Genomic DNA, 49829 nt, shown 5'->3' on the forward strand with positions numbered 1-49829 from the left:
CTTCGGTTTGGGCCCCTGCGGGTAATGAGAGGGGGAAGGACAGCAGGGCGCATCCGCCGAGGAAACAGGACAAAAGGGTTTGAGGGGTAAGTTTTGGCATAATCTGTGTCTTTCTCACCTGCAAATTATCAACGACAGTATATCTACGGTACATATAACGTTTGGCCGACCTCAAAGCCTTATGTCTTCGAGGTCCGGTATTTTGAAAGAATATTCGGGGTCAGTCTTTCTGATAGGTCAGATAGAAACTGATGGGGACGGCGGTGCTGATGGACGGCAGGCCGGCAAGCTCCTGTAACTTGAGAAGTCCGGAAAGTAAACCGAAATTTTCCGCATCCAGAAAAATCAGTTCATGGGGCAGCACCATGACCCGGTCTTTCGCAAGGCGCACGACACGAAGTTCGCTCTCAATGGCCCGCTCTGTCCCATGCAGCGACAGGGTAAAGGTGGTGTCAATCACAAGGCTTTCCCCCGGGGCAAGTTTTTCAAACTCCGCCAGATCAATGGTGCCCCGCAGCGTGGCCAGCGGGAAGCGATCGGTCTGCCACAAATATTTTCTGATGCGGTCGTTACGGATGTCGATCCAGGTTTCCACGGAAGACAGATCAATGGTCAGCGTGATGGTGCCGTTTGTGCTGATCCGACTATCTATATTGGTAAAGTGATTGACCTCCCCGATGGTGTTTTTCTTGATGGAACCAAAGGACAGATGGGAATTTTCCGCCTCAAGCACCCAGTCGGCTCGGGCAAGGGAGGCGGTCAGGACAACAAAGAGAAGGCAGAAAATGAAAAAAAGAGGAAACTTTTGCATGTCGGGGCCCTGTTGCAGTTGATGATGCCGTCTTTTTGGGGACAACTTATCGTTCGGTTTTCTCGAATTCAAGACATCGCTGAAAAATTACGGCCTGAACTATATCAAAATATACTATGCGATATATCAAAATATATTAAAGGATATTAAAAGAACTGCGCGGACGGGATTTCCGGGTAGAAATTTATCACCACCCCCTCCCTGCAATCAAGGATACAGGCATACAATACCCTTCTTCCGCTCTTTCCATATTGTTTCCGTAAGGAAAACTGTTGCGATCGTTCGGAGGAAGCGGGGGTAAACGGGGAGACAGGACACGGCCGGGATTTGCCTTGGGGTTTGTATTGATCGTGCTGTCGGCTGTTTTCGTGGGTCAACCTCTTCACAATTCACTCTAATAATATGAATGGGGTTAATATGAATGGGGTTGACATACCCGGGCACTTCCTTAATATTAGCCTTGATATTAGTTAGGCTAACTAATTTTATTTGATCGTGGCCCAATATAAGATATAAGGGGTATGAGATAAGGGGTCCCGATCCCTAAAACCAGATCAGAAAAAAGGATGACGTTTTCCAACCAAAGGAGTGTGGGGTATATGATGTCTCTCGGTCAGGCCCTCGATCATGTGCAAAGATATTTGGCCCGGCGCTGGCAGGCGGAACGCAGCCTGCGCCCCCTGACTTTCAGTGAATATGATTACCTGAAATCTGTGGAAAGATTGGAGCAGATCTATCATCATGAGCATCAAGGAGAGAAACGGGACTTTCATGGGCAAGGGGCACATCTGTCCCAACTGGCCGAAACTCTGCAGGTGCAACGGGCCTCTGCCAGTACGATGGTTAAAAAGCTGGAAGAACGAGGGTTGATTGAAAGAGTACGATGCCAATATGACTCCCGGGCCTGGCATATTTTACTGACCCGCGACGGACGGGACCTTCTGGAAAAGGAAAGTCGGGTTTATGATTTGGTGGCGCATGAAATCCAGGATTTGCTCACGCCGGAGGAGGGGGTGAAACTGACGGCTCTTCTGACGAAAGTCTGCCGAAACCTGTGATCTGGCCCCGCTGGCTCGTCCAAGATCAGCAAGTTGGTGAAATCGTGAACTCTGGTGTGGTTTTTCAATGCGAAGTTCCCAGGCTGTATGACATCAACCCAGGCTATATGACATCAACAAGGACAGGACCGTCAAATTCATCACACCAGATCCAATAAGCATAAGGGACCGGGCGGGCCGTAATAAGGGCGTGGCTTCGCGTAAATTGTGGTGAGAGTCGCGCTAAAGTTTTTCAACCACATACAAACACTGACGAAAGGAAAGAGATCAAAGGGAACATGTTATGACTTTTAAAGTTAGTTAGCCTTACTAACCTAAATAATTCACGAGATGGCCGTTTACAACGCGAGAGTTAAGGCGGCGAGAGTTAAGGCAGTGAGATTAAGGACAGTGAGATTTAAGAATTTAAGATAGGGGAACCCATGACCAACAGAAACTGGAAAGCATTTTGGCAGGAATATTATGAAGCTTGTGACGAGGTCTGGACCAAACCGGATGATTTTTTGATGCAGGAAGTGCGGACTCTCAAACCGGGTCGGGCGCTGGATCTTGGCGCGGGTCAGGGCGCGGATAGCATTGCCCTGGCGCAACAGGGATGGCAGGTCACAGCGGTGGATTTTAGTGCGGCGGCGATCCGGGATCTCGCGCGCGCTGCGGCACAAGCGGGGGTCAGGATCACCACCCATATCGGGGATATTCTGGATTTTTCTTCGCCCAAAAAATTCGATCTGATTTATCTGTGTTTTATTCATTTACCCAAAGCCGACCGCACCCGCCTTCTGGCCCAGATCGGGGATCTTCTGGTGCCGGGTGGGGTGGTGCTGTATATCGGCCTGACCGGGGTTGATTTTGAGGATCAGGCCGCACAAGAGGATCTTTTTGCGCCGGCTGAGGAGATAGCCGGGCTGCTCCAAGGGCTGGAGATTGAAAAAACCGAAACCCGCCGCCGGAAGATGGACATTCCGGGGCACAGTTTCGAAGCAGACGGTGTGGTGGTGCGGGCCCGCCGGCGGCCATGAACTCTCCGACGTGTGGCTAACATTCTGGGGACGGATATTAGATTAGTTAGGCAAACTAACTTAATATCCGTCTTAATATCCGTTGATCAGGATTCAGGGATTCAATCAATGCCTTCGGCCAGGGAGTCATTGTTGCCCGTGCAGCTGTTGTTGCATGTAGTTGTCACCCGCCGCTGCTGTCGCGCGGGGGCCAGGAGAGATCAACAAGGAGAGATCAACAAGGAGGGAGTAAAAAAAGAAGGGTCGAAAAGGAGCGGCAAAGAAAAAAGGGTAAAGAGGGAAAAAAGGGCGAAAAGGGGGTTGAGACCCTTTCCGCCCGAAAGTTGCGCAGTAGACAGCACGAAAAATCAGCTATAGAACTTTTCGCCCTTGGCGACTTTTTCTTTCAGAAGCTTGGGCGGGGTATAATGAGCCCCGTAGCGGGCCGCCAGTGCCTCACAATCTTCGAGGAATTTCTTGGGCCCGATGGTGTCCACCATACTTAAGGGGCCGCCGGTCCAGGGCGCAAAGCCCCAGCCGAAAATGGCCCCGATATCCGCATCTTCCGGGGCCAGCAGCACCCCTTCCTCAAGGCAGCGGATCACTTCGATGGCCTGGCGGTACATCAGCCGCTTGGTCACCTCTTCCGGCGCGGGTTGTTGATCTTTCAGCGGGAACAGTTCAGCAAGCCCCGGCCAGAGATATTTTTTGCCGCCCTCGGGATATTCATAAAAGCCGTGGCCGTTCTTTTTGCCTTTGCGGCCCAGCTCCTTATAGAGTTTTTCCACCACCGCGTCCGCCGGCTGGGCCACATAAGCCTCGCCAAGGGCTTTTTTGGTGGCTTCGGTCACATGATAGCTGAGCTCCAGGCTGACCTCGTCGCCCACCGCCAGCGGCCCCACAGCCATGCCGGCATAAACCCCGCAGTTTTCAATAAGCGCCGGGGCAATGCCTTCGGCCACCATATTGCCGGCTTCCTGCACATAGGTGGCAAAACAGCGGCTGGTGTAAAAGCCGCGGCTGTCATTGACCACGATCGGGGTTTTCTTGATCTGGGCCACATAGTCCAGGGCCTTGGCGAGCGCCGCATCCCCGGTTTTTTTGCCCATAATGATCTCCACCAGCGGCATTTTGTCCACCGGCGAGAAGAAATGAATGCCGATGAACTGATCTTCGCGCTGGCTGGCCTTGGCCAGTTCGGTGATCGGCAGGGTGGAGGTGTTGGAGCCGTAAATACAGCTTTCCGGCACCACCGCTTCCGTCTTGGCGGTTACATCTGCCTTCACGTCCATATCTTCAAGGACCGCTTCAATAATCAGGTCACAGCCTTCAAGATCCGCATAATCGGTGGTCGGTTTGATCCGGGCGAGAATTTCATCGGCCTTTTCCGGGCTCATTTTCTTGCGTTTAACCGCCTTGTCCAGCAGCCCCCGGGAATAGTCCTTGCCTTTTTCGGCGGCTTCCTGGGTCACGTCCAACAAGATGACCTCGATCCCGGCCCGGGCAGAGACATAGGCGATCCCCGCCCCCATCATGCCCGCGCCCAGCATACCGAGCTTTCTGGTCGGCATTTTCGGTTGGTCCTTGGGCCGGCGAATGCCTTTTTCCGCGGCCTGTTTGTTGACAAACAGCGTGCGGATCATGTTGGGGGCCACGTCGCCCCTAAGCAGATCGACAAAATATTTGCTCTCGACTGCAAGCGCCTTGTCCATGGGAAGCTGGTGGCCTTCATAAACACAACTCAGGATGTTGATGGCGGCCGGATAGTTCCCCTTGGTTTCCTTTTTGGTCATGGCGGTGGCGCCAATAAAGGTCTGCACGATATTGGGGTCATAAACGCCCTGGCCGCCAGGGATCTTGAATTTCTTGCTGTCCCAGGGCTGTTCCGCCTTGCCGCCGTCGAGAATCCATTTTTTCGCTGCCGGGATAATTTCGGCTTCCGGCACCACCTGCTGGATGACCCCGAAGGCCAATGCCTGCTGTGGTTTCATATTCTTGCCCTGTAGCAGATATTGCAGGGCCATCTGAACCCCCATCAGCCGCGGCAACCGCTGTGTGCCCCCGCCGCCCGGCAGCAGGCCGACCATCACCTCCGGCAGGCCCAGATTGAGTTTCGGGTTGTCCGCTACTACCCGGTGATGACAGGCCAGCACAATTTCCAATCCGCCGCCCATGGCGAGACCATTCACGGCCGCCGCCACCGGCTTGCCGCAGGTTTCCAGGTCCCGCAGCATTTTGTTGAGCCGAAACGCCTTAGCAAACATTTCCTCCGGGCTCATGCTGTCGCGGTTCTGGGTGAGAGAGAGCAGCATGCCGAGATCGGCACCGGCCACAAAGGAGCCTTCCTTGGCCGAAGTGATGACAGCCCCCTTGATGGCGTCATCTTCGGAAATCTTGCGGATCAGCGCCTCCATGTCGTCCATGAAGGCTTCGGTGATCACATTCATGGATTTACCCGGCACGTCAATGCTGAGGAGGGCGATACCGTCCTGATCCAGATCGAATTTGATGGTATTTGTCATGTCCTGTCCTCCTTAAAGCCGTTCAATGATGGTCGCCGTGGCCATGCCGCCGGCGACACAGAGGGTGGCCAGTGCGGTGGCCTTGCCGGTGCGTTCCAGCTCGTCCAGCGCGGTGCCCAGGATCATCGCCCCGGTGGCGCCCAGCGGATGCCCCATGGCAATGGCGCCGCCATTGACGTTGACCTGTTCCGGGGTCAGTTCCATTTCCTGGCAGAAGCGCAATACCACAGAGGCGAAGGCTTCATTGACCTCCCAGACGTCAATATTTTCCTTGACCATGCCGGCGCGCTTGAGCGCCTTGCGGGCCGCCGCCCCCGGCCCGGACAGCATGATCGTGGGGTCGATGCCCACATCGGCAAAGGAGATCAGCCGGGCCCGGGGTTTCAGGCCCAGTTTTTCGCCCATTTCGCGGCTGCCGATCAGCATGCCGGCGGCGCCGTCCACAATGCCGGAACTGTTGCCGGCGTGGTGAACGTGGTTCATGCGTTCCAGCAGCGGGTATTTTTGCAGCGCCACACTGTCAAATCCTATCTCGCCCATATCCACAAAGGACGGTTTGAGACCAGCGAGATCCTCGGCCGTGGTCTCGGGGCGCATATATTCGTCTCGGTCCAGCAGGGTGATGCCCAGCTGATCCTTGATGGGGATGACGGAATTGGCAAAATGGCCCTGATCCCAGGCCGCCTTGGCCCGTTTCTGGCTGAGCAGGGCATAGGCATCGCAATCCTCGCGGCTGAAGCCGTATTTGGTGGCGATCAGGTCGGCGCTGATGCCCTGAAGCACAAATCCCACTTTGTTGCTGACCTGCGGATCAAACAGCCAGGCCCCGCCGTCAAATCCCATCTGCACCCGCGACATGCTTTCCACGCCACCGGCCAGCATAAGATCGGCCTGGCCGGCCATAACCCGTGCGGCGGCATAGTTGACCGCCACCAGCGCCGAGGCGCAGAAGCGGTTCACATGCATGCCCGGTACGGAATCGCCGTAATCAGCCATATAGGCGGCAAAGCGGCCGACATTGCCGCCCTGTTCGCCGACCGCGGTCACGCAGCCGGCGATCACGTCGTCCACCAGCGCCGGGTCGAACCCGTTGCGTTCCTTCAGGGCCCGCAAAACCTGGGAGAGCAGATTGACAGGCGTCACTTCGTGCAGGCTGCCGTCTTTTTTGCCCCGTCCGCGGGGACTTCTCACATGGTCGTAAATATAGGCTTCTGCCATTGTCTTTATCCTCCGTGTTGGGCCTTAAAAGGCCTCTGCGTCAAGAGCCATGACCGGGTCGGCGCCCGCTTCCACCTTCACTCTGAGGGCGGCGGTCTCCGGCAGGATGTTGGTGAAATAGAAGTCGGCTGTGATCAGCTTGTTTTTCAGGAAGGTTTCGTCCCCTTCCCCTTTGCTGATCATTTCCTTGGCTTTTCTGGCCATATCGGCCCAGAAATAGCCAAGGGTCACCAGCGCCATCAGATTGAGGTAATAATGCGCTGCGGCACCGGCATTGTCAGGGTTGCTCATACCGTTCTGCATCAGCCACATGGTGGCGGCCTGAAGCCGTCCCAAAGCTTTTTCCAGTGACTCCATATAAGATTTCAGTTCGGCATTGCCCTTGTTTTCCTCGATCAGTTTCTGGATCATGGCGAAATAGGCTTTTACCGGCTCCCCTCCCTTGGCCGGCAGCTTGCGGCCGATCAGGTCCATGGCCTGTACCCCGTTGGTGCCTTCATAGATGGGGGCGATGCGGCTGTCGCGCAGGAACTGTTCCATGCCCCATTCCCGGATATAGCCGTGGCCGCCGAAACACTGTAATGCCCGGCTGGCGGACTCCACGCCCTGATCGGTCAGATAGGATTTGATCACCGGGGTGAGCAGGGCCACCAGGTCGTCGGCCCGTTCGCGAACCTTTTCGTCGGGATGATGATGGGACAGGTCGATCTGCACCCCGGTCCACAACGCCAGCGCCCGGGCCCCTTCAATGAAGGCGCGGTTGGTCATCAACATGCGCCGCACGTCCGGATGCACAATGATAGGATCGGCTTTGGAATCCGGGTTCTTGGGGCCGGTGAGCGCGCGGCCCTGAAGGCGGTCGCGGGCATAGGCGGCGGCGTTCTGCTGGGCCACCTCGGCGATGGCAAGTCCCTGCAGCCCCACGCCGAGACGGGCTTCGTTCATCATCGTGAACATGGCGCGCATGCCCTTGTTTTCTTCACCGATCAGATAACCGGTGGCGCCGTCATAGTTCAGCACGCAGGTGGCGTTGGAATGAATGCCCATTTTTTTCTCGATGGAGCCACAGGACACGCCGTTGCGTTCGCCCAAGGAGCCATCTTCATTGACCCGGAATTTCGGCACGATAAACAGGCTGATACCCTTGGTGCCTTCCGGTGCCCCGGTAATCCGGGCCAGGACCAGATGGACAATGTTTTCCGTCAGATCATGTTCGCCGGCAGAAATAAAAATTTTGGTGCCGGTGATCTTGTACGTGCCGTCGGGCTGAGGCTCGGCCTTGGTACGCAACAGCCCCAGATCGGTGCCGCAATGGGGTTCGGTCAGATTCATGGTGGCGGACCATTCCCCGCTATAGAGTTTCGGCAGATACAGCGCCTTTTGTTCCTCTGTGCCCCAGGCATGAATGGTTTCGGTGGCGCCTTTGGTCAGGCCCGGATACATGGCCAGTCCCCAGTTGGCGGCAATCATCATTTCACTTATGGCCAGGCCCAGGGTCTGCGGCAGGCCCTGGCCACCATATTCTGGATCGCCGGTCAGTCCCTGCCAGCCGCCCTCCACATATTGCCGGTAGGCGTCCTTGAATCCCTTGGGGGTGGTTACCACGCCATTTTCCCAATGGCAGCCTTCTTCGTCGCCGGACTGGTTCAGCGGCTGGAAGACATTTTCCGTCAGTTTGGCCGCCTCGTCCAGAATGGCGTCGACCATATCCGGACTGGCTTCCTGAAAGGTCGGCAGATTATTGTATTGCTGCAGGTTAAGAAAATCATGCAGCAGGAATTTCATATCCTTAAGAGGGGCATTATAGCTGGGCATGGTGTTTGTCTCCTATAGGCTTCACATTCTGTTCTTCCATCCAGGCTTCGATCATCTGGACAATCTCATTCAGTTGGTGCAGCGTGTCATCAATGTCTTTTTTCTGCTGTTCCAAAGTGGCGATTTTCTTGCGGCAGGCTTCCAGCGTGATCTGACTTTGTTTGAACTTGCCGCCCTCCTGGTAATACAGGTCCAGAACCTCGCGAATTTCCGCCAGGGAAAACCCGACCCGCTTGCCGCGCAGGATCCACACCAGGCGGGCCCGGTCGGCATTGGAATAGATCCGGGTCTGTCCGTCGCGTTTCGGAAAAAGCAGCTTGTGGTCCTCATAAAATCTCAGGGTGCGCGGCGTGATGCCGAACTCTTCTGATAATTCCGAAATGCTGTAGGTTTTTTTTTCGCTCATAATGCGTCTTTTATATCCCGTATATGTGCCGTCTTCTGTCCCCCACGGTGGTCTCCGACGCTCAGCATCAGGACTTGGGAGCCATGTCCGGCGTCTGGCGACTCTGAGCCTGAAAACCATAGTTTACGTTAACGTAAAGGTCAAGTCAAAATTAAACGTTCGTTTTATTCAGGAAAAACTTTTCCGATAACTGCAGAAAACGCGACACGCCTGGATAATTTACTGTAAATTTGCAGGAATTTTGTTTAGGATTTATGGAACCAATAACAATTAACCGGCGCAGGGTCGGCGCAGAAGCACCTGTCTTGCAGCCCGGTTCAGTGTCCAAACGGTCAAACCAGAACAGTATATCACATGCAGATCTACCTGCCCATTGCCGAATTATCCATTAATATCTTTGTGTTGCTGGCTATGGGGGGAGGTGTCGGTTTTCTCTCCGGCCTGTTTGGCGTCGGCGGCGGCTTTCTGATGACGCCGCTGCTGATTTTTGCCGGGGTGCCGCCGGCGGTGGCGGTGGCGTCGGAAGCCAATCAGATCACGGCCGCGTCTGTGTCCGGGGCGCTGGCGCATGCCCGGCGCGGCGGGGTGGACTATAAAATGGGCCTGGTGCTGATTATTGGCGGGGCCATTGGCTCCTTTATCGGGGCCTGGATCTTTACCTTGCTGAAATCGCTGGGACAGGTGGACCTGATGATTTCCATCGCCTATGTGATCTTTCTGGGCGGCATTGGCGGGCTGATGTTTGTGGAAAGCATTTCGGCGATGATCCGCAAGCGCAACGGGGCGACGGTGAAACCGGGGCGGCGGCCGCGGACCTGGGTCGATGCCCTGCCGTTCAAGATGCGGTTTCGCAAATCCAGAATGTATGTCAGTGTGCTGCTGCCGCTGGCTATTGGGGCGCTGGTGGGTGTTCTGGCGGCCATTATGGGGGTTGGTGGGGGGTTTATCATGGTCCCGGCCATGATTTATCTACTCAATATGCCGGTGGGCGTGGTGATTGGGACGTCGTTGTTTCAGATTACCTTTGTGACTGCCAGCGTGACGTTTCTGCATGCCGTCAATACCCAGACCGTGGATGCCATACTGGCGCTTATCCTGTTGACCGGAGCGGTGATCGGCGCGCCGCTTGGGGTGCGGGTTGGCGCCAAACTGGGTGGGGAGCAGCTGCGTATCCTGCTGGCGGTGCTGGTGCTGGTGGTGGGGGCCAAGATGGGCGTGGATCTGGTGGTAGAACCTGATGAGGTTTATACGGTGTTTCCTGCCAATCCGGCGTATGAGACGGGAGAGGCGCATTGAGACGGTTTGAACGGAATCAGTCCGGCATAATGTCGGGGATTTGGGCGCTGGGCCTGGTGTTGGGTCTTGTGCTGGGCCTGTTTCTCGGAAATGGGACGGCGCGGGCCGAGCGCCTGGTCACGGACCTGTCGGAACATGTCATTGAGATCACGTCCCGGTTTGCCGGTGCCGATCTGCTGATCTTTGGCGCCATCGATCCCCAGATTCCCCAGGAGGACGGCGGCCACGGCGTGGTCATGGCCGGCATGGATTATGACGTGATTATCAGTGTGAGCAGCGCCACAAGCGATATGACGATCCGCCGCAAGGAACGAATCAGCGGTATCTGGGTCAATAAAGGCCGGGAACTGCTGAGAGGGGTGCCGGGATATTATTCTCTGGGATCAACCCGGCCGTTGGAGGAAATTCTGCCGGAACATGTTCTGGAGCGGGAACAAATCGGCATAGAACGGTTGCCGATAAGATTTGCCTCCGGCCTTTCCGGTGCTGAGGCCCGCGCCTATCGCGAAGGATTTTTCCGCAACATGATGCAGCGCGGCCTGTATATGCAGGAAAGCGGTAATGTGCGTCTCCAGGAAGGTATTCTGTTCCGGGCGGAAATGCATTTTCCGGCCAATATGCCGGTGGGGGAGTATCTGACCCGGGTTTATCTGGTGCGCGACGGGGAAATCCTGTTGCGGGAGGACACCACCCTGCAGGTGGACAAGGTGGGCCTGGAGCGGGCGATTTACAATTTCGCCCATGAAAATCCGGCGGCCTATGGGTTGGCGGCGGTGATGATGGCGCTTTTTGCCGGCTGGCTGGGGGGCTTTCTGTCCCAGAAAGTGTCCTGATCAGGAACTTCCCGCATATGTTCACAATTTTCTGATCCGATTCCCGCTTGCGTATTTTGCAAAGGGCGTTACAACTGGCTCCATGGAAACCACGGATATCTCATATTTTGCTGCGCTTCTGGGTGGTATTTTCAGTTTTTTGTCGCCCTGTGTGTTGCCGCTGGTGCCGGCCTATGTCTGTTTTGTCACGGGAAATTCGCTGAATGACCTTCGCGAAGGGGACAAAGTGCCGCTGCTCAGTGTGTTCTGGGGGGCGTTGGCGTTTGTTTTGGGATTTTCCACGGTTTTTGTGGCACTGGGCGCCGGCGCATCGAGCCTGCAACCCCTGCTGCTGAACTATATGCCAGTCTTTTCCAAAGTGGCGGGGGCGCTGATCATGATCCTAGGGATACATTTCACAGGATTGGTGCGGATTCCCCTTCTTTATCGGGAAGCCCGGTTTCAGACCCGTGACAATCCCGCCGGCATCCTTGGCGCCTATGTGGTGGGGCTCGCCTTTGCGTTTGGCTGGACGCCCTGTATCGGGCCCATTCTAGGCACCATTCTGACCCTGGCGGCTAGCCAGCAGACTTTTGGCGCCGGGGTCAGTCTGCTGGGCGTCTATTCGCTGGGGCTGGGCGTGCCGTTTGTTGTGGCGGCGTTGTCCATCAACCGCTTCCTGAGTTTTTCCGGCCGTTTCCGCCGGCATCTGAGGACCGTGGAAATTTTGATTGGCTTACTGTTGATCATGACCGGCCTGGCCATTTTTACCGGCCTGTTGCAGACCTTCGGCAATGTGCTTCTGGACTGGTTCCCGGGGCTGGCCAAAATCGGCTGAGATATGTCTTGGGTACGGTAAGGGGCATATGTCCGCAGTATGCTGCCGGTAGCCTTCGGGGCATATGCCGCTCGGATCATGCATAAAAAAAGCCTCGGTATCACCGAAGCTATACCGAGGCAGTCAGGCAGATGAAGGGTCACCGGTATGACCCCTCAAGGGATCTCTGAATTATTAACATATCAAAAAGTATAGAATCCAGCATAAGGGGCATGCAAGAAGAATCTCTTGCCGGTCTTATGCCGGGCATAGGGGTATTTGTTCCAGAAGGGCATATATCTCGTGCCAGAAATACATGCCGTCCTGGTCCTGATGCTCCTGGGCGCGGTGATAAAGATGTTTTGCCTGAAGCCGGGCGTCTGGACCACTGCGCCGCAGAAAGTCTCCGGCGGCCACCGACAGCAACGGCGCCGGATCAAGACCCAGATGTTTCATTTCCAGAACAAGATCTGTAAGGGATGTTTTCGTGCTTTTGTTACAATGAGTTACGGAAGGGCTGTTTTTAATCTGCATCTCAATGGCGGTCACGGCGTTTCTCCTTTTGAGCACGGAAAAAGCAAATATTATGCCATTCGAATATAAAAAGAATATCAATGCGTTATGCCGGGCCTGTAAAAATCCTGCCCGGAGATTTTTGCCGTTGCAGAAAATTATGCCGGGTGAATCAGGCTTCGGGCCAGGCCAGAAAAGCAGTCAGGGGTTGAGAATCTTTCGAGGGAAACAATTGATTTCAGTTGTGAAATTTTTGTGACAGTCGCGGCTGTGCGTGCCAGTCCCACGGAATTTTCCGCCGACTCGGACAGAATCAACCGCCCCACAGGGCGCTGGTGATGGTTCAGAACACTGAGTGCCGTCAGAATGTGACTGAGGCTGCCGAGATAGGTTCCGGCCACCAGAAGGATTTCCGCGTCCAGTGCCAGGATCCAGTCCAGCACGGTATGGCGGTCATCCAGGGGCACCATCAGGCCACCCACGCCTTCAATGATCAGGATATCTTCGGCCTGTTGTTGCCGGGCGCGGCAAAAGTCCACAAGTGTGTCGAAGTCAATGCGGCGGCTTTCTTCCTCGGCCGCCATATCGGGCGACAGCGGGGCCGCAAAGCGCCAGGGGGAGATGGCGTCGATGGTGTCCGGTGTTAGCGGCTGTTCCAGCGCCCGGAGGATCTGTCCGGTGTCGCTGTTGTCAGGCTGTTCCGGCGAAAAACCGCTGATGACCGGTTTGAGGGCCTGCACGTCCCGGCCCAGTTCCCGGAACGCCCGGATCAGCCCGCAGGTTACATAGGTCTTGCCCAGCTCCGTACCGGTGGCGGTAACGAAAAGGGTTTTTTTTGCCGGTGCCGGCGTCATGCCCGTGTCTCCAGATCCAGGCCCAGGCCGCGGATGGCTTCGGCCAGCCGCAGCACATCCTCGTCCCGGTGCGCAGCGCTGAAGGTGAGCCTGAGGCGCGCCGTCCCGTCCGGTACGGTGGGCGGACGAATGCCGGTCACCAGAAATCCCTGGTCTTCCAGCCGGGCGGCATAATTCATGGTTTTTTCCGTGTCTCCCACAATCAGCGGCACAATGGGGCTTTGCGGCGCGGGAAGCCCGAGCGCGGCGGTAAACAGCCGGGCTTTTTGCATTGGCCGGGCGCAATAATCGGGATCCGTTTCAATAATCTCCAGCGCCTTGAGCGCGGCGGCGATGCTGGCCGGTGGGGAGGCGGTGGTGTAGATCAGACTGCGGGCCCGGGTTTTGATGAAATCAATAACCGTGCGGCTGGCGCACAGATAGCCGCCGAAGCTGCCGATCGCCTTGGACAATGTGCCCATCTGCAACGGGATGTGTGGGCGCGGACTGAAACAGGTGGCGCTGCCGCGTCGGATGCCGTCTTCATCGGGGCCGACCACGCCAATGCCGTGGGCATCATCGGTCATCAGCCAGCAGTCATGATCACGGGCCAGGGCGGCAAGACCCGGCAGTGGGGCAAGATCGCCATCCATGCTGAACACCCCGTCGGTTAGAATCATGGCCCGAGGATAGGCCCCGCGCAAACTGTGCAGCAGTTCCTCCAGATGGTCGAGATCATTATGGCGAAACAGGATCAGTTCGGCCCGGCTCAGGCGGCTGCCGGCCAGAAGGGAGTTATGGATGAGTGCATCGGCGAAAATCACGTCGCCTTCGCCGACCAGACAGGGAATAATGCCGATATTGGCCATATATCCGGAACTGAACACACAGGCGGCCTCTGTCCCCTTGAAACGGGCGAGGCAGGTTTCCAGTTCTTCGATCAGCGGATGATTGCCGGTGATCAGGCGGGAGGCGCCGGACCCGGCGCCATAGCCGTCGATGGCGTCCTTGGCGGCTTGGCGGATGGCTGGATGCTGGGTGAAGTTGAGATAATCGTTGCAGCAGAAGGAAATCAGCTCGCGCCCATTGCGTTGTGCCAGACCCCGGCTGGACCGGTGCGTGGTTTTGAGGCGCCGGCGCAGGCCGCGGGCCTCCAGTTTTTTCAGTTTTTCGGCCGCAAATTTATCAAGGGAATCCATGGTGCCCGGGTCCAGTCTATTTACTTTACCATATGTGGCGCGTATCGTGACTATAGTCAATGTTACCGGCGAGTAAAGTTTTTATGTTATAAACTTGACATTTCTGCGCTGTTCGGGGAATGTGCAGCCTTGTTGAACTCAAGAAAAAGCGGGTGATATATGTCAGTATCAGGTGTGCAGGAAATCGGGGATCAGACCGTCTCTCTGGAGGACGCTTATGCGGACGGGTTTCGTCACAACTGGACCCGGCGGGAAATTCTGGAACTTTTCAATATGCCGCTGATGGATCTTTTGTATCAGGCGCAGACGGTGCACCGGGAACATTTTGATCCCAATCGGGTGCAACTCAGCCAGTTGTGCAGCATCAAGACCGGCGGCTGTCCGGAAGACTGCAAATACTGCCCGCAATCGGCGCGCTATCAGACGGAAGTGGATGCCAGCAAGCTTATGGCCGTAGAGGATGTGATTGCGCAGGCCAGAAAAGCGAAAGAGGCCGGCGCCACCCGCTATTGCATGGGCGCGGCCTGGCGCAGCCCCAAGGGGCGGGATATGGATACGGTCTGTGCGATGATCCAGGGGGTCAAGGATCTGGGCATGGAAACCTGTGTGACGCTCGGCATGCTGGATCAGGAGCAGGTGCAAAAACTCAAACAGGCGGGGCTGGATTATTACAACCACAATGTGGACAGTTCACCGGAATATTACAAGGAAATCATCACCACCCGCAGCTATGAAGACCGGCTGGAAACCCTGGCCCGGGTGCGTGAGGCTGGCATTAATGTATGCAGCGGCGGCATCGTCGGCATGGGCGAAAGCCTGGAAGACCGGGCGGGCATGTTGCAGACTCTCGCCAATCTGCCGGAACATCCGGGCAGCGTGCCCATTAACATGCTGGTGCAGGTGGAAGGCACGCCGATGTTTGGCAAGGACGCGCTGGACCCGTTTGATTTTATCCGCACCATTGCGGTGGCGCGGATTCTGATGCCGGCGTCTTATGTACGTCTCAGCGCCGGTCGGGAAAACATGAGTGACGAAATGCAGGCCCTGTGTTTCTTTGCCGGCGCCAACAGCATCTTCTATGGGGAAAAGCTGCTGACCACCCCCAATCCGGTCCAGAACGAGGATATGGCGCTGTTTAAACGGCTGGGGCTGGCCCCGGAAGGAAATAATGCACAAAAACAGGACTCCTGAACTACATTCGGGCGGACCCGAACGGCTGTCCGGCGGGGAGATCCCGGACTGGTACAGTGAAGGCGTACCGCATGTCTGGCTGCCCTATACCCAGATGCAGACAACCCCCGATCCGTTGCCGGTGGTGGGCGCTGACGGGGTGAGACTGGAACTTGCCGATGGGCGGCGGCTGATTGACGGCATTGCCAGCTGGTGGACCGCCTGCCATGGTTACAACCACCCGCGACTGAAGGAAAAAATGAAAGCCCAGATTGACCGGTTGAGCCATGTGATGCTGGGCGGTCTGGTGCATGAGGAAGCCGCCCGGCTCGCCAAACGGCTGGCGGATCTGTTGCCCGGCGATCTGAACCATGTGTTTTTTTCCGAATCCGGTTCCGTCTCTGTGGAAATTGCGCTGAAAATGGCGGTGCAATTCTGGCTCAATCAGGGGGTGACGGGGCGCACCCGTTTTGTGGGATTCAAGGCGGGTTATCACGGCGATACCTCGGCCACCATGGCGGTGGGCGACAGCGACGGCGGCATGCATAAGGCTTTTGGGGATTATCTGCAACAACAGCATATCGTCAAGCTCCCCGAAAACCCGACCGAACTTGAGGCGTTTTCGGTCTTTCTGAAAGACCATCGAGACGGTATCGCCGGGGTGATCATGGAACCCCTGATTCAGGGGGCGGGCGGGATGAAATTTCACGGCCCGGAAATCCTCAGGGGCATTCATGAGGCCTGCCGGGAGGCCGATGTGCTGCTGATCCTGGATGAAATTTTTACCGGATTCGGGCGCACGGGTACCATGTTTGCCTGCGAACAGGCGGGGGTGGTCCCGGATATCATCTGTCTCGGCAAGGCCCTCACCGCCGGGATGGTGGCGATGGCGGCCACTGTAGCGGGCGAGCGGGTATATGGGGCGTTCCTGTCGGAGGAGGCGGACAAGGCGTTTATGCACGGCCCCACCTATATGGCCAATCCACTGGCCTGTGCGGCGGCCAATGCCTCGCTGGATATTTTCGAGGAAGAGGATGTGTTGGGCCAGGTGAAAAAAATCGAAGGCCATCTGACCCAGAGTCTTGCCCAGTTTCTCGACCGGCCTGATGTGGTGGATGTGCGGGTCAAGGGCGCGGTCGGCGTGATTCAGATGAAAAAAATCACCGATCCCGTGGCGATGCGTCAGGAATTTGTCAAGGAAGGGGTCTGGATCCGGCCGCTGGGCGATGTGATCTATCTTACCCCTGCCTTTACCATGCAGCCCCGCGACATTGCCAGCCTGACCGAAGCGATAGACACCGTACTGCAGAGAATGCAGGGGTAGAAGGGGGCGAGCGGCAAGCTGCTGCACCCCCTATCCCCTTATGCTGTCATTTTCAGAAATCAACCTGATAACGCAGGGTGAAAGAACGGCCCCGTCCGGCGAAATAATAATCGTTATTGGTGGTCCCGGTCTGAGCGTAATAGGTGATATAGAATTCATTCAGCAGATTCCGGGCTGACAGCATAACCTTGTTGGTTTCATTTATATGCCAGGTCAGAATGGCGTCGATAAGGGTATAGCCGGTAAAATCCATATCGGGACTTCCGCCATCAAATTTCCGGTCAAAAAAGTGGGAGGTCTGCAGCCGGCCATTGAGGGCGCCTTGAGATCCCTCATAAAGCGGTCCTTCGATAAAGGCGTTAAGGCGGTCGGGGCTGATATTGCGTCCGCTCAGATCTGTATCCGTGAGCGCATCCCCGTCACTGTCGAAACGCCCCCGCAACGCCGCGAAATTCAGGCCCAGAACATATTCCCCGGGCAATCGGAAATTGGCGGAAGCTTCAACCCCCTGGATCTCGGTTTTTTCCCGGCGCACAAAACCTACCCCGTCAATCACCTGGATGCGGGATCCCAGATCTGATCCCGACCAGAAATAACTGGCCGACAGATTGAAGGCCTCACCGGCATAGGTCACCCCTAACTCCCAGTTGTCCGCGACGATTGGCTGCAGGTCGATCAAAGTCTCAACCGACTGGTTTGGCAGGCTGACAGAGCGCAGAACCAGCCCTGCATCCGGCATGGAGAATCCTTGGGAAAAGGAGGCAAACAGACTTAATCCTTCGGACGGGGTCACGACAATTCCCGCATTTGTCAGGGCCTTGTCGAAACTGGGCGCGCCGCCTGTGACCATATGCGCGCCGTAAAAGGCCAGGGTCGTAAAATCCTGGACGTCCAGAGTCACATTTTCATAACGCAGGCCTCCTGAGAAGCGCAGCTTATCGTCCAGCAGCCGCTGTTCCAGTTGTACAAACGGGGCAATCTCTTCGAACGTCATTTCCGGCACCCAAATGCGGTCTGTCAGGGCCAGATCCTGATAGGTCTTGTCGCGCAGATAATCGCCACCGAGGGCAAGTTGCAGACCGGGAATGAAGATGTCGTCCCGCACATAGGTGACTTTCAGGCCATGTTTGGTGGAATGCAGGGCAGACTGGTCGAATAGAGTGCCGAGTGGGGCAATGGCGGCGTCCTGAAATGTGGGGGTGATGATTCCGCCGTAAAGTGCATCAAAATTGTAATAATATCCCTGAACTGTCAATAGGCCAGACCCCAGGTCCTCATGGGTATAGGTGAGCGCCACATTGCGTGCTTCATTATGTGGCGCTTCGCCAGGCTCTTCGCCCCGGATCGAGGTGACGGGGATGCCGTTGTCCCGGTCACCCGTCACCCGGACATAATTTCCATGTCCGTTCAGATCGAACAGGTTGGCCATCACTTCCACGCGCTGGCCCGGCGCGACATCCACCCCCAGTTTGGAAAACAGGCTGAAGCTCCGGGAATCCTGGGTATCGCCTTGCAGAGTGACGCCCAAGGGCTGGCCCGTACCATCATAATAAAGCCCCCTCTCCTGATATACAGCGCCGAACACCATGTCAAAAGCGCCCCATTTTTTGGCCACCCGACCCGTCGTCTTATAGCCGAAACTGTCATCCTGAAAATCGTCAGTTTCTGCCTGTACGGTAACCCGTCCCGACCACGAGCCGTCCTCGGCGGGATGCATGGTCACATAATTGATCACGCCGCCAGTGGCCCCCACCCCCTGAATGGCATTGGCGCCATAGACCACTTCGATCCGTTCGATAAAATCCGGATCAATGGTCATGGCGCTGCGCTTGCCGTCACGCAACGGTGTGGATTGGGGAATGCCATCAACCAGATAAAGCGGGGTCCGTCCGCGCAGGGATTCGCCGAGACTGCTCATCTTTTGTGGCCCGCCGGTATAGCTGGGAATCACGAAGCCGAGTCCCTCCTGCATGCTGGGCGAGAGGATCAGTTGCTCTTCCACCGTGGTCCGGTCCAGGATCCGGACCGTGTTGGGAATGGCGGTGATGGGCCGTGGCGTTCGCAGGGCCGTGACGACGATCTCCTCCAGCTTTGTTCCGCGGCCTTCCGCAGCATCAGCCGCCCCCTTCGCTGCCGCTGACACCGCGCCTTCTGGCGTCATTAGGGCCATGGCCAACCCTAGGGCCGTGTAAAAGACTGTTCCCGGAAGCCATCCGGCCCCCGTTTTAACTTTCGCCCCATAGACCAATCCCGCCGGAGGGGTCTTTGTACCCGGACCGGATTGCAATGCTATGACGGCGGAGAATATTTTTGCCTTTTCTGCGGGATACATACACTTTCCTCCTTTTTCCACGCATAACTGTATGACTCAAGATGACGTAAGGCCTCCCGGGGGAGGCGTCATATACATGTTAATAATAATCAGTAGCGTTTTATAGGAGGTAGGGTTTATATTTGCAAGTAATTCTTAAAATTAATAATGTAGTGCTTGGATAGAAGAGAGTTACCTAGAGGGAATTGTGCATAGGTTGGCTCCATTCACTTTAATGGTGAGGCCCCTATAAATCACCGGTTTAATCTATGGAAAGTTCTGGCTGTTATTGATGGAGGAGACTTAGGTTCAATCGACATTCATGCTTCACAAGATGTGTTTTATGTGATTCATAGGGTTTCACCTTTAATGTTGGAGCCCTTTTGATGTCGAAGCGCTATGAACTGACGACCACACAATGGAACCGGATCGCGCCGCTCTTGCCTGGCAAGGCGGGTGATCCCGGCCGTACCGCGGTCGATAACCGGCAATTTGTCAACGGGGTGCTGTGGGTGCTGCGCTCGGGGGCCCACTGGCACGATCTGCCGCCCCGCTACGGCAAGTGGAAAACTGTCCACAAGCGCTTCACGCGCTGGGCGAAGCGCGGGGTCTGGGACCGGATTTTCAATGACCTGGTGGAGGATCCCGACAATGATTATGTGATGCTGGATGCCACACTGGTCCGCGCCCATCAGCAGGCAGCGACCGGAAAAGGGGGGACCAAAATCAGGCTCTGGGGCGTTCCCGAGGAGGACTGACCACCAAAGTTCATATGGCGAGCGATGCCCTTGGGCGCCCCCTCCGGTTCATCCTGACACCGGGACAGCGGGGCGACATCACACAGGCTCCCGCCTTGCTTGACGGGTTGAGCGCCAGCCATGTACTGGCCGATAAAGCCTATGACAGCAATGCCCTGCGCCAGATCATCAGGGATATGGGGGCAGAGGCGGTGATCCCGTCAAACCGGACCAGAAAAATCGAGATCCCCTACGATAAAACCATCTATAAGGCGCGAAACGCCATCGAGCGAGCCTTCAACAAACTCAAACATTTCCGCCGCTTCGCAACCCGATATGATCGAAAAGCCTGCAACTTCCTCGCCTTCACCCTCCTCGCCGCATCAATCATATGGATGCGATGAATGTCGATTCGGCCTAGGCTCAGGACTCATTAAATCCACCATATAACGATGGCGGCGATTTTGATGGCGGCTATAAATGTGTGGGAACAGCGGTCATATCGCGTTGCGATACGGCGCCAGTCCTTGAGTTTGCCGAACATATTCTCGACCTTGTGTCGCAGACGGTACAGGGCTTTGTCATAGGCGATCTGCTGGCGTCTGTTGCGCTTTGGTGGGATGCAGGGGCTGATCCCGCGCTTGATGAGGTCCTCCCTGAACCAGTTGGCGTCATAGCCCTTGTCGGCCAGCAAGTCCCGTGACGGCGGCAGGTGCGGCGCGAGCATGGCCGCGCCCTTGAAATCGCTGGCATTGCCCGACGTCAGGCACAGGAGGCGCGGCCTGCCTTCACCGTCACAAACCGCATGAAGCTTCGAGTTCAGTTCGCCTTTCGGGCGGCCAATGTCGCGGGAAATATCCCCTTTTTTGCCAGACTGGCGGCCGTCCGGTGTGCTTTCAGGTGTGTGGCATCTATCTGGAGCTGGTCCGGGACATCCCGAGACGCCAACTCCGTGAATATCCTGTCGAACACTCCCCTCTCGCTCCAGCGCTTGAAGCGATTATACAAAGTCTTGTGAGGGCCATACTCTCTCGGCGCATCACGCCACTGAAGCCCCCGCTTCAGCACATGGATAATCCCGCTGATGACCCACCGGTCATCACCCCGTGGCACACCATGCGCCAGCGGGAAAAAGGGTTGGATGCGCGCCAGTTGGTCGTCGGTAAGATAATACAAATCAGTCATGGTGGAAGCTCCTGCCACAACGTTAAATCATAATTCCCAAAAATACACCATACCTAAATTAATAGGTCCTGAGCCTAGGATGCAGTGCGACGGAATCTTATTGCAAACCCAGGCGGAGGAGTATCTGGTGTAATCTGGTTCATGTGCCGGGCTCTCGTTCACATGAAGGCGCTCGTTTTTCATAAACTGAGTTTTATAGAAAAATGGGATCAAAAAAGTGGCGTTCAGGCCATGAGGTGGTTGCATAATAAATAATAGTAATTATTATTATATATAATATGAACCCTGTCTGAATAAAGAATGCCGATGATGATGCGCCTCATTCTGTTTTGTCTTGCCTGCCTGGTTTTTCCGGCGACATCCTTTGCCGATGATGCGCAAACCGTCAATCGTCTGATTCAGCTGGTGGATTATGTGGGCGTCGATTATCGTCAGGCCGTTGAGGAGGGACAGGTTGTCAGTGCGGAAGAATATGCAGAGATGGTGGAGTTCGCCGCCACCATTGAACGATTTGTCGCCCGCCTTGAGCCATCGCCGGATGCCCTGTCCCTAAAGCAGCAGGCCGTCCGGTTGCGGGATCTGATCGAAAAAAAGGCACCCGCCGAGCAGATCGCCCTGTTAACCGGCGCGATGCGGGCGGCGATCATCGGCTCCTATGATCTTGCCGTGACGCCCGGCCGGGTCCCGGATCTGGCGCGCGGGGCAGCGTTGTATCAGGAAAACTGTGCTTCTTGCCATGGCCGCCGGGGGGATGGCGCCGGGCCGCTGGCCGTGGGTCTGGACCCGGCCCCCACGGATTTCCGGGATCCCTCCCGTTATGCGGAACGTTCGCTGTATGGTCTGTTCAATACCATCACCTATGGAATCGAAGGCACGGCCATGGGGGACTTTTCGTCTTTATCCCAAGCGGACCGGTGGAGCCTGGCGGCTTATGTGGGGCAATTGGCAACGGCTGGTGACGCGGCGGCCCGCGGCCAGGAGCTCTGGCAGCAGCTGAAGCGCAGTGGCGTGCCGGTCACGGTCCATAATTTCACCACCCTGACGCCCAACGAAGCGGCGGCGGCCTGGGATGGCGGGGCTGATCTTGTGGCGTATTTGCGGCGCACGCCGGAGGTGTTGTTCGCAACGCAGGATTCACCACTGGTCTTTGCACAGGAACGGCTTCGCGAAAGCTGGGAGGCTTATCGGGACGGGCAGGCGAAGCGGGCTTATGATCTGGCGCTTACCGCCTATCTGGAAGGGTTTGAGCTGGCCGAGGCACAACTGTCCGCGCTGGATTCAACTTTGATGAAACAGGTCGAGGCGGCAATGGCGCACTATCGCAGCAGCCTGAGGAAACAGGCGCCTGCGGCGGAGATTGAGGACCATTATGAAACCCTTTGGCGTTTGCTGCAAACGGCCCGGGAGCGGCTGGAGGAAACCGACGGCCTCAGTCCGGTGGCGGCTTTCACCGCCGGTTTTGTTATTTTATTGCGTGAGGGCCTGGAGGCGTTGCTGGTGGTGATTGCCCTATCCGCCTTCCTGTTGAAAACCGGTCGCCGGGACGCCATGCCGTATCTGCATATGGGATGGATTTCTGCGCTGGTTCTGGGGGCGTTGACCTGGTTTGTGTCGGATCATGTGGTGCAGATCAGCGGGGCCACCCGCGAGGTCACCGAAGGGGTCGCGGCCCTGAGCGCTTCAGTGATGTTGTTGTTTGTGGGGTATTGGTTGCATAACAAGACAAGTGCTGCCGGATGGCAACGGTTTATCCGTGATAGTGTGAAGAAGGCGCTGAACGGCCGCACCCTGTGGGGGCTCGCTGGGCTATCCTTTATTTCGGTCTATCGCGAAGTGTTTGAGACGATCCTGTTTTATCAGGCTTTGTGGGCGCAGGCAGGCGCCGGCGGTACACAGAGCAGTGCAAATTCGATCATGGCCGGGTTTGCGGTGGCCCTGGTTCTTCTGCTGGTTGTGGCCTGGCTGGTTATGAAATACAGCGTGCGTTTGCCGTTAAGACAGTTCTTTGGGGCCACGGGGGCGTTGTTGCTGTTGTTGTCCTTTATTTTCGCGGGCAAGGGGATTGCGGCATTGCAGGAGGCCGGAAAGATTCCCGAAACCCTGGCGCAGATCCCCGCGATCGAATGGCTCGGCATTTTCCCCACCTGGGAAGGTCTGGGACTGCAGGCGGCAATCCTGGCGCTTGCCTTGCTGGTCTATGTCAAGAACCTGAATGGCGGCTTCTGGAAAAGCCATACCTGACCGAAAAGACGCAGGTTTTCGGCAATATTTTATTTATTGGTATAGCGCTTTGTTTTTAAATATTTTTTGTTCATTTATTAAAGCCGGGAAAAAGATAACGTGTCCCAGCGGTTGAATTTTTCGAGACGATCCCTTATGATCCGGACCCTTGGAGGAACAAACAAAAGCCGCCTTATATTGGCGGCGTTGCTTTTTGGATGACGTTAGTAAACGAAAATATATTTAAAAATACCCTGTTTGGCAGATTCTTTTTCTTTCCCCTGCTTTTTCTTGTGGCGATTTTTTTCGCGATGCTTCTGGCACAGATATCCGCTGTGGCGTCTGAGGCCGGAGGGCGGAAGCCCGGCCTTCAAATTGCCGATAACGGGCTGAATGCCGGCTATGTGACGCTCGAGTGGTCCGGGGTCGTGGGGGAGACCTATGAATTACAGATGAATGACGGCAAGGGCTGGCAAACCGTTTATGCCGGACCGCAGACCCTGTCCACGTTCAGTGGCCTTGCCGATGGGGTTTATCAGTTCCGCCTGCGCGCAGACCAGGGAGACTGGCGGCCGCCGTTCCGGGTGGAAATCCGCCATCACCCTCTGGACCGGGCCCTGGTTTTTTTCGGAATCGGCCTGGGGGTGTTCCTGATCCTTGTCGGCGTTCTCTGGCACGGTGGCGGGGTTGCCCGTCGTGAGGCAGTGTCATCCTCTGTATCATCCTCTGTATCATCCTCTGGGCAAAGCGGGGGAGCAACTCATCATCAAACACGGGGGAAGGATTTATGACCGAACAGGCGGCGCTTGATCCGTCTCTGGCCTGGATGATCATTCTTGCTTTTGGGGTGCTTTGGGTGGTGCTGGGCTGGTGGCTAGGCCGGAACAACAAAAATCTGGAAGATTATATGCTGGCGGGGCGCAAGGTGGGCCTGGGGCTTGCGGTGGCGACGGCCATGGCAACCTGGGTGACCAGCAACACCACCATGACCGCGCCGCAGCTGGCGTATCAGCTGGGCATCTGGGGTATGGTCGGATATTCCTTTGGGGCGGTGGGACTTTTGCTGTTTGCGCCTCTGGCCCGGCGCATCCGTACCCTGATGCCCCATGGGTATACCAGCGGGGATTTCATCAGGCTGCGGTATGGTTCCGTGACCTGGCGGATTTTTCTGCTGATTTCGCTGTTTTACAGTTTCGGCTGGCTGATCAGCCTGGGCATGGCGGGCGGCATTCTGGTGCAGTCGCTGACCGGCATTCCTTATGCCTATGGCATGAGTGTGATGATCGCCATGTGTACAGCCTATACGGTGTTTGGCGGCCTGCGGGCGGTGATCGGCACGGATTTCATCCAGACCGTGCTGATCGTGATCGGGGTATCGCTGCTGGCGGCGCTGGTGATTGATGAGGTGGGCTTCGAGGCGATTCACACCACGCTCAGGGCTGAGCGGCCGGAACTCCTTAATCTGCTGTTCCCGGCGGCGATCATGTTTCTGTTCAACAACCTGTTTTTCGGGGTTGGGGAAATTTTTCATTCCAATGTCTGGTGGTCGCGGGCGTTTGCTTTTGAGCGGCGGATCGGGTTTCGGGCCTATCTGCTGGCAGGAATTTTCTGGCTGCCGATTCCGGTTGTGGCCGGGCTGCTGGCACTGGCGGCGCCGGCGCTTCAGATTAACGTGCCCATGGCCGACATGGTGGCGCCGTTGGTGGCGTCCAAACTGTTCGGCATCTGGGGGGCCATTCTGGTTTTTGTGGTGGTCTTTGCGGCCTTGGCCTCCAGCCTGGATTCCTTGCTGGCGGCGACCAGTGACCTGATCTTGAAGGATATTTACAAGGGACATCTGCGCCCCTCGGCCACGGATGAACAATTAAAAACCGCAGCCCGGCTTGTGATTGTCGGTTTGGGCGTAATGACCTGGATGTTGTGCCTGCCGCGACTTGGCACGCTGGCTTCCCTGTTGCATTTTACCGGCGCATTTGTGGCCAGCACCATCTGGCCGATTGCCTTCGGCCTGTTGTATCGCCGGGGCAATGGCCACGCGGCCGGCTGGGCAATGGTTTTGGGGACGGGCAGCGGCCTGATAGGCTATTACACCATCGGATTTTATGTGGCGGCGCTGATTTCCGCTGCGACCTCCCTGCTGGTCATGGCTGTTTTGTCGTGGGGGTCTGCGACCCGGTTTAACTGGAACCACCTGAATGAAGAAAATGTTGAAACCTTGAAAGGGAGTCTGTCGTGATATCTGTCATCGGACTTGAACTGCTGATCATGTCGGCGTTACTGATTACGGGGCTGACGCCACTGGTCCTGATTTACCTGTTGGTCAAGGATATCCGGGAGGGCAAGTTATGGTAACGTCAATGGATCTTGGCGCGGTGGAGTTTACGCCCACCAAACCGGACATTTACGGGGATGCGCATCCCAAGGAACTGTTGCGGTCAATCGCTGAGGAACATGACCTGCTGAAAAAACTGGCCAACCGGCATGTGGTTTCCGCCAGCCAGTTTGATCAGGAAACCCTGCTGCAGCTGTTTCGCCTGGCGGCCAAGTTCGAGAGCAATCCGGACCGTTTTTCAACTCCCTTGAGCGGCAAGATCCTGATCAGCGCCTTTTATGAACCGAGCACCCGCACCCGCCTGTCCTTTGAAAGCGCTTGGCATCGTTTGGGCGGGGACATCATGTCCATCACCGACCGGGCGAGTACCGGGATCGCCAAGGGAGAGTCGCTGAAAGATGTGGGCGAAATGTTCAATAATTACGGGGATTGTGTGGTCTTGCGGGATAATAATGAACGTTCCGTTACCGAAATGATGGAAACCCTGCGCATCCCTATCATCAATGCCGGCAATGGCATTGATGAGCATCCGACCCAGGCGATGGCCGATGTCTATACCATTCTGAAATGGAAGCCGGCGTTGATTGACGGGTCGGCCAAGCCGATCCGCATCGGCATCATCGGCGTGCCCAGCCGCATGCGCACGGTGCGCAGTTTGCTGACCATGTTGAGTCGATTTTCGGCCAGTATCGAGGAGGTGGTGATTATCCACGATCGTAAGACCAAGGAACTTTACAGCCCGGGGCAGAAAGAGGCGCTGGAGAAAGACGGCCTCAATCTCAGCGAATCCCATAGCCTTGCCCGCGAACTCCCCGGACTGGATGTGGTGTATATCAATTCCATTGCCTGGGTGGATGACAGTTTCGAGGTCATGGGCGGCACGATGCGGCTGGACAGTTCATCGCCGTTGAAAAAGGACAGTATTATTCTGCATCCCCTTGCCCGGGGCGAGGAGTTGAGCGAAAGCCTCGACCTTACGCCCCATAACTGGTATTTCGCCCAGGCTCGCGGCGCGGTGTTTGTACGCATGGCGTTGCTGACCTGTATGGTCCAGCGGACCGAAAGGGTCATGGACGTCATTTAGGGCGCTCGCCTGCGTCGGGCAGACCTTATCCATAATCCCGCAACTTTTACTTTCTGATATAAAGGTATAATTTTTCTATGTGTGGCATTGCCGGAATTTTTCATCACGATCCTTCACAACGGGTCAATCCCCAGACCCTGGTTCACATGGCCGCGATCCAGCATCATCGGGGTCCGGACGGATTCGGGTATGAAACGTTTGATGATCGGGGAATCGGTTTTTCCCATGCCCGGCTGTCGATCATTGACCTGAACGAAAGACGCGCGCGTCAGCCGTTTGTTTCTGATGATGGGCGGCTGTTGATGGCCCATAACGGCGAATTTTACGATTTCAAACGAATCCGGGCGGACCTGACCAGCCGGGGGGAGCGGTTTCGGTCCAAAAGTGATTCGGAAATCATGTTGCATCTCTATCGCCGCTATGGCCTTGACGAAGCCCTGAAACATCTGCGCGGCGAATTTTCTTTTGCACTTTATGACCGGGAGGAAGACACCCTCTATCTGGTGCGCGACCGGTTCGGCATCAAACCGCTCTATTGGTGTCCGATTGACGACGGCGTTCTGTTTGGTTCGGAGGTCAAGACCATCATGGCGGACCCGCGCGCCCCCCGGGCATTTGACAATGAAGGACTGTTTCACCAGCTTATTCAGGTCATGGTGCCGGGGACGACCGCCTTTAAGGGCATCTATCAGGTCAAGCCGGGCCATGTGCTGAAAATCCGTCGTTGCAAAGACGGGGCGGGCCGGCGTTTCGAAATCGAGGACCGCCCCTATTGGGATCTGGATTTCCCGCATATGACGGCGCACCAGACCCCGATGAGCGAGGAAGAGGCGGTAGAGACGGTGCGGGCCAAACTGCTGGAGGCGGTGCAGTTGCGTCTGGAGGCGGATGTGCCGGTGGGCTGTTATCTGTCCGGCGGCATTGACAGCTGTTCCATTCTCGGGCTGGCTTCCGCAGCGCGGCAGGATTCCGTCAAGGCCTTCACCATCAGTTTTGATGATAAGGATTATGACGAATCCCCCATTGCCCGGGAAATGGCCGAGGCCACCGGCGCGGATCAGGATATTTTGCTGTTGAAGGGAGACGATCTGTATGGCCATCTGGAAAAAACCCTGTGGCATACGGAACGCACCATCTACAATACCCTGGCCGTGGCCAAATTCCTGATGAGCAAACATGTGCATGAGGTGGGATACAAGGTGGTCGTGACCGGTGAAGGATCCGATGAATTGTTTGCCGGCTATCCGTCTTTCCGTAAGGACCTGTATCTGCATGGCCTGCCGGAGCTTGGCCCTGAGGAAAAGAAAGCCTGGCAGAATATGCTAACAGAGTCCAATGCCCTGTTTCGTGGGGCCATGCTGGCGGAAACGGACCATCATGATGCGGCGCTGGACGAACGGGTCGGTTTCACACCGAGTTGCTTGCAGCCCTGGCTGAGCTGTGCCGATGATGTGTGGCGCCTCTTGCATAAAGACCGGGCGGCGTCGCTGAGTGGATATGCGCCGGGCAAGGCCATTGCCGACACGCTGGATGAGGAAATGCTCAAAGACCGTCATCCCCTGGACCGGGCGCAGTATGTGTGGGCGAAAACCATGCTCGAAGGGCAGATTCTGACCTGGGGCGGGGACCGGGTAGACATGGCCAACAGCATGGAAGCGCGCCCGGCCTTCCTGGATCACCATTTGGCCGAAGCCGCGGTGAAAATCCCGCCGTTGTATCGCATCAAGGAACGCAAGGAAAAATATGTGCTGCGCGAGGCGATGAAGGGCCTGCTGCCCAAGGTGCTCTATGAACGGGAAAAATTTGCGTTCATGGCCCCGCCCAGCTACCGGGACGAAGGCAAATGGTCGGCCATGATGAAGCTGGCTCGGGATCACCTGACCGAAGAACGGGTGGCGGAAACCGGATTATTGGATTATGACGGCGTGCAGAACATCATTGCCGGCATGCGGGATGACAGCGTCAGCCAGGCAACAAAAACCCGCTATGACGCCCTGATGAATCACATGTTGGGGGTGCAGATCCTGCATCAACATTTTATCGCCACCGATGTGCCGGCCCTGGCGGCCAGTATGGCGCAGAAGCTGGGATGGAGTGCGAGCCCGAAACCGGTCACGGTGTAGGCTCCCTCAGGCCGCAAGCTCCAGCACCGCATCCAGAAGCAGGTTAGCGCCTTTTTCAATGTCCACCCAATGAGTCATTTCATCTGGCGCGTGGCTGATGCCGCCGACGCTGGGGACAAAAATCAGGCCGGCTTTGGTGATATCTGTCATGAACTGGGTGTCATGGCCGGCGCCGCTGGGCATTTGCAGATATTTATATCCGCGCGCCTCGGCCTTGCTTTTGAGCAGCTCCACCATGTCCGGGTCACAGGATTTGGGGTCCAGCCAGCTCATTTCCTCATATTCAAACATCAGGCCATGCCGCCGGGCAATGGCGGACAGAACCCGCCGGCAGGAATTGGCCAGATTGGTCATGACTTCGGCACAGGTGTCCCGGCCGACGATGGTGAATTCCGCCTCGCCGGGGATGGTGTGGGGAAACCCGGGTTTCAGTTCGATCCGGCCTATGGTCAGGCGGCTGCGGTCGGTGCCGTCCTCCTCAATAATGCGGGGAATTTCATGGGCGAAGTCCGCGGCTCCCATAAAGGCGTCTGAACGCATGTCCATCGGGGCGGTGCCGGCGTGCGAAGCTTTACCCCGAAGGTGAATGACCCATTTGAAGACTCCGGAAATGCAGTCCACAACGCCGATGGGAATTTGGCGGGCTTCCAGCACGGGGCCCTGTTCAATATGCAGCTCCAGAAAGGCCTTAAGCTCATCGGGATGCCGATAGGCGTGCAATACGTCATGGATGTCCATATCCCACCGGGCCATGGCGTCCTTCAGGGTTTCGCCCGAGGGATCATAGGCGGTTTCCAGCCAGTCCGGGGTGATGCCGCCGGAGATGGCCTGGGAACCGAGCATACCGCCGAATCGGCCTTCCTCTTCGCTGGTGGCGACCACTTCAATCGGATGCGAAAGGTCGATGGCGTTTTCGCGAATGACGCGCACGCATTCCAGACCGGCCATAACCCCGAGTGTGCCGTCGAAAATGCCGCCGGCGGGAACGGAATCCAGGTGGGAGCCGATCATCACCGCCGGCTTGTCCCGGTTTGTGTCATTTTCATAGCGCCCGATCACATTGGCGGCCCCGTCCAGCCGTGCTGTCATGCCTTCCTGTTGCATTTTTTCCATCAACCAGTGCCGGGCCTGCATGTCCGCTTCGGAAAACCCTTGCCGGTAGACGCCTTGATCGTTTTCGTTATAGCCGAAGCGGCTGAGATCATAGAGGTCCTGTTCAATCCGTTTGACTGAGATCTGGTACATGGTGCTCCTTTTCTTTTTCAGTATTTAGTGCAGACCGGGATCAGTTTAGAGGCAATCTCATCACGATTCACTCTAGGGAATGAACGGGGGAGGCGTCAAAGAGAATATGATCCAAGCGGAGACAGGGAGCAATATGGCGGTATTGTGGCAGGAAGGTGTTGCGGGCAGAAAATCACATGTTAGGATCGCCCGACCTGCTGATAAAAATTCAACAATAATTCTGAGAGACAAGAAATGAAATTCTGGACGACAATAAAATTATGGAAAAGAATCGTCGCAGCTTTGATATTGGGTATTGCGGCCGGCCTGCTGCTGGGAGAACATGCGGAAAGCATAAAATGGATGGGGGACCTGTTTATCCGTCTGGTGCGGATGCTGATTGTCCCGATGATTTTCATCACTCTGGTTTCCGGCGTTATTGGCATGGGGGACCCCGCCAAGATGGGGTCCATCGGGATCAAAACAATTGTCACTTATATGGTCACCACGCTGCTGGCCATTAGTATCGGGCTTATGCTGGGCACGGTGTTTGAACCCGGCAGCGGGGTTGATCTCAGTGGCGCGGCCCCGAAAACATTGTCGGAATCCATGCCCCTGGGCGAACGTATGATGACCATTGTGCCGGTCAATCCGGTCGAGGTTCTGGCCAGTGGCGATATTTTGCCGATTATCTTTTTTGCCATTTTTCTGGGCATCTGTATTGTGCTGGTAGGAGACAAAGGCAAGCCTCTGGCCAAAATATTTGACTCCGGCACCGAGGCGATCCTGAAAATGACCCATCTGATCATGGAAGTGGCCCCGATTGGGGTGTTTGCGTTGATTGCCTATGTCATCGGCACCAAGGGGATCGACACGCTGACCAATATCCTCACCCTCACACTGGTGGTGTATGGCGGCTGTCTTTTGCATATGGCCGTGGTCTATGGCGGGATTGTCAGGTTTCTGCTGAAACTGCCTTTAAAGCGGTTTTTCCCGGGCATTCTGGATGCTCAGCTGGTGGCCTATTCCACCAGCATGAGTTCCGCGACCCTGCCGGTCAGCATTTCCGTGGCGGAAGACAATCTGGGCATCAAGCCGGCTGTAGCCTCATCGGTGCTGCCGATGGGGGCCACCATCAATATGGATGGCACGGCGCTGTATGTGGGGATTGTCACGCTGTTTGCGGCTCAGGCTTTTGGCATTGATCTGGCGCTGGTGGATTATGTGGTGATTGCGCTGACCACCACGCTGGTGTCCATTGGCACCGCAGCGGTGCCTTCGGCGTCACTGTTTCTGATTGCAGCGGTGATGGGAAGTATCGGCATCACCGATGCGCAGACGGCTATTATCGTTGGTTTTATCCTGCCGTTTGACCGGTTCCTGGATATGATGCGCACTATGGTCAATGTGACCGGAGACCTGACCGTGGCCACCGCCGTGGCCAAATGGGAAGGGGAGCTGGACGAAAAAACTTTCCGGGCCAGTCCTGTGGAATAAGCAGAGCCGTTCAGCAGGCGGATGGGCCGGCTCCCATGCGGGGCCGGCTTCTTCATGTCGATGGTGCCGAAAAAGTGATTGGCCCGGCGCGGGTCGTTTCCGCTAGACTCCCTTCGAATGGTTTTTCCGGATGAGGCCGGGACTATAGAGTGAATTGTGAATGGGTCAACCTATACACAATTCACTCTAAAACAGGGACTGCGGGTTATGGTTCATTGTATCACACGCCCTTGCCGACTGGCCGCACGGCTGGCGCTGCTGCTTTCGGTGTTGAGTCTGGTGCTGATTCTGGCCGGGTGTGCGACGGTGGTGGATGTCTTTGTGCCCCATCACAATCAAAGTGTGGACCTGAATGACATTCCCGCCGGGCACTACCGGCTGGATGAGGTGCATTCTTCTTTGCATTTCCGGGTGGATCATATGGGGTATTCCCGATACATGGCCCGGTTTAACCGGCTGGAGGCCGAATTCATGCTGGAAAAGAACGCGCCGGAACGGGCGGCGCTCAAAGTGATTATTGACAGCGCCAGTGTGGATACTGCCGATCCGGAAATGGACACCATCATTTCCGGTCCCCAGGTCCTCGACAGCGCCCGCTATCCTGAAATTCGATTTGAAGCGGCGGGTCTTCAGGTGGTGGATGAAAGGCGGGGCCACCTTGAGGGGCTGCTCCATATGAAGGGCCGCCACCGCCCCGTAAGCCTGGAGGTGATTTTTCATGGCGGCGCCAAAAACAGCCTGACGGGGCGGTATGTTCTGGGTTTTTCCGCCACAGGGCGATTCAGCCGGTCGGCTTTTGGTGCCGGGGCGTTCCGGCCACTGGTCGGGGATGAGGTGGAGATCCTGGTGGAGGCCGAATTTTATCTGGTTGATGGGGGGGCAACACAGGGGGCGGAAAAGTAAACAACAGCCCTTCCGTAAAACAGGTTCGCGCAGTAACGCAGTTCAGCGCCGCTTCGGGATCAGGTCAAGCCGGGCGAGTGTGTTCAGAATAGGACCAGCCTTGCCGGTCCTGACCGCAGCCAGGATGTCGCGGGCTTGTTCCTGGACCAAAGTATCCAGAGCCATGCGGGGGGCGCTGTTGAGGATGATGTTCAGATGATGTTCGGCTTCTTCAAGGCGGGCGGCAATGTCTTCGGGGGAATCAATTTCAGCCAAGTTCCTGAGGGAAAATTTCACATATTCCAGCCGGATGATGAGTTCTTCGGGCCCCAGAACCAGAGCCTTGCGGTACAGCACCTGGGCCCGTTCGCGCGAGGCGCCTAACAGAATAGCCAGGGGTCCGGCCTGATACACTACTTCGCTATGCCAGCCGGCCTGGGTGGCATAAACCATGGGATTAAGCGGCGCCTGCCGTTCCGCCTGATTCAGAAGGTCGCGGCTTTTTCGGGCGGTCTGGATCTGGGTTGGCCGGTCCATCTCATCAAGGCGGCTTAACAGGCCGGTTGTGACCACCACATTGAGCAGGGTCAGGGTATCGTCCGGGAACTGTTCATATGCCTGTTGTGCCAGGTTGTGGGCCTTGCGGATCAGGGCCTCGCGACGGGGGGCGGTTTCATGAAAGGTCGCCCTGACCAGCAACGCCTGAATGGCGAGATTGTATCCGGCGGGTGTTTTCAGCGTCTGGGCTATTTTGACGGCACCGGTGAAATTGCCGTTCTGGAACAAGGCCCGCGCGGTGGAGATGTCCGGCTGGCCGGGGGCCGCATGAAGGCCAGAGCGGGAAAAGGGGGATACCGTCAGGACAATGGCCATCAGGGTCACGCAGCAAGCCCGCACTCGTCCGCTGCCGGTCCAGAAAAATCTGGGATTCATTTTTTGTATCTTTCTGTATCTCCCCGTTCCGATACTCCACATCCTTTCCGGTGTCTCTTGAAGTATATCCGAAACGGCCCTCCCGTTACAGCGCTTGCCAAACAAGATTTTGTGAGCCCCCGCCTTTTTTCGCAAAATATAAAGCTTTGTTGATGCCGAAAAAACAACGTCACGCAACCTCCCGAAGCCCCTTCCGTCGCTCCCACGCAGGCGGGAGCCCAGAGTCCTTATTCTAGAGTGAATTGTGAATAGGTTGACCCATTCACAATTCACTCTAAGAGTCCTCCCGGACAATCTGGGCGGAACGCCTTTGGAGAGGTGCTGGATTGCCGCCTTCGCGGCAATGGCGAAGGAAGAGGCGGCAATGACCAACGAGAAGCAGAAGCGGCATGGACAATGAAGGGAAACGTCATCGCGAACTTGCGTTAGCGCGAACTTGTGTCAGTGGGTGTGGCGATGTACAGACAGTAACGACATGATTGCTACGTCGCTGGCGACCAAAAGCGCCTCTTTAGTGCCGTCCTGCCTGATATTTTCTGCCTGATATTTGGTGAATTTTTCATGACATTCCGAATTCTTATTGAAATATTTCTATAATTCTGGAAATATGGAAGTATGGAAAACAAAACAGCTGTTCATATTCTGGCCGCACTGGCGCAAGAAACCCGTCTCGAACTGTTCCGGCTGCTCGTCCAGCAGGGCCATGCCGGTATGAATGCGGGCCGCATTGCCCAGGTGCTGCGGATACCCAATTCGACCCTGTCCTATCATCTTGCCGAACTGGAAAAAGTCGGCCTTGTCCTTTCCGAAAAGGTCCAGCGACACATCATCTACCGGGCCGACTATGCCCAGATGGAAAAATTCCTGGCCTTTCTGGTGGAAGACTGCTGTCAGGGCAGTGGCGAAATCTGTCTGGGGCTCAGTCGCCCGCTCCACTGTCAACAGGAATAACAAACTCCATTGTCAACAGGAATAACAAATATGTCCAAAACCATTTTGATCAACGGCTTTGGCCGCATGGGGCGGCTGGCACTTCGGAGTCTCATGGACCGGCCGGAATTGCGCCACTGGCTGTCTCCTGTCGGCCTTAATGACAACGCCATGACCCCCATGCAGGCAGCGCATCTTCTGGAATTCGACAGCGTGCACGGCCGCTGGTCGTGTCCTGTCAGTTATGATGATGCTCATTTGCGGATTGACGGCATGTCCCTTCCCCTTACGTCTTTTGCAGAAAAGGACCAGATCCCCCTTTCGGATATTGACATCGTTCTGGACTGTACCGGTGTCGGACGGGAAACAGGCCGGCTGATCCCCTATCTGGAAAACGGCGCCCGCAAGGTGATTGTTTCTGCCCCCCTGAAAGATTTCAGGGGCGAGGAAGGCACGGAGGCCACAGAACGGGGGCTTAATATCGTCATGGGCGTAAATCATGACCGATATGATCCCGCCCGTCACCATATCCTCACCGCCGCAAGCTGCACCACAAACTGTCTGGCCCCCGTGGTCAAGGTGGTTCATGAGCATCTCGGCATCCGCCACGGGGTGATCACCACCATCCATGACGTGACCAACACCCAGATGATGGTCGACGGGGCCCACAAGGATCTGCGCCGGGCGCGGTCAGGGCTGCTGTCCCTGATTCCCACCTCGACGGGATCCGCCACCGCCATCACCACCATCTATCCGGAACTGAAAGGACGCCTGAACGGCTTGGCGGTGCGGGTGCCGTTGCTGAATGCCTCGCTCACCGACTGTGTGTTCGAGGTGGAGCAGGACACCACGGCCGAAGAGGTCAATGCCCTGTTCAAACAGGCAGCGCAAACCACTCTCAAGGATATTCTGGGTGTGGAGGAACGACCGCTGGTGTCCGTGGATTTCCTGAATGATCCCCGTTCCGCCATTATTGACGCCCCCAGCACGATGGTAGTGGATCGCCGACAGGTCAAGATCCTGGCCTGGTATGACAATGAATGGGGCTATGTCAATCGCATGATGGAGCTGGCCGCCCTGGTGGCCCGGCAGCTGTGAGGCGACGATCATGCCGCACACGGGACTTCGTGAGTACAGCATTGTCACCGCCGCCTATTGGGGATTCACGCTCACCGACGGGGCGTTGCGGATGCTGGTGCTGTTGCATTTTCACAAGCTGGGATATAGTCCGCTGGAACTGGCGTCATTGTTTTTGCTGTATGAAATCTGCGGCATTGTGACCAATCTTGTGGGCGGCTGGATGGGCAATCGCCTCGGGCTTTCCCTGACGCTCAACCTGGGGCTTGCCATGCAGATTGTGGCGCTGCTCCTGCTGTCCTTGCTTCAGGAAAGCTGGCCCCGCGAGATGGCGGTCATCTATGTGCTGCTGTGTCAGGGACTTTCGGGCGTGGCCAAAGATTTCACCAAGATGAGCGCTAAAAGTGCGCTCAAGCTCATTGTGCCGACGGATCCGGGTCGCAAAACCTCCCCCCTGTTCAAATGGGTCGCGGTGCTCACCGGATCAAAAAACACCCTCAAAGGCGTGGGGTTTTTCCTCGGCGGGCTGTTGCTGAGCGGGCTCGGTTTTGGTGCTGCTCTCTGGATGATGGCCCTCGGATTGACGATCGTGTTATTGTCCAACCTTATTGCTCTGCCGCGCGCGCTCGGCAAACCCAGACGCAAAACACCGTTTCGCACCCTGTTGTCCAAATCGCCGGCCATCAACATGCTGTCTCTCGCCCGGCTGTTTCTGTTCGGAGCGCGGGATGCCTGGTTTGTGGTCGGCCTGCCCTTATTCCTGTATGAAGGCGTTGGGCTGGATTTTGCAGGGGTGGGCGGGCTGATGGCGCTATGGGTCATCGGCTATGGTGTGGTGCAGGCGCTAACCCCGAAAGCCTTGCGGATCGGCCCGGGCGGGCTGACCACAGAACTGCGCGCCAGCTGCCGATGGCTGAGCCTGCTTGCGGCGCTGCCACTGGCCATGCTGGCCCTGAGTTACAGCCCACTGGACTATACCCTTGTCGTGTTGGGGGGGCTGGCGCTGTTCGGGGTTGTCTTTGCCGTTAACAGTGCCCTGCACTCCTATCTGATCTTGGCCCTCACCAGCCGCGACCATGTGGCACTGGATGTGGGGTTTTATTATATGGCCAATGCGGCCGGGCGGCTTCTGGGCACCATCGTTTCGGGATTCAGTTATCAATGGGGGGGTCTCAATGCCTGTCTCGCCGCCAGCGCCGCCATGCTGGCTCTCGCAATGCTGTCCAGTTTCTGGTTGCCCCGGCTTGCGGCCTCTCGGGCCATCGCTCCCTGAATACTCTCATTTCTGCCCCACGACCCCATCCACTGTCGTCAGGCCTTATATAAAACAAACGACCGTTTTTATTTACTTTTCCGCAAAATATGAGATAGTAGGGAAGACCCCATAAAAAAACACGACACATACAAACATATAACTACGGGCAAACATATAATCACGGGAGCGCAGGACATGATGGGACTGATGCAGGATCATCCTTTGTTGATTTCTTCACTGCTAAGGCATGCGGAACGTTATCATGCGGACAGCGAAATTGTCTCCAAGGCCATAGAGGGGGGGATCCATCGCACCACATATGGCGAAATGGGACGCCGGGCCGCCCAGTTGGCCCACGCCATGACGCGCCTTGGCCTGAAGCAGGGGGAGTGTGTTGGCACCATCGCCTGGAACAGCTACCGGCATATGGAACTCTATTACGGCATTTCCGGCATGGGCGCCATTCTCAATACCATCAACCCGCGCCTGTTTCCCGAACAGCTCAGCTATATTATCAATCATGCCGAATGCCGGTATCTGTTTGTGGATCTCACCTTTGTGCCGCTCTTGGAAAAACTGGAACCGGAGCTCAAGCAGGTCAAGGCCGTTGTGATCATGACCGACAAGCTGCATATGCCGGAAAGCAGCCTGAGCCGCACCGTCTGTTATGAAGAGCTGATCGCGCCAGAAGAGACCCATTTCGACTGGCCGACGCTGGATGAAAATACGGCGAGTTCGCTATGTTACACCTCCGGCACCACCGGCCATCCGAAAGGCGTGCTTTATTCCCATCGCAGCACCATCCTGCATGCCTACGGCCTTTCGACCAAGGATGCCATGAATATCGGGCGGCGCGACAGCGTGCTGCCTATCGTCCCCATGTTCCATGTCAATGCCTGGGGCACTCCCTATGCCGGGGCGCTGACGGGCGCGAAACTGGTTTTCCCCGGGGATGACATGGGCGGTGCCAATATCCTTTCCCTGCTGGAAAAGGAAGGCTGCACCCTGGCGCTGGGCGTCCCCACCGTGTGGCTGGCACTGATCCAGCATGTCCGCAAACAGGGCCGTGAGGACCTTTCTTCCCTGCCCATCCAGTCCTTTGTCGTTGGCGGGTCCGCCGCCCCCCAATCCATGATCCGCGATCTGGAGAAGATTTTCGGCGCCACTGTCAATCAGGCCTGGGGCATGACGGAAATGAGCCCGCTGGGCACGGTCAACCGCTTGCTGCCCAAACATGATCATCTCGATGAAGAGGAAAAAATGGCCCTTAAACTGAAACAGGGCCGCCCAGTGTTCGGCGTGGAAATGAAAATCGTCGATGATGAAGGTCGGGAACTGCCTCATGATGGAAAAAGTTTCGGACGGCTGATGGTGCGGGGTCCTTGGATCACCAAAAGTTATTACAAACAGGAAGACAAGACCATACTGGATGACGACGGATATTTTGATACCGGCGATGTCTCCACCCTAGATGCGGACGGCTATATGAATATTGTCGATCGCTCCAAGGATGTCATTAAATCCGGCGGGGAATGGATTTCCTCCATTGATCTGGAGAATATCGCTATGGGCCATCCTGATATTGCCGAAGCCGCCGTGATCGGGTTGCCCCACCCCAAATGGCAGGAACGCCCGCTGCTGATCTGCGTGGCCGCCCGGGACCCCGCGCCGGAGGCGGAAGAAATACTGAGCTATATGGAAAGCCGCGTCGCCAAATGGTGGCTGCCGGATGAAGTGGTGTTTATCGAAAAAATGCCTCACACCGCCACCGGCAAGGTGCTGAAAACTGCGCTTCGGGAAATGTTCAAGGGCAAGACCCTGGGCGAATAATCGCAATTCGCGCCGGACCGTCGGCAGCAGCCATGGACATGGTCGCTCAGCCCGGCTTGCCGTCCTGACGCGGACGCATCAGATCACCGGTGAAGCGGACCAGAAACAGGCCATAAGCCACAAACCAGAACACCCCGGACAGGCTCATCAGCAGCAGAAACGATTCCGGTGTCAGCAGCGGCAGGACCCCCCGGCTTAGGGCCGCCAGATTGATCAGAACGAACATGGCAGTCAGAATCACCTCGTTTTTCAGCGGCTGCCCGGTATGACCAAGACTCGCCCGGCTCATCACTCCGAGCGTCAGGGACCCCGCTGCGCCCACCGTGAAAACATGCAGTGCATGGCTTAAGGTTATGGTTTCTGTCAACAGAGCCACCGCCAGCAACGCAAAGCCGGCCACAAGCCAGTAATACCCCAGATGCAGAATAAACAGCAATGGATCATGGGACACTTTCCAGCCCCGCCAACCCACCGCACGGCCCAGCGTGACCAGAAACACCAGTGCGGCCAGCCCGCCGACCACTGCCGCCGGCGCTCCCGCTAGAACAGCCAGTGCCGTCAGCAGGATCAGTCCCCCCGAAAGAGGTTGCAGATAAGGCCGTTCGCTTTGGCGGATCTGGGGATATTTATTGCGGGTGAAGGCCGCAGCGATACGCCCGCCAATCACATTCATCAGCAACACGATCAGCAGCACGGCCGGCAGAAAAATACGCTGCTCCGGCCAGTCCAGCCGCCCGGTCGCCTGAAAATGGGACAACAGATTAAGTCCCGCCAGAACCAGAAGAATTACGGGAATAAAATAATTGCGTTTGTTGCCGCTGTCCACCAGGACAGGCAGGATGACCCCCGCACAGGCCACCAGAAACCCGACATCTACAATCATCACCACGCCTTCGGGCATCCAGTCCGCCAGCCATACCGCCAGCCGCCCCGCAAACCAGAGCAACGCCAGCAGGCTCAGCCCTGTTGCCCCCGCCACGGGCCGCCCCGTCCAGTTGGGCACCGCCGTGAACAGGAAGCCGGCAATAACCGCCCCCAGAAACCCAAAAATCATTTCATGCTGGTGCCAGCCCACCGGAGTAAAATAGTCCGATAAAAAAACGCCCTGACCGGAAATGACCAGAACCCAATAGGGCACGATCACCACCGCCAATAATGCCGCAAGAAGAAAAAAGATACGAAATCCGGCTCGAAACACCATTGGCGCCCTCTCGTGAATTGGCCTGCCCCGAACGTCTTTGTCGTGAACTTTTTTGTCGTGAACTGGCATGCTGATCTCCTCTGAATGACTATACAAGGACCATATTTGGGTAAGGACCATATCTGGACTTAACTTCACTTCCGGCCTTTTTCATAACGATCCTTCATCTTCGCCAAGGCCGAAACGGGCGGCCATAGGGTTTTGATTTTTTAATCATTTTAATTCTTAAAAAAATAATCTCGCAATTGCGCATTGAAACTTTATCGGCTAATCCTATCTGTTACAACACAGGAAAGGCCGAAGAGTGGAACCCAGAGACGGGAGGTCCGGTTCTGGTCTTTTTTTGGGATGTTACAAAGAAAGTATGTAAAGGAGCCGCTTATGTCAGATGCCCCTGCCTCAGAGCCCAGACATTCTCGACTGATTATTCTCGGATCCGGACCTGCCGGCTATACCGCTGCAATTTATGCCGCCCGGGCCATGCTGAAACCTGTGCTGATTCAGGGCATGCAGCCGGGGGGACAGCTCACCACCACCACCGATGTGGAAAACTATCCTGGTTTTGCCGAGGCCATCCAGGGTCCCTGGTTGATGGAACAGATGAAGGCCCAGGCCGAAAATGTAGGCACTGAACTGGTGAACGACTATATTATTGACGTCAATTTGTCCGAGCGTCCCTATACCCTGAAAGGCGACAGCGGCCAGGTCTACACCTGTGATGCCCTGATCATCGCTACCGGCGCCCAAGCCAAATGGCTGGGCCTGGAGAGCGAGGAAAAATTCAAGGGTTTCGGGGTTTCCGCCTGCGCCACCTGTGACGGATTCTTCTATCGCGGTAAGGAAGTGGCCGTCATCGGTGGCGGCAACACCGCCGTGGAAGAGGCAATTTTCCTGACCAATTTCGCCAGCAAGGTGACCCTGATTCACCGCCGTGATGAACTGCGCGCCGAACGCATTCTGCAGGAACGCCTATTCGCCAATGAAAAAATCGAGGTCATCTGGGATCATCAGCTGGATGAGGTTCTGGGCGAGGAAGACCCGCTGGGGGTGACCGGCATTCGTATCAAAAGCACCAAAACCGGGGAGACCCGCGAGCTTCCCGTACATGGGGTATTCATCGCCATCGGCCATGCGCCGGCCACCGAATTGTTCCGGGGTCAGCTCAAGATGAAGGACAATGGCTATATCATCACCGATCCCGATTCCACACGCACCAGTGTGCCGCTGGTCTATGCGGCGGGCGATGTGACCGATGATATTTTCCGCCAGGCTGTCACCTCCGCCGGCATGGGCTGCATGGCGGCTCTCGAAGCGGAAAAAGACCTGTCCCACTAACCTGTCTCTCTAAAGAGATAAAGAACGCCGCCACACTCTCCCCCTTTGGGGGGAGAGCGCGATGACGGTTTTCCCTTCCTTGTCCTTGCCGCCTCTCCGTCGTCCTTACCGCGCAGGCGGCAATCCAGCCCTTCGCCAATTCACCCTAGTTTTGTGCAGAAAGAAGCCGCTCCTGGGGCAAGGTCAGCCTGACAGTGGTGCCCTTCTGAACTTCACTGGCGATGCTCAGCTCGCCCTGATGCAGCTTAATCAGGCCGTGGGATATGGCCAGCCCCAGCCCCGTACTTTGTTCGTTTTCGGTTTTTTTACGGTTGTCCTGTACAAAAGGTTTGAGGATCTGGGATATTTTGTCAGGAGAAATACCGATGCCGTTATCCTCCACCTCGATGCGTAACGTGCCGTCCTGTTGCGGCATCACCCGAGTAATAACCCGCCCCCCACGGGAGTATAGTTGAGGGCGTTGCTGAGCAGATTGAGCAGAATCTGTTTCATCGCCCTGAGGTCGGCCTTGATCAGGGGCGGCGGGTCAGGGAAGACCGTTTCCATGCGGATGTGTTTTTCGCCGGCCATGTTCTGCATCAGAATATGGCACTGCTCAATCAATTCACAAAGATCGACCTCTTCTTCATAAAGGTCATATTTCCCGGCTTCTATTTTTGACATGTCAAGAATGTCATTGATCAGCGATAACAGGTGATTGCCGCTGGTGATGACATACCCCACATATTCTTTCTGGCGCGGGTTGAGTTTGCCGAGGATTTCCGTGTCCAGAACCTCGGAAAAGCCGATGATTGAATTCAGCGGCGTGCGCAGTTCATGGCTCATGGTGGCCAGAAATTCCGATTTGATGCGATGGTCTTTTTCCGCGTCTTGTCGTGCGCTGTCCAGGTTGCGGACGAGGTCAGCAACCCTGAAATAACTGATGGTGCTGGCCAGACCCAGGATAAGGAACATGCCGAGGCTGATGGTGACCGGTAAGGACATGGAGCGCACCGGGATATCATCGCCGGTCCAGGACAAATAGCCCAAGGCGGTGCCGTCAAGGCCCGGGAGCGGAAAGCTGTTTTCCTGCGGGGTCTGGGTGACATAAAGGTTGCCCAACTTAAGCCGGTCGCTGATGAGTTTCAGTTCTCCGGGCGTGAATATTTTCCAGAACAGCATGAGATCCCACGTGTCAGGCGAGGCCGACAGAAGCGACATGTCCGCATGCGGTACAATGGGGTGGAGGCTGAACAAGACCGGATTGCCCCGGAGGGTGTCATAAAAAAGCTGTGGTTTGTTGGCCCGAACATTGGGTCTTTTAATCTGGCGGATAAAATCATCGAGGCGGGTTTCGCGAAAATCTGCGGGCAGTTTATATCCGTCATGACCCTTATAGGTAAATTGCTGGAAACGGCTTTGATCCTGCCGGATAAGCGCGATACCATGCAGGCGCCCACCAAGAAATTCACTGGTGCCATAGGTGTTATCGATCCAGAACTGGTCCCCTTCGAGCGTGATTTTCTGATACGCCTCATCCCACACGCTATTGTCCAGGGCAATGGCCTGGATCTCCGAATGCAGGTTTTCCAGATACAGGCGGACCATATGTTGATGGTTGCTGCGGGTCAGATCCCGAATGCTGTAATAGGTGAAAAACAGGCTGCCAATGATTGCGGCACAGGCAAAACAGATCGTAATGGCGATAGGCAGAAATGTTTTGTTGAACCGCATGATGCTGATCCGCAAACTTTCTTATAAGAGGCATCTGATAGGCTAAGGGCTGATTATATTGCCCAAAGCGTAAAGATTACTTTAATGCGTTTTCCCTATAACATTTTTTGCCGCTTCACGGAACATGTCGCCGCGCTGTTCATAATTGCGAAAGGCATCATAACTGGGGGCGGCGGGGGAAAGTAGTATCACCCCTTCTGCCGGGGTAAGTTCCACGGCCCGCCTCACGGCCTGTTCCAGGGAAAGGACCTTTTCCAGCTTGCCGTGATATTTTTGTGTTTTAAGACAGTCATATAGCCTGTCCCCGGTTTCATAGACGGTAATTACGGCATGAAGATTTCGCTCAGTAATCAGCCGGGCCAGATGGCGATAATCCTGCTGGCGGTCCTGTCCGCCGGCAATCAGACACATATCCGGCCGGTCCAGCGCATTGAGCGCCGCCATCGTGGCCTCCGGGGTGGTGGCGATGCTGTCATTATAAAAATAATGGCGGCCCAGCCGACCGAGCGGTTCCAGACGATGCGGCAACCCCCTAAAGTCCAACGCGGCCCTGAACGCGGCCTTCGGGTCCAGTCCCAGAACCTCGCAAACCGCAAGCGCCGCGCACAGATTTTCCCGGTTATGGGCGCCGGACAGGGGAAAGCTGTCCGTTTCCCCCAATATCCTGTCGCCGTGATAGAGCTGGCCTGACCGGCAATGCAGCCCCTCAGGATGGTTGAACCAGGTCACCCGCTTCCGCTCGGCGAGATACCGGCGGGTCAGCGCATCCTTATGATTAAGCAAGGCTGGTACCGTGTCGTCCCGCAGCAGGTTCATCTTGTCCCGGTAATAGGTTTCGTGGGTGCCGTGCCACTGGATATGTTCCGGGAAAAGATTGAGCAGTACCGCCAGATCCGGACGCCCTTTCAGGTCGGCGGTCTGGTAACTGGACAGTTCCAGAACCCAGTATTCGGCATCCCTGGCGTCGGGCTCCTCCATCAGATCCAGCAGCGGCCGGCCGATATTACCGCCCAGCAGTGCCTTGTGGCCCAACGTGCAGAGAATGTGATGCAGCAGGGAGGATGTGGTGCTTTTGCCGTTGCTGCCGGTTATGGCGATAATTTTGCCCGGTTTATCCAGCGCAAACCAGAGATTGGTACAGGAGGAGACCCGCACCCCCTGGCGTTCCAATTGGGCGATGTCGTCCCGATACAGGGATATGCCGGGGGATTTGATCACGACGTCGATTTGGTCACCCAGAGTGGAAAGTTTTTCTTCCGGAACAAAGTCCAGCCGGGAATCGGTTGCCATCAGGGCCGCCTTGGGCGGGGACCGGTCTACCAGAATCAGTCTTTTTGCGGGATAACAGCGGCGCAGGAAACGATAGGCGGACATGCCTTCCCGGCCCAGCCCCCAGATGGCGATACGCGCCTTATCCAGTTCCGATATAGTCATGAAGCAGGGTCCAGTAGCTCTCGGGCAGGTGATGATGGGGACTCATTTTCAGCGCCTCGCGCCTCAGGTCATCCCCGGACAGGGCTGCATCGGGGATTTCCGCCGCCAGTTTCTGCACCAGCGGGCTGTTCTGCCAATCCGGATGTATCATGAGGCTTTTCATAAGCGTGCGGCATTCGGCAATCTCGCCTACACACTCAAACGGTTTATGTCCCTTAAGTCCCAACAGTTCGCGGAACCCGTCTTCCTGAGCGGCCTCACTCAGCATGTCCTGGCCGAAAATAGTGGTCATTTTGTCCCGGCCCACAAAAGGCGCCAGCGCCAGAAACACAAAACGGCATTTGGGACAGTCGCAGCACCATCCATAACGGCGCCGGCTTTCATTGATATGAAAATTGCTGTTACAGCTTTTGAACACGTCAAAATACTGTTCATGACGGGCAAACAGGCAGGCAATACCGGTTTCCGACAGAGGACGAAGCAGGGAAAAATAGTTGAAATTTTTCAGCACATGCGCCGTCATGAAACGTGAAAAGTCTTCTTCAAATTCCAGCGACTTGCTGTATTGATGATTGATGTCGAGATCCAGATAGGCCAAATTGCCTTCATTGGCGGAACGCTCATTGGACATAATCACGGTATCATAGCCGTATAAAATGGCCGCCGCCGCCATGGCAAAAGACAAGATCCCCGTAATCGGCACATGGCCGTTATAGGCCCCCTGTTCATTGAGGGCGAACAGGGCGGGGTCCAACTTGCGGCGAATGAAAATAGGGGAGGGCGTTCCGCTACGGGCGATGACGTCGAGGATTGGGCGGGTGGGATTGATGGCCAACGGGCGCGGGGTGAGGCCCGCCTGTTTGAGGGCTTCCAGGCTAACAACGGAATCCTTGCCGCCACCAATGGGCACAGCGCAGCTCTTGGGCAGGGGCAGGGGGCTGGCCTCGGGAGCGGCTTCTTCTGCAATCGGGAAAAACAGCCGGTTGCGGAGGTCGAGATTGTTCTGGACGGCAAACTCTCCCAGCCCCAAGAGATAGAATTTTCGGAAAAAGTCTGCTTCCTCTCGGGACAGCCGGCCGTTGGCCACAATGATTTCAGGCGGGCAGAAGGCTTTGTAATAGCTGATACCGGCGGCCAGATGCAACTGGCGGATTACTTTGTTCAGCGCGATGGCTTCTGCCGGGGTGAGGCTGGTTTTGGCGCCCTCAAAAATCAAAGTTTCGGTGAACGCCGGGCCTTCGTCATAGGCATAACTCAGCGAAATGGTGGCTTCTGCCGGATCATAGGAACAGCTGGTAAATTTAAACGCGTTTTTTAAAGTCATTCAGATGCTGTCCGCTCGTCAAGTGAAATGTCCTGAAACACTGCTGTGGGACAGGGGCATCCCCCATACCCCCGGCAGCCTGCTTTCCGGTACCCCATGCCCGTCATATATATTCCGGGGACACGGTGGTTCAAGAGGCCGAAAATTGGGGGCCGAAAATTGGGGGCCGGAAATTTGGGTCGGGCATTTATGTCAGACACTGTTACTGCGTTTTCATGACGTCGCCCGGAAGGGTCCAATCCCCATACATCATGTTCTAATAAGCCATTGAGGCAAAAGCAAGGCTTTCCCGGCCGTCTCCTTTCCCCGGCTCCTTTCCCCGGCTCATTTCCTTAGTTTACGACTTAATCTAAGACTTGCCAGGTCTAGGGTGAATTGAGCCAATCTATTCACAATTCACTCTAGAGATGATGGATCCGATTCTGTGGGAAGATCAGGGCCACATAGGTGCCCCGGCCAATTTCACTTTCCAGAATCAGGCGACCGCCATGCAGTTCGATCATTTTTTTCACCAATGTGAGACCAAGCCCGGTACCTTCCGTTTTGCGGTTCAGATGAGAGGATGCTTGGGTGAAAGGTTCAAGAATATGCTCAATGTCTTCTCGGGCAATGCCGACGCCGCTATCGCGGACGGATACCTCCATTTCCCCGCTGTCCGTCAGGGCGGCGCAGATGTGGATTTTGCCGCCATCGGGGGTGAATTTAATGGAATTGGAAACCAGGTTCAGCAACATCTGCTTCAGGCTGCGCCGATCGGCAGTCAGATCCGGCAGATCGTCGGGACAGTCGCAAATCAAGGCGAGGCCGCTTTGTTTCAGGTTCCGGCTGACCATATTGGCCACGCTGCGGATAATTTCCACCACGTCCACATGTTCTTCGTTGAGTTCAAACTTGTTGGCTTCGATTTTGGATAAATCGAGAATGTCGTTGATCACATTCAACAAATGCTGGCCGGCATCCCGAATATCCTGCGAGTATTCCTTATATTGGGCGATTTGATGCGGGCCGAGCAGCTCGTCACTGAGAATATCCGCAAAACCGATGATGGCATTCAATGGAGTTCTCAGCTCATGGGAGGTCAGCGCCAGAAACTCTGACTTGGCCCGGTTGGCGCGTTCCGCCATTTCCTTGGTCAGGCGCAGGTTCTCAGCGACCTCCATCATCTTGCGGGTCTGTTCATAAAGCAGGGCTTCCCGCAGAGTGGTCGGGCTCAACCGGGTGACCTGGATCAGGCACTGGGGGGCGTTCATCGGGCCTTTGGCGGGTTTGACGGTGATGGTATGACTGAAGGGCCGTTTTCCTGTCTCGCTGTTTTTCGTCTTGTGTTCTTTGGATCCCTTTTCGGGGCTATCCTCCCGGATAAAAAGCGGCAGCGGCGAAAGATTCATGTCCGGAGAGAGGATAGAACGAATGCGGTGTTTCAGGGCCGCATGGATGGACTTGTCCAACTGGCTGTTTTTTTGACCCGGAAAAATATCGAGGAAATTTTTCCCGGCAAGCGGTTTGTCGGGCAGATCACAATGATCGTAAAACCATTTATTGATCGCTAGGATGTTTTTATTCCGGTCGAGCAAAAGGATTCCGGTATCCATCTGATGCAGGATGGCTGCACTCAGGGAATGATCCATCGCCGGAAAATGTCCGGAGGAGACAAGGGAACGTTTTGTCCCGACCTCTGGTTTTGCCGCCCCGCCCAAATTGCATCCCTCTCAATTGTTCCGACTGTCTCTGGTTTGACCGTTTGTTCGACTGTCACATGCGGTGACCACCTCTCGCTGAGGGTGTAGAGATCGACTTTCTTGTAGGCCAGATTGTTTTATTCTTTCGTCGCACAACCCTGTGATGTTTCGCAATCCTATAGCATATTTCTTATCAAATGATAAAAAATAATCAAAAAATACGATACAGTGGAAATTTTGTGTCTTAACCGGCCGCTGGAGCTGTTGCCGGGAAGGCCGCCAGAAAGCGGGAAAGACGCTTGGCGTTGGCCCCAAGGTCGCTGACGCCCACACGGGAAACACTACGCAGGTCAATACGGCTGCCCTGCTCCGCAGGCGTAATGCGGATCACAATGTCATCGGCAAAATTAAACCAAAACGTCCTGTCGGTGGCTTCAATATGCCCGGAGTCCCGATTTTGATAGATGACCTCCCAGCCCAACGCCCGGGCGGTGGCCAGGGCTTCCTCAAATGCTTTTTCCGGCGTCAGCGGGGTCATCAGGGGGCGGATGCCGGGATAGGCGGCCTGTTGTTGGCGGGCAGTATCGGCGCCACCGTAAATCAGGGAGTTGGCGTCTTTTCCGCGCTTGCCCACCAGAAAGGTGAACTGCGGTGGCGTGGTGGTGTCGGTAGTGATGTCATGAATGGGCGGCACACCGCCTTTGGTCATCATCAGATACAACACCGGACCGCTCAGTGCGAGTCCGGCGATCAGGGTGACGGTCAGGCTGAACATGCCCTGCACCAGTCTGTTACGGGAAAGCAGGGCAAGACCAATCAGAGACAGCACAGCCACAGCGCTGCCGCCATACAAGCTGAGCGCAATGGTCAGGCGAAACGCGGTAAGTGGTGTCCACAGGTTGAGGTGCGCCCCCGCGCCCAAGATCAGAAGTCCCGCGCCGAGCAGAAAGGTGATCATTAAAAGCCCTCGGGCGATCCAGGATTTTCTTTTAGGTCCGATAATCATGGTTTTTTCCATTTTTGGCCATAGAACTGGAACTGGCGAGGCGTGCCGGAGTGTTCGCTGTTCAGCGTTTTCTACAGGCCAGTGTTTTTCTACAGGGTCCCAGGGACCAGCCTCCGGCGGTATCGCGTGTGACGATCCCGTCCTAATTTCATGTCCATAACTCTATGAAAAAAAGGCAGGAATGGAAAGGAAAGTTTTGAGGAAATGAGGCGCGCAGAGTGTCTTATAATATGGTCGGGCAATATGTTCGGACAATAGGGGGTGGTGTGCCGCTCAGAGAGATCGTTTTCCTTGGGAGGAAGCGGACTCTCAGACAGCCTTGCCGACCCCTAAGCGTTTTTGCGATTTTTTTTCGGCTTTTGATCAGGATCAACGCCGGCACATTCCATGACTGATTATATCATCCCCGGTGAAACCTGCCCCCATCCGTGCCGGGGGAGGCGTTGCCTCCCTATAGTGTGTTGAGAACCCGGATACAGAGCATGACCTGTTGCAGCAAAACCCATTCCCGCCTTTTCCAGGTTCCAGCAGGGCCTTCGGAAAAGGGCCGGCAAACGGGGCCCGGCTCACCCGCCGGACTGATGCTGTTGTTGGTGCTGGCGCTTCTGTGTCAGGGGCTTGTGCCGGCGCTGGCGCCGCTGGTGTCACGGGCTGCCGGGCTGCCGCATGGTTTGATTACGGCTCTATCCTTGATTTGCGGTCCCCAAGGAATTTCGGAGGGAATCTCGGGGGGAATTTGGGAGGGAAATTCAGAGAGGTCTGTTTCTGGTGATGACGCGCCGTCTTCACCGGGAGGACAGAGCCCCTGCGGCGGCTGTTGTCTGTTCAGCGGTCCACTCCTGCCGCTGCCTGCCGGGGGAGTGGGACTGTTTGCCCTGGTGGGCAAATCGCAGGGGATGTCGGTTCTGGGAGCCATCAGGCGGGACAGCGTCAAATATGCCCTTTGCGGCCGGGGGCCGCCTGACAGGGTCCAGAGGGAATTGTGACGGGCTGGGAAAACACTCAAAAAATACTTAGGGGGACGGCGATCTTTTCTGTTTTTTATGATTTCGGGTTCTGGTTTTGGGGGGCAACCGGATCCAGTTCTTATGGGCGAAATACAGAATCATTGCCCCGGCGAGAGACAGCATCAGCAGCAAAACCAGCGGATACCCGTAATAAAAATTTAGCTCAGGCATGTTCCAGGGGGAAATCTGCGCATTGAAGTTCATGCCATAAAGCCCGGCGATGAACCCCAAAGGCATGAATATGGTGGCAAACAGGGTAAGCACCTTCATCACCTCATTCATTTTGTGACTGATGCTTGACAGATATAAATCCATCAGCCCCGAGGCGCGTTCGCGATGGGTTTCCAGAATGTCCAGAAGCTGAATGGCATGATCCAGACAGTCCCGGAAATAGGGAATGGTGCGTTCTTCGATCAGGCTTCTGTCGTCCTGCATCATCTGGCGCAGCATTTCCCGCTGGGGCCACAGGACCCTTCTGAGGGTCAGAAGATCCCGCCGCACATGGTGAATCCCTTCAATGAGGTCCTCGGTCGGATCGTCAAGGACCCGTGTTTCAAGCCTGTCAATGGTGTCGCTGAATTTTTCCAGGACCGGAAAATAGCCGTCCACGACGGCATCAAGCAGGGCATAGGCCAGATAGTCAACACCATACTGGCGAATTCGCCCCCCGGCTTTGCGCAGGCGGTGCCGGACGGGATCGAAACAGTCTCCCGGACGC

At 56.0% G+C, this 49829-nt stretch carries 41 protein-coding genes and 1 pseudogene (2 of these 42 cut by a window edge); 21 read left to right on the forward strand and 21 right to left on the reverse strand.

Features of this window, described 5'->3' with window-relative positions; translation table 11 throughout:
• Both FE788_RS00280 and FE788_RS00285 read right to left on the reverse strand, forming a co-directional pair.
• A protein-coding gene (locus tag FE788_RS00280) for a DUF481 domain-containing protein (RefSeq protein ID WP_168190194.1) crosses the window boundary here: on the reverse strand, positions 1-100 show its 5' end (the start). Its footprint begins 914 nt before the window's first position; the window shows 100 of its 1014 coding nt (coding positions 1-100); the start codon lies at positions 98-100; its stop codon lies beyond the left edge, outside the window.
• Between the two features lie 120 nt (positions 101-220).
• Complete coding sequence (locus FE788_RS00285) at positions 221-811, reverse strand: YceI family protein (protein ID WP_138378772.1); 591 nt, start codon at positions 809-811, stop codon at positions 221-223.
• Between the two features lie 599 nt (positions 812-1410).
• Between FE788_RS00285 and FE788_RS00290 the strand changes: the two genes are divergently transcribed.
• Both FE788_RS00290 and FE788_RS00295 read left to right on the forward strand, forming a co-directional pair.
• On the forward strand, positions 1411-1869 hold the full coding sequence (locus FE788_RS00290; RefSeq protein ID WP_168190195.1) for a MarR family winged helix-turn-helix transcriptional regulator: 459 nt from the start codon (positions 1411-1413) through the stop codon (positions 1867-1869).
• A gap of 422 nt (positions 1870-2291) precedes the next feature.
• Positions 2292-2888, forward strand: coding sequence for a class I SAM-dependent methyltransferase (locus FE788_RS00295; protein ID WP_138378774.1), 597 nt, complete (start codon positions 2292-2294; stop codon positions 2886-2888).
• A 347-nt stretch (positions 2889-3235) separates the two neighbouring features.
• On the opposite strand, the gene FE788_RS00300 is transcribed toward FE788_RS00295, so the two are convergent.
• From FE788_RS00300 to FE788_RS00315, 4 genes are read right to left on the reverse strand one after another with little or no spacing between them, the layout of a single operon-like run.
• Complete coding sequence (locus FE788_RS00300) at positions 3236-5389, reverse strand: 3-hydroxyacyl-CoA dehydrogenase NAD-binding domain-containing protein (protein ID WP_138378775.1); 2154 nt, start codon at positions 5387-5389, stop codon at positions 3236-3238.
• Positions 5390-5401: 12 nt separating this feature from the next.
• Positions 5402-6607, reverse strand: coding sequence for an acetyl-CoA C-acetyltransferase (locus FE788_RS00305; protein ID WP_138378776.1), 1206 nt, complete (start codon positions 6605-6607; stop codon positions 5402-5404).
• Between the two features lie 24 nt (positions 6608-6631).
• On the reverse strand, positions 6632-8422 hold the full coding sequence (locus tag FE788_RS00310; protein ID WP_138378777.1) for an acyl-CoA dehydrogenase C-terminal domain-containing protein: 1791 nt from the start codon (positions 8420-8422) through the stop codon (positions 6632-6634).
• On the reverse strand, positions 8409-8828 hold the full coding sequence (locus FE788_RS00315; protein ID WP_138378778.1) for a MerR family transcriptional regulator: 420 nt from the start codon (positions 8826-8828) through the stop codon (positions 8409-8411). The genes FE788_RS00310 and FE788_RS00315 overlap by 14 nt, the downstream gene beginning before the upstream one ends.
• A gap of 354 nt (positions 8829-9182) precedes the next feature.
• Here FE788_RS00315 and FE788_RS00320 point away from each other — a divergent pair, with 354 nt between their 5' ends.
• The 3 genes from FE788_RS00320 to FE788_RS00330 all read left to right on the forward strand — a co-directional run bounded on the left by FE788_RS00320 (position 9183) and on the right by FE788_RS00330 (position 11774).
• Entirely contained in the window at positions 9183-10124 is a 942-nt protein-coding gene (locus FE788_RS00320) for a sulfite exporter TauE/SafE family protein (protein ID WP_138378779.1), read from the forward strand.
• On the forward strand, positions 10121-10957 hold the full coding sequence (locus FE788_RS00325) for a TIGR02186 family protein (RefSeq protein ID WP_138378780.1): 837 nt from the start codon (positions 10121-10123) through the stop codon (positions 10955-10957). Before FE788_RS00320 ends, FE788_RS00325 begins: the two co-directional genes overlap by 4 nt.
• A gap of 82 nt (positions 10958-11039) precedes the next feature.
• A complete protein-coding gene (locus tag FE788_RS00330; protein ID WP_138378781.1) occupies positions 11040-11774 on the forward strand; it encodes a cytochrome c biogenesis CcdA family protein in 735 nt (244 codons plus the stop codon).
• Positions 11775-12011: 237 nt separating this feature from the next.
• Here FE788_RS00330 and FE788_RS00335 read toward each other — a convergent pair whose 3' ends face one another.
• From FE788_RS00335 to bioF, 3 genes are all read right to left on the reverse strand, one after another.
• On the reverse strand, positions 12012-12302 hold the full coding sequence (locus FE788_RS00335) for a hypothetical protein (RefSeq protein WP_138378782.1): 291 nt from the start codon (positions 12300-12302) through the stop codon (positions 12012-12014).
• Between the two features lie 122 nt (positions 12303-12424).
• The gene (bioD, locus tag FE788_RS00340; protein ID WP_138378783.1) at positions 12425-13120 is read right to left on the reverse strand and encodes a dethiobiotin synthase; all 696 of its coding nucleotides are present in this window, start codon (positions 13118-13120) and stop codon (positions 12425-12427) included.
• The gene (gene bioF / locus FE788_RS00345; protein ID WP_138378784.1) at positions 13117-14298 is read right to left on the reverse strand and encodes an 8-amino-7-oxononanoate synthase; all 1182 of its coding nucleotides are present in this window, start codon (positions 14296-14298) and stop codon (positions 13117-13119) included. The genes bioD and bioF overlap by 4 nt, the downstream gene beginning before the upstream one ends.
• A gap of 159 nt (positions 14299-14457) precedes the next feature.
• Between bioF and bioB the strand changes: the two genes are divergently transcribed.
• On the forward strand, positions 14458-15489 hold the full coding sequence (bioB, locus tag FE788_RS00350; RefSeq protein ID WP_138378785.1) for a biotin synthase BioB: 1032 nt from the start codon (positions 14458-14460) through the stop codon (positions 15487-15489).
• Positions 15467-16792 carry an adenosylmethionine--8-amino-7-oxononanoate transaminase gene (locus FE788_RS00355; RefSeq protein WP_138378786.1) on the forward strand — a complete coding sequence of 442 codons (1326 nt, stop codon included), beginning with the start codon at positions 15467-15469 and terminating at the stop codon, positions 16790-16792. The genes bioB and FE788_RS00355 overlap by 23 nt, the downstream gene beginning before the upstream one ends.
• Positions 16793-16844: 52 nt before the next feature.
• Here the strand turns inward: FE788_RS00355 and FE788_RS00360 are convergent, their stop codons facing one another.
• Positions 16845-18935 (reverse strand): TonB-dependent receptor, encoded by a 2091-nt coding sequence (locus FE788_RS00360; protein WP_210414046.1) that lies wholly within the window; start codon positions 18933-18935, stop codon positions 16845-16847.
• Between the two features lie 554 nt (positions 18936-19489).
• Here FE788_RS00360 and FE788_RS00365 point away from each other — a divergent pair.
• Positions 19490-20244: pseudogene (locus FE788_RS00365) on the forward strand (IS5 family transposase).
• A gap of 29 nt (positions 20245-20273) precedes the next feature.
• On the opposite strand, the gene FE788_RS00370 reads toward FE788_RS00365, so the two are convergent.
• A protein-coding gene (locus tag FE788_RS00370) for an IS5 family transposase (RefSeq protein WP_425462972.1) occupies positions 20274-21025 on the reverse strand; the annotation gives its coding sequence in 2 pieces (ribosomal slippage) (positions 20274-20686 and positions 20686-21025; 753 coding nt in all).
• Positions 21026-21331: 306 nt separating this feature from the next.
• Between FE788_RS00370 and FE788_RS00375 the strand changes: the two genes are divergently transcribed.
• The 5 genes from FE788_RS00375 (at position 21332) to asnB (ending at position 28784) form a co-directional block, all read left to right on the forward strand.
• Entirely contained in the window at positions 21332-23266 is a 1935-nt protein-coding gene (locus FE788_RS00375; RefSeq protein ID WP_168190197.1) for an FTR1 family protein, read from the forward strand.
• Between the two features lie 314 nt (positions 23267-23580).
• The gene (locus FE788_RS00380; RefSeq protein ID WP_138378790.1) at positions 23581-24036 is read left to right on the forward strand and encodes a hypothetical protein; all 456 of its coding nucleotides are present in this window, start codon (positions 23581-23583) and stop codon (positions 24034-24036) included.
• On the forward strand, positions 24033-25481 hold the full coding sequence (locus FE788_RS00385; protein WP_138378791.1) for a sodium:solute symporter family protein: 1449 nt from the start codon (positions 24033-24035) through the stop codon (positions 25479-25481). The genes FE788_RS00380 and FE788_RS00385 overlap by 4 nt, the downstream gene beginning before the upstream one ends.
• Before the next feature lie 109 nt (positions 25482-25590).
• The gene (locus FE788_RS00390) at positions 25591-26661 is read left to right on the forward strand and encodes an aspartate/ornithine carbamoyltransferase family protein (RefSeq protein WP_138378792.1); all 1071 of its coding nucleotides are present in this window, start codon (positions 25591-25593) and stop codon (positions 26659-26661) included.
• A gap of 77 nt (positions 26662-26738) precedes the next feature.
• A complete protein-coding gene (asnB, locus tag FE788_RS00395) occupies positions 26739-28784 on the forward strand; it encodes an asparagine synthase (glutamine-hydrolyzing) (RefSeq protein WP_138378793.1) in 2046 nt (681 codons plus the stop codon).
• A gap of 6 nt (positions 28785-28790) precedes the next feature.
• On the opposite strand, the gene FE788_RS00400 is transcribed toward asnB, so the two are convergent.
• Entirely contained in the window at positions 28791-30029 is a 1239-nt protein-coding gene (locus tag FE788_RS00400) for a Zn-dependent hydrolase (protein ID WP_138378794.1), read from the reverse strand.
• 234 nt (positions 30030-30263) lie between these two features.
• Between FE788_RS00400 and FE788_RS00405 the strand changes: the two genes are divergently transcribed.
• Together FE788_RS00405 and FE788_RS00410 are read left to right on the forward strand one after the other, a co-directional pair.
• The gene (locus tag FE788_RS00405; RefSeq protein ID WP_138378795.1) at positions 30264-31505 is read left to right on the forward strand and encodes a dicarboxylate/amino acid:cation symporter; all 1242 of its coding nucleotides are present in this window, start codon (positions 30264-30266) and stop codon (positions 31503-31505) included.
• A 207-nt stretch (positions 31506-31712) separates the two neighbouring features.
• The gene (locus tag FE788_RS00410) at positions 31713-32408 is read left to right on the forward strand and encodes a YceI family protein (protein WP_138378796.1); all 696 of its coding nucleotides are present in this window, start codon (positions 31713-31715) and stop codon (positions 32406-32408) included.
• Positions 32409-32450: 42 nt separating this feature from the next.
• Here the strand turns inward: FE788_RS00410 and FE788_RS00415 are convergent, their stop codons facing one another.
• A complete protein-coding gene (locus tag FE788_RS00415; protein ID WP_138378797.1) occupies positions 32451-33320 on the reverse strand; it encodes a hypothetical protein in 870 nt (289 codons plus the stop codon).
• Between the two features lie 615 nt (positions 33321-33935).
• Here FE788_RS00415 and FE788_RS00420 point away from each other — a divergent pair.
• From FE788_RS00420 to FE788_RS00435, 4 genes are all read left to right on the forward strand, one after another.
• Positions 33936-34271 carry an ArsR/SmtB family transcription factor gene (locus tag FE788_RS00420; RefSeq protein WP_138378798.1) on the forward strand — a complete coding sequence of 112 codons (336 nt, stop codon included), beginning with the start codon at positions 33936-33938 and terminating at the stop codon, positions 34269-34271.
• A 30-nt stretch (positions 34272-34301) separates the two neighbouring features.
• Complete coding sequence (locus tag FE788_RS00425) at positions 34302-35348, forward strand: ArsJ-associated glyceraldehyde-3-phosphate dehydrogenase (RefSeq protein ID WP_138378799.1); 1047 nt, start codon at positions 34302-34304, stop codon at positions 35346-35348.
• Between the two features lie 10 nt (positions 35349-35358).
• Positions 35359-36600 carry an organoarsenical effux MFS transporter ArsJ gene (gene arsJ, locus FE788_RS00430; RefSeq protein WP_138378800.1) on the forward strand — a complete coding sequence of 414 codons (1242 nt, stop codon included), beginning with the start codon at positions 35359-35361 and terminating at the stop codon, positions 36598-36600.
• A 177-nt stretch (positions 36601-36777) separates the two neighbouring features.
• Positions 36778-38412, forward strand: coding sequence for a long-chain-fatty-acid--CoA ligase (locus FE788_RS00435; RefSeq protein WP_138378801.1), 1635 nt, complete (start codon positions 36778-36780; stop codon positions 38410-38412).
• Between the two features lie 46 nt (positions 38413-38458).
• Here FE788_RS00435 and FE788_RS00440 read toward each other — a convergent pair whose 3' ends face one another.
• Positions 38459-39682: an NnrS family protein gene (locus tag FE788_RS00440; protein ID WP_168190198.1), complete on the reverse strand. Its 1224-nt coding sequence runs from the start codon at positions 39680-39682 to the stop codon at positions 38459-38461.
• A gap of 312 nt (positions 39683-39994) precedes the next feature.
• On the opposite strand from FE788_RS00440, the gene trxB reads away from it, so the two are divergent.
• Positions 39995-40948, forward strand: a complete 954-nt coding sequence (gene trxB / locus FE788_RS00445; RefSeq protein WP_138378803.1) for a thioredoxin-disulfide reductase — start codon at positions 39995-39997, stop codon at positions 40946-40948.
• A 145-nt stretch (positions 40949-41093) separates the two neighbouring features.
• Here the strand turns inward: trxB and FE788_RS00450 are convergent, their stop codons facing one another.
• From FE788_RS00450 to FE788_RS00475, 6 genes are all read right to left on the reverse strand, one after another.
• Positions 41094-41363 carry a sensor histidine kinase gene (locus FE788_RS00450; RefSeq protein ID WP_138378804.1) on the reverse strand — a complete coding sequence of 90 codons (270 nt, stop codon included), beginning with the start codon at positions 41361-41363 and terminating at the stop codon, positions 41094-41096.
• Entirely contained in the window at positions 41363-42661 is a 1299-nt protein-coding gene (locus FE788_RS00455; protein WP_138378805.1) for a sensor histidine kinase, read from the reverse strand. The genes FE788_RS00450 and FE788_RS00455 overlap by 1 nt, the downstream gene beginning before the upstream one ends.
• An 81-nt stretch (positions 42662-42742) precedes the next feature.
• Positions 42743-44095: a UDP-N-acetylmuramoyl-L-alanine--D-glutamate ligase gene (murD, locus tag FE788_RS00460; protein ID WP_138378806.1), complete on the reverse strand. Its 1353-nt coding sequence runs from the start codon at positions 44093-44095 to the stop codon at positions 42743-42745.
• Positions 44073-45419 (reverse strand): MurL-like N-terminal domain-containing, encoded by a 1347-nt coding sequence (locus FE788_RS00465; protein WP_138378807.1) that lies wholly within the window; start codon positions 45417-45419, stop codon positions 44073-44075. The genes murD and FE788_RS00465 overlap by 23 nt, the downstream gene beginning before the upstream one ends.
• Positions 45420-45820: 401 nt before the next feature.
• Positions 45821-47047 (reverse strand): PAS domain-containing sensor histidine kinase, encoded by a 1227-nt coding sequence (locus tag FE788_RS00470; RefSeq protein WP_138378808.1) that lies wholly within the window; start codon positions 47045-47047, stop codon positions 45821-45823.
• Positions 47048-47342: 295 nt separating this feature from the next.
• A complete protein-coding gene (locus FE788_RS00475) occupies positions 47343-48104 on the reverse strand; it encodes a DUF1499 domain-containing protein (RefSeq protein ID WP_168190200.1) in 762 nt (253 codons plus the stop codon).
• A 482-nt stretch (positions 48105-48586) separates the two neighbouring features.
• On the opposite strand from FE788_RS00475, the gene FE788_RS00480 reads away from it, so the two are divergent.
• Positions 48587-49090 (forward strand): DUF2946 family protein, encoded by a 504-nt coding sequence (locus FE788_RS00480; protein ID WP_138378810.1) that lies wholly within the window; start codon positions 48587-48589, stop codon positions 49088-49090.
• Positions 49091-49117: 27 nt separating this feature from the next.
• Here FE788_RS00480 and corA read toward each other — a convergent pair whose 3' ends face one another.
• Positions 49118-49829, reverse strand: partial view of a magnesium/cobalt transporter CorA gene (corA, locus tag FE788_RS00485; RefSeq protein WP_138378811.1) — the 3' portion only. The gene runs 434 nt beyond the window's last position; only the last 712 of its 1146 coding nucleotides appear in the window; its start codon lies off the right edge, out of view; the stop codon is at positions 49118-49120.

It is taken from the genome of Luteithermobacter gelatinilyticus (genome assembly GCF_005849285.1).
GTDB classification, from domain to species: Bacteria; Pseudomonadota; Alphaproteobacteria; order Sphingomonadales; family Emcibacteraceae; genus Luteithermobacter; species Luteithermobacter gelatinilyticus.

Coding starts and splice junctions, on each gene's coding strand:
- FE788_RS00285 (WP_138378772.1), bottom strand. CDS start 811: ATGCAAAAGTTTCCTCTTTTTTTCATTTTCTGCCTTCTCTTTGTTGTC.
- FE788_RS00290 (WP_168190195.1), top strand. CDS start 1,411: ATGATGTCTCTCGGTCAGGCCCTCGATCATGTGCAAAGATATTTGGCC.
- FE788_RS00295 (WP_138378774.1), top strand. CDS start 2,292: ATGACCAACAGAAACTGGAAAGCATTTTGGCAGGAATATTATGAAGCT.
- FE788_RS00300 (WP_138378775.1), bottom strand. CDS start 5,389: ATGACAAATACCATCAAATTCGATCTGGATCAGGACGGTATCGCCCTC.
- FE788_RS00305 (WP_138378776.1), bottom strand. CDS start 6,607: ATGGCAGAAGCCTATATTTACGACCATGTGAGAAGTCCCCGCGGACGG.
- FE788_RS00310 (WP_138378777.1), bottom strand. CDS start 8,422: ATGCCCAGCTATAATGCCCCTCTTAAGGATATGAAATTCCTGCTGCAT.
- FE788_RS00315 (WP_138378778.1), bottom strand. CDS start 8,828: ATGAGCGAAAAAAAAACCTACAGCATTTCGGAATTATCAGAAGAGTTC.
- FE788_RS00320 (WP_138378779.1), top strand. CDS start 9,183: ATGCAGATCTACCTGCCCATTGCCGAATTATCCATTAATATCTTTGTG.
- FE788_RS00330 (WP_138378781.1), top strand. CDS start 11,040: ATGGAAACCACGGATATCTCATATTTTGCTGCGCTTCTGGGTGGTATT.
- bioD (WP_138378783.1), bottom strand. CDS start 13,120: ATGACGCCGGCACCGGCAAAAAAAACCCTTTTCGTTACCGCCACCGGT.
- bioF (WP_138378784.1), bottom strand. CDS start 14,298: ATGGATTCCCTTGATAAATTTGCGGCCGAAAAACTGAAAAAACTGGAG.
- bioB (WP_138378785.1), top strand. CDS start 14,458: ATGTCAGTATCAGGTGTGCAGGAAATCGGGGATCAGACCGTCTCTCTG.
- FE788_RS00355 (WP_138378786.1), top strand. CDS start 15,467: ATGCACAAAAACAGGACTCCTGAACTACATTCGGGCGGACCCGAACGG.
- FE788_RS00375 (WP_168190197.1), top strand. CDS start 21,332: ATGATGATGCGCCTCATTCTGTTTTGTCTTGCCTGCCTGGTTTTTCCG.
- FE788_RS00385 (WP_138378791.1), top strand. CDS start 24,033: ATGACCGAACAGGCGGCGCTTGATCCGTCTCTGGCCTGGATGATCATT.
- FE788_RS00390 (WP_138378792.1), top strand. CDS start 25,591: ATGGTAACGTCAATGGATCTTGGCGCGGTGGAGTTTACGCCCACCAAA.
- asnB (WP_138378793.1), top strand. CDS start 26,739: ATGTGTGGCATTGCCGGAATTTTTCATCACGATCCTTCACAACGGGTC.
- FE788_RS00400 (WP_138378794.1), bottom strand. CDS start 30,029: ATGTACCAGATCTCAGTCAAACGGATTGAACAGGACCTCTATGATCTC.
- FE788_RS00405 (WP_138378795.1), top strand. CDS start 30,264: ATGAAATTCTGGACGACAATAAAATTATGGAAAAGAATCGTCGCAGCT.
- FE788_RS00410 (WP_138378796.1), top strand. CDS start 31,713: ATGGTTCATTGTATCACACGCCCTTGCCGACTGGCCGCACGGCTGGCG.
- FE788_RS00415 (WP_138378797.1), bottom strand. CDS start 33,320: ATGAATCCCAGATTTTTCTGGACCGGCAGCGGACGAGTGCGGGCTTGC.
- FE788_RS00420 (WP_138378798.1), top strand. CDS start 33,936: ATGGAAAACAAAACAGCTGTTCATATTCTGGCCGCACTGGCGCAAGAA.
- FE788_RS00425 (WP_138378799.1), top strand. CDS start 34,302: ATGTCCAAAACCATTTTGATCAACGGCTTTGGCCGCATGGGGCGGCTG.
- arsJ (WP_138378800.1), top strand. CDS start 35,359: ATGCCGCACACGGGACTTCGTGAGTACAGCATTGTCACCGCCGCCTAT.
- FE788_RS00435 (WP_138378801.1), top strand. CDS start 36,778: ATGATGGGACTGATGCAGGATCATCCTTTGTTGATTTCTTCACTGCTA.
- FE788_RS00440 (WP_168190198.1), bottom strand. CDS start 39,682: ATGCCAGTTCACGACAAAAAAGTTCACGACAAAGACGTTCGGGGCAGG.
- trxB (WP_138378803.1), top strand. CDS start 39,995: ATGTCAGATGCCCCTGCCTCAGAGCCCAGACATTCTCGACTGATTATT.
- FE788_RS00450 (WP_138378804.1), bottom strand. CDS start 41,363: ATGCCGCAACAGGACGGCACGTTACGCATCGAGGTGGAGGATAACGGC.
- FE788_RS00455 (WP_138378805.1), bottom strand. CDS start 42,661: ATGCGGTTCAACAAAACATTTCTGCCTATCGCCATTACGATCTGTTTT.
- murD (WP_138378806.1), bottom strand. CDS start 44,095: ATGACTATATCGGAACTGGATAAGGCGCGTATCGCCATCTGGGGGCTG.
- FE788_RS00465 (WP_138378807.1), bottom strand. CDS start 45,419: ATGACTTTAAAAAACGCGTTTAAATTTACCAGCTGTTCCTATGATCCG.
- FE788_RS00470 (WP_138378808.1), bottom strand. CDS start 47,047: ATGGATCATTCCCTGAGTGCAGCCATCCTGCATCAGATGGATACCGGA.
- FE788_RS00475 (WP_168190200.1), bottom strand. CDS start 48,104: ATGATTATCGGACCTAAAAGAAAATCCTGGATCGCCCGAGGGCTTTTA.
- FE788_RS00480 (WP_138378810.1), top strand. CDS start 48,587: ATGACCTGTTGCAGCAAAACCCATTCCCGCCTTTTCCAGGTTCCAGCA.